General features: G+C 73.3%; 44 protein-coding genes and 1 pseudogene (2 of these 45 running past the window's edge). 16 read left to right on the top strand and 29 right to left on the bottom strand.

The window, feature by feature from the left end; all coding sequences use genetic code 11:
* The 6 genes from OG689_RS14025 to OG689_RS14000 form a co-directional block, all read right to left on the bottom strand.
* Positions 1 to 696, bottom strand: the 5' portion of a protein-coding gene (locus OG689_RS14025) for a 6-phospho-beta-glucosidase (protein ID WP_266320536.1). It extends 597 nt beyond the left edge of the window; only the first 696 of its 1,293 coding nucleotides appear in the window; it begins with the start codon at positions 694 to 696; its stop codon lies beyond the left edge, outside the window.
* Positions 696 to 1,604 (bottom strand): carbohydrate ABC transporter permease, encoded by a 909-nt coding sequence (locus tag OG689_RS14020; RefSeq protein WP_266320535.1) that lies wholly within the window; start codon positions 1,602 to 1,604, stop codon positions 696 to 698. The genes OG689_RS14025 and OG689_RS14020 overlap by 1 nt, the downstream gene beginning before the upstream one ends.
* A 3-nt stretch (positions 1,605 to 1,607) precedes the next feature.
* On the bottom strand, positions 1,608 to 2,591 hold the full coding sequence (locus tag OG689_RS14015; RefSeq protein WP_266320533.1) for a carbohydrate ABC transporter permease: 984 nt from the start codon (positions 2,589 to 2,591) through the stop codon (positions 1,608 to 1,610).
* 17 nt (positions 2,592 to 2,608) lie between these two features.
* Positions 2,609 to 3,964 carry an ABC transporter substrate-binding protein gene (locus OG689_RS14010; protein WP_266320531.1) on the bottom strand — a complete coding sequence of 452 codons (1,356 nt, stop codon included), beginning with the start codon at positions 3,962 to 3,964 and terminating at the stop codon, positions 2,609 to 2,611.
* A 192-nt stretch (positions 3,965 to 4,156) separates the two neighbouring features.
* A complete protein-coding gene (locus OG689_RS14005; RefSeq protein WP_266320529.1) occupies positions 4,157 to 5,347 on the bottom strand; it encodes an ROK family transcriptional regulator in 1,191 nt (396 codons plus the stop codon).
* A gap of 308 nt (positions 5,348 to 5,655) precedes the next feature.
* The gene (locus OG689_RS14000; RefSeq protein ID WP_266327113.1) at positions 5,656 to 6,699 is read right to left on the bottom strand and encodes a mechanosensitive ion channel family protein; all 1,044 of its coding nucleotides are present in this window, start codon (positions 6,697 to 6,699) and stop codon (positions 5,656 to 5,658) included.
* 598 nt (positions 6,700 to 7,297) lie between these two features.
* On the opposite strand from OG689_RS14000, the pseudogene OG689_RS13995 reads away from it, so the two are divergent.
* A pseudogene (locus tag OG689_RS13995) lies at positions 7,298 to 7,801 on the top strand (HNH endonuclease); the annotation flags it as partial.
* 277 nt (positions 7,802 to 8,078) lie between these two features.
* On the opposite strand, the gene OG689_RS13990 reads toward OG689_RS13995, so the two are convergent.
* The gene (locus OG689_RS13990; RefSeq protein WP_266320527.1) at positions 8,079 to 12,062 is read right to left on the bottom strand and encodes a beta-N-acetylglucosaminidase domain-containing protein; all 3,984 of its coding nucleotides are present in this window, start codon (positions 12,060 to 12,062) and stop codon (positions 8,079 to 8,081) included.
* Between the two features lie 994 nt (positions 12,063 to 13,056).
* Between OG689_RS13990 and OG689_RS13985 the strand changes: the two genes are divergently transcribed.
* From OG689_RS13985 to OG689_RS13975, 3 genes are all read left to right on the top strand, one after another.
* Positions 13,057 to 13,332: a hypothetical protein gene (locus OG689_RS13985; RefSeq protein WP_266320525.1), complete on the top strand. Its 276-nt coding sequence runs from the start codon at positions 13,057 to 13,059 to the stop codon at positions 13,330 to 13,332.
* Positions 13,333 to 13,701: 369 nt separating this feature from the next.
* A complete protein-coding gene (gene malQ / locus OG689_RS13980; protein ID WP_266327111.1) occupies positions 13,702 to 15,855 on the top strand; it encodes a 4-alpha-glucanotransferase in 2,154 nt (717 codons plus the stop codon).
* 43 nt (positions 15,856 to 15,898) lie between these two features.
* Positions 15,899 to 16,132, top strand: a complete 234-nt coding sequence (locus OG689_RS13975; protein WP_266320523.1) for a hypothetical protein — start codon at positions 15,899 to 15,901, stop codon at positions 16,130 to 16,132.
* A 104-nt stretch (positions 16,133 to 16,236) separates the two neighbouring features.
* Here OG689_RS13975 and OG689_RS13970 read toward each other — a convergent pair whose 3' ends face one another.
* The 5 genes from OG689_RS13970 to OG689_RS13950 form a co-directional block, all read right to left on the bottom strand.
* Complete coding sequence (locus OG689_RS13970; protein ID WP_266327109.1) at positions 16,237 to 16,983, bottom strand: FAD:protein FMN transferase; 747 nt, start codon at positions 16,981 to 16,983, stop codon at positions 16,237 to 16,239.
* Between the two features lie 125 nt (positions 16,984 to 17,108).
* Positions 17,109 to 17,597 (bottom strand): FMN-binding protein, encoded by a 489-nt coding sequence (locus OG689_RS13965; protein WP_266320522.1) that lies wholly within the window; start codon positions 17,595 to 17,597, stop codon positions 17,109 to 17,111.
* A gap of 86 nt (positions 17,598 to 17,683) precedes the next feature.
* Positions 17,684 to 19,066, bottom strand: a complete 1,383-nt coding sequence (locus OG689_RS13960) for a ferredoxin reductase family protein (protein ID WP_266320521.1) — start codon at positions 19,064 to 19,066, stop codon at positions 17,684 to 17,686.
* Positions 19,067 to 19,255: 189 nt separating this feature from the next.
* Entirely contained in the window at positions 19,256 to 21,847 is a 2,592-nt protein-coding gene (pepN, locus tag OG689_RS13955; protein WP_266320519.1) for an aminopeptidase N, read from the bottom strand.
* Positions 21,848 to 21,989: 142 nt separating this feature from the next.
* Positions 21,990 to 23,651 carry a PQQ-binding-like beta-propeller repeat protein gene (locus OG689_RS13950; protein ID WP_266320518.1) on the bottom strand — a complete coding sequence of 554 codons (1,662 nt, stop codon included), beginning with the start codon at positions 23,649 to 23,651 and terminating at the stop codon, positions 21,990 to 21,992.
* Between the two features lie 424 nt (positions 23,652 to 24,075).
* Between OG689_RS13950 and OG689_RS13945 the strand changes: the two genes are divergently transcribed.
* From OG689_RS13945 to OG689_RS13915, 7 genes are all read left to right on the top strand, one after another.
* A complete protein-coding gene (locus OG689_RS13945; RefSeq protein ID WP_266320516.1) occupies positions 24,076 to 25,278 on the top strand; it encodes an ROK family transcriptional regulator in 1,203 nt (400 codons plus the stop codon).
* 166 nt (positions 25,279 to 25,444) lie between these two features.
* On the top strand, positions 25,445 to 26,539 hold the full coding sequence (locus tag OG689_RS13940; protein WP_191292523.1) for a sugar ABC transporter substrate-binding protein: 1,095 nt from the start codon (positions 25,445 to 25,447) through the stop codon (positions 26,537 to 26,539).
* A gap of 158 nt (positions 26,540 to 26,697) precedes the next feature.
* The gene (locus OG689_RS13935; RefSeq protein WP_073928929.1) at positions 26,698 to 27,486 is read left to right on the top strand and encodes an ATP-binding cassette domain-containing protein; all 789 of its coding nucleotides are present in this window, start codon (positions 26,698 to 26,700) and stop codon (positions 27,484 to 27,486) included.
* Positions 27,487 to 27,542: 56 nt separating this feature from the next.
* Positions 27,543 to 28,787: a sugar ABC transporter permease gene (locus OG689_RS13930; protein WP_266327107.1), complete on the top strand. Its 1,245-nt coding sequence runs from the start codon at positions 27,543 to 27,545 to the stop codon at positions 28,785 to 28,787.
* Between the two features lie 253 nt (positions 28,788 to 29,040).
* Positions 29,041 to 30,966, top strand: coding sequence for a 1-deoxy-D-xylulose-5-phosphate synthase (gene dxs, locus OG689_RS13925; RefSeq protein ID WP_266320513.1), 1,926 nt, complete (start codon positions 29,041 to 29,043; stop codon positions 30,964 to 30,966).
* A gap of 109 nt (positions 30,967 to 31,075) precedes the next feature.
* Complete coding sequence (locus OG689_RS13920; protein ID WP_266320511.1) at positions 31,076 to 32,590, top strand: glycosyltransferase family 39 protein; 1,515 nt, start codon at positions 31,076 to 31,078, stop codon at positions 32,588 to 32,590.
* Between the two features lie 175 nt (positions 32,591 to 32,765).
* Positions 32,766 to 33,200, top strand: coding sequence for a CBS domain-containing protein (locus tag OG689_RS13915; protein ID WP_266320509.1), 435 nt, complete (start codon positions 32,766 to 32,768; stop codon positions 33,198 to 33,200).
* A 209-nt stretch (positions 33,201 to 33,409) separates the two neighbouring features.
* Here the strand turns inward: OG689_RS13915 and OG689_RS13910 are convergent, their stop codons facing one another.
* From OG689_RS13910 to OG689_RS13890, 5 genes are all read right to left on the bottom strand, one after another.
* A complete protein-coding gene (locus tag OG689_RS13910) occupies positions 33,410 to 35,536 on the bottom strand; it encodes a 3-hydroxyacyl-CoA dehydrogenase NAD-binding domain-containing protein (protein WP_266320507.1) in 2,127 nt (708 codons plus the stop codon).
* A gap of 2 nt (positions 35,537 to 35,538) precedes the next feature.
* Positions 35,539 to 36,756: an acetyl-CoA C-acyltransferase gene (locus OG689_RS13905; protein WP_266320505.1), complete on the bottom strand. Its 1,218-nt coding sequence runs from the start codon at positions 36,754 to 36,756 to the stop codon at positions 35,539 to 35,541.
* 305 nt (positions 36,757 to 37,061) lie between these two features.
* Positions 37,062 to 38,342 carry a ribonuclease D gene (locus OG689_RS13900; protein WP_266320504.1) on the bottom strand — a complete coding sequence of 427 codons (1,281 nt, stop codon included), beginning with the start codon at positions 38,340 to 38,342 and terminating at the stop codon, positions 37,062 to 37,064.
* 547 nt (positions 38,343 to 38,889) lie between these two features.
* A complete protein-coding gene (locus OG689_RS13895) occupies positions 38,890 to 39,606 on the bottom strand; it encodes a response regulator transcription factor (protein WP_073928921.1) in 717 nt (238 codons plus the stop codon).
* Positions 39,607 to 39,927: 321 nt separating this feature from the next.
* Entirely contained in the window at positions 39,928 to 40,578 is a 651-nt protein-coding gene (locus OG689_RS13890) for a DUF3000 domain-containing protein (RefSeq protein WP_190215929.1), read from the bottom strand.
* Between the two features lie 146 nt (positions 40,579 to 40,724).
* Between OG689_RS13890 and hemE the strand changes: the two genes are divergently transcribed.
* Entirely contained in the window at positions 40,725 to 41,813 is a 1,089-nt protein-coding gene (hemE, locus tag OG689_RS13885; protein WP_266320501.1) for a uroporphyrinogen decarboxylase, read from the top strand.
* 88 nt (positions 41,814 to 41,901) lie between these two features.
* Here the strand turns inward: hemE and OG689_RS13880 are convergent, their stop codons facing one another.
* The 7 genes from OG689_RS13880 to OG689_RS13850 form a co-directional block, all read right to left on the bottom strand.
* A complete protein-coding gene (locus OG689_RS13880; protein ID WP_266320500.1) occupies positions 41,902 to 42,924 on the bottom strand; it encodes a DUF4349 domain-containing protein in 1,023 nt (340 codons plus the stop codon).
* Between the two features lie 264 nt (positions 42,925 to 43,188).
* The gene (locus OG689_RS13875; RefSeq protein WP_266320499.1) at positions 43,189 to 45,906 is read right to left on the bottom strand and encodes a fumarate reductase/succinate dehydrogenase flavoprotein subunit; all 2,718 of its coding nucleotides are present in this window, start codon (positions 45,904 to 45,906) and stop codon (positions 43,189 to 43,191) included.
* Between the two features lie 13 nt (positions 45,907 to 45,919).
* Positions 45,920 to 46,687, bottom strand: a complete 768-nt coding sequence (locus OG689_RS13870) for an ABC transporter ATP-binding protein (protein ID WP_266320498.1) — start codon at positions 46,685 to 46,687, stop codon at positions 45,920 to 45,922.
* Positions 46,684 to 47,442, bottom strand: a complete 759-nt coding sequence (locus OG689_RS13865) for an ABC transporter permease (RefSeq protein ID WP_266327105.1) — start codon at positions 47,440 to 47,442, stop codon at positions 46,684 to 46,686. The genes OG689_RS13870 and OG689_RS13865 overlap by 4 nt, the downstream gene beginning before the upstream one ends.
* An 86-nt stretch (positions 47,443 to 47,528) precedes the next feature.
* The gene (locus OG689_RS13860; protein ID WP_266320497.1) at positions 47,529 to 48,998 is read right to left on the bottom strand and encodes an ABC transporter substrate-binding protein; all 1,470 of its coding nucleotides are present in this window, start codon (positions 48,996 to 48,998) and stop codon (positions 47,529 to 47,531) included.
* 13 nt (positions 48,999 to 49,011) lie between these two features.
* A complete protein-coding gene (locus tag OG689_RS13855) occupies positions 49,012 to 49,239 on the bottom strand; it encodes a ferredoxin family protein (RefSeq protein WP_073928917.1) in 228 nt (75 codons plus the stop codon).
* A gap of 139 nt (positions 49,240 to 49,378) precedes the next feature.
* Positions 49,379 to 50,143 carry a GntR family transcriptional regulator gene (locus tag OG689_RS13850; protein ID WP_266320494.1) on the bottom strand — a complete coding sequence of 255 codons (765 nt, stop codon included), beginning with the start codon at positions 50,141 to 50,143 and terminating at the stop codon, positions 49,379 to 49,381.
* 289 nt (positions 50,144 to 50,432) lie between these two features.
* Between OG689_RS13850 and OG689_RS13845 the strand changes: the two genes are divergently transcribed.
* The 4 genes from OG689_RS13845 to hemQ are packed head-to-tail and all read left to right on the top strand — an operon-like array spanning position 50,433 to position 53,954.
* Positions 50,433 to 51,158: a YoaK family protein gene (locus OG689_RS13845; protein WP_266320492.1), complete on the top strand. Its 726-nt coding sequence runs from the start codon at positions 50,433 to 50,435 to the stop codon at positions 51,156 to 51,158.
* A 9-nt stretch (positions 51,159 to 51,167) separates the two neighbouring features.
* Entirely contained in the window at positions 51,168 to 51,755 is a 588-nt protein-coding gene (locus OG689_RS13840; RefSeq protein ID WP_266320491.1) for a Uma2 family endonuclease, read from the top strand.
* A gap of 34 nt (positions 51,756 to 51,789) precedes the next feature.
* Entirely contained in the window at positions 51,790 to 53,214 is a 1,425-nt protein-coding gene (gene hemG / locus OG689_RS13835; RefSeq protein WP_266320489.1) for a protoporphyrinogen oxidase, read from the top strand.
* A complete protein-coding gene (gene hemQ / locus OG689_RS13830) occupies positions 53,211 to 53,954 on the top strand; it encodes a hydrogen peroxide-dependent heme synthase (protein WP_266320487.1) in 744 nt (247 codons plus the stop codon). The genes hemG and hemQ overlap by 4 nt, the downstream gene beginning before the upstream one ends.
* 91 nt (positions 53,955 to 54,045) lie before the next feature.
* Here the strand turns inward: hemQ and OG689_RS13825 are convergent, their stop codons facing one another.
* The 5 genes from OG689_RS13825 to OG689_RS44800 form a co-directional block, all read right to left on the bottom strand.
* Entirely contained in the window at positions 54,046 to 54,813 is a 768-nt protein-coding gene (locus OG689_RS13825; protein WP_266320486.1) for a TIGR04222 domain-containing membrane protein, read from the bottom strand.
* A gap of 81 nt (positions 54,814 to 54,894) precedes the next feature.
* Positions 54,895 to 55,866, bottom strand: a complete 972-nt coding sequence (locus OG689_RS13820) for a protocatechuate dioxygenase (protein ID WP_266320484.1) — start codon at positions 55,864 to 55,866, stop codon at positions 54,895 to 54,897.
* A 99-nt stretch (positions 55,867 to 55,965) separates the two neighbouring features.
* Positions 55,966 to 56,985, bottom strand: coding sequence for a TIGR04222 domain-containing membrane protein (locus tag OG689_RS13815; RefSeq protein WP_266320483.1), 1,020 nt, complete (start codon positions 56,983 to 56,985; stop codon positions 55,966 to 55,968).
* Positions 56,986 to 57,016: 31 nt separating this feature from the next.
* Positions 57,017 to 57,523 (bottom strand): hypothetical protein, encoded by a 507-nt coding sequence (locus OG689_RS44805; protein ID WP_323189285.1) that lies wholly within the window; start codon positions 57,521 to 57,523, stop codon positions 57,017 to 57,019.
* Positions 57,516 to 57,671 carry the final stretch of a DUF692 domain-containing protein gene (locus OG689_RS44800; protein WP_323189284.1) on the bottom strand. It continues 681 nt past the right edge of the window, so the window shows 156 of its 837 coding nt (coding positions 682-837); the start codon falls outside the window, past its right edge; it ends in the stop codon at positions 57,516 to 57,518. The genes OG689_RS44805 and OG689_RS44800 overlap by 8 nt, the downstream gene beginning before the upstream one ends.

Genomic DNA, 57,671 nt, shown 5'->3' with positions numbered 1-57,671 from the left:
GGAGATCTCCTTGCCGAAGCCGGCCAGCAGCTCGGGCAGCACCTCGCGGCCGGTGGCGCTGCCGGGGGCGTCGAGCAGGGTGACGCCGCGCTCCCAGGTGAGGTGGTTCAGCCCGACGTGGTCGAGCCGGATCAGTTCGTGGTCGACGCCCAGGTGCTTGGCGAAGCGCCGCTGGAAGCCGATCGCCACGTTGCACAGGCCGACGGCCTTGTGCCCGGCGCTCTGCAGTGCCCGGGTGACGATGCCGACCGGGTTGGTGAAGTCGACGATCCAGGCGTCCGGGTTGGCCCGGCGGACCTGCTCGGCGATGTCCAGCACCACCGGGACGGTGCGCAGGGCCTTGGCCAGGCCGCCGGCGCCGGTGGTCTCCTGGCCGACGCAGCCGCACTCCAGCGGCCAGGTCTCGTCCCGGTCGCGGGCGGCCTGTCCGCCGACCCGCAGCTGCAGCAGGACGGCGTCCGCGCCCTGCACGCCGGCGGCGACGTCGGTGGTGGTGGTGACCGTGCCGGGATGCCCCTGCTTGGCGAAGATCCGCCGGGCCAGCCCGCCGACCAGCTCCAGGCGGTCCGCGGCGGGGTCGATCAGGACGAGTTCGCCGATCGGCAGGGTGTCGCGGAGCCGGGCGAAGCCGTCGATGAGTTCGGGGGTGTAGGTGGATCCGCCGCCGACGACGGCGAGCTTGAGAGTGGGGGACATCAGCCCTTGACCCCTGTCAGTGTGACGCCTTCGATGAAGGCTTTCTGGGCGAAGAAGAACAGGATGATGACGGGTGCCATGACGAGGAGGGTGGCGGCCATCGTGAGGTTCCAGTTGGTGTGGTGGGCGCCCTTGAAGGACTCCAGCCCGTACGAGAGCGTCCAGGCACCGGCGTTCTCGCTGGCGTAAATCTGCGGGCCGAAGTAGTCGTTCCAGGCGTAGAAGAACTGGAACAGCGCCACGGCGGCGATGGCCGGCCTGGCCATCGGCAGCACGACCTTGAGCAGCGTCCGCAGGTCACCGCAGCCGTCGATCTTGGCGGCCTCGATGTACTCCTTGGGGATGGTCAGCAGGAACTGACGCAGCAGGAAGATCGAGAACGCGTCGCCGAAGGCCATCGGGATGATCAGCGGCCAGAGGGTGCCGCTGAGGTGCATCTGCTTCGCCCAGAACAGGTACATCGGGATGACGGTGACCTGCGGCGGCAGCATCATCATCGAGATGACGGCCATCAGGGCGAGGTTGCGGCCCCGGAAGCGGAACTTGGCCAGCGCGTACGCCACCGGCAGGCTGGAGACCACGGTCAGCAGCGTGCCCAGGCCCGCGTACAGCAGGGTGTTGCGCCACCAGGTGAGGAAGCCCGGGGTCTGCCACACCTTGAGGTAGTTGCCCCACTCCCAGGAGGTGGGCCAGAGGTTCTTGGTGAGGGCCTGCTGGTCGGTCATCACCGAGGTGAGGAAGACGAACACGAACGGCAGGACGAAGAACAGCGCGGCCGCGATCGCGGTCGAGTGCACGGCGACCCAGTGCAGGGCGGCCCGCCGGCGGGCGGTCCTGGCGGCCTCGGAGGCGGATTTCGAGGAGCCGGGCGCGGCCGCGGGCTTGGTGAGGGTGGTGCTGAGTGTCATGGGTCAGTCCTCGTTCGCCATGAAGCCGGACTTGCGGCGCAGAAGGATCGACGTGAACGCCATCGCGATGGCGAACAGGATCAGGGCGATGACGCAGGCCGAGCCGTAGTCGAAGCGCTGGAAGCCCAGGTTGTAGACCATCTGCGGCAGGGTCCAGGTGGAGCCCTGGGGGTAGCCGGGTTCGAACTGCTGGCCGGAGCCGCCGATCACGCCGCTGGCGACCTTCCCGGCGACGATCGCCTGGGTGTAGTACTGCATGGTCTGGATCACCCCGGTGACCACCGCGAACATCACGATCGGCGAGATGTTCGGGAAGGTCACGTAGCGGAAGCGCTGGAGCGGTCCGGCGCCGTCGAGCTCGGCGGCCTCGTACTGCTCCTTCGGCACGTCCAGCAGGGCGGCCATGAAGATCACCATCAGGTCGCCGATGCCCCACATGGCCAGCATGGTCAGGGCGGGCTTGGACCAGCTGGGGTCGGTGAACCAGCCGGGCGCCGGCAGACCGAGGTCGCCGAGCAGCTGGTTGACCGGGCCGGTACCGGGGTTGAGCAGGAAGGCGAAGGCCATCGTGGCGGCCACCGGCGGGGCCAGGTAGGGCAGGTAGAAGAAGGTCCGGAACAGGCCGGCACCGGTCTTCACCTTGGTGATCAGCATGCCGATGCCGAGACCGAAGACCACCCGCAGCGAGACCATCACCACGACCAGCCACAGGGTGTTCCGCAGGCCCTGCCAGAAGAACGGGTAGTCGTTGAAGACGTACGACCAGTTCTTCAGACCGGTGAACACCGGGGCCGTGAAGCCGTCGTAGTGGGTGAAGGAGAAGTAGACGGTGGAGACCAGCGGGTAGACGAAGAAGAAGCCGAAGCCGATCAGCCAGGGCGAGAGGAAGGCCAGGGTGCGGGCCGCCTCCCGGCGGCGCTTGCTGCGAAGCGCCGCCGGGACGGGGAGTCCGGCACTCGCCTTACGGGAGCCGAACGCGATTGCCATGTGTTGCTCGCCTTACGCTACTTCGCCTGGTTCACGGCGGCGTCGATTTCCTTCGCGGTGGCCGCGAGGCCGGCCGCCAGGTCGGTCTGCTTGCCCGACTCGTAGTCGTAGCCCAGGTTCTGCAGGGACACGATGTACGCGCCGCCGTTGACGCTGGCGGGCGTGGTGCCGGAGTTGGCGTTCTTCGCGATGTCGAGGAAGGTCTTGAAGTTCGCGTCGGCGTCCAGCTTCGGCGAGTTCAGCGCCTCGAAGGTGCTCGGCACGTTGTGGATGGCGTTGGCGAAGCTCACCACGGCGTCGGTGTTGGTGGTCAGGTACTTGACCAGCTCCCAGGCCGCGGCCTGCTTCTTGCTGTTCTTGGCGATGCCGATGATGGTGCCGGTCTGGTAGCCGCGGCCGTAGGTGGAGAGCTCGGCGTCCGGCACCGGGAACGGCGCGGTGGCCCACTCGAAGTCGGGCTTGTCGGTGGCGAGCGACGCGGTCCGCCACTCACCGTCGATCGCCATCGCGACCTGGCCGGTGTGGAACGGGTTCTTGGCGCTGAACTCGTCGCCGAAGGAGGTGCGGTACTTCTCCAGCTTGTCGAAGCCGCCCAGCTTGTCGACGAGGCCCTTCTGCCAGGTCAGCATCTCGGCGACCTTGGGGTCGGTGGCGATGCTCGACTTGCCGTCGGTGCCGAAGTAGCTGGGCCCGAACTGGCCGAGGAAGTGCTCGGTGGTCGACTCGTAGCCGTGGTAGTTCGGCATGAAGCCGAGCTGCTTGAAGCCGTCGCCGTCGGCGATGGTCAGCTTGGCGGCCGCGTCGGCGAACTCGCTGAAGGTCTTCGGCGCCGCGGTGATGCCGGCCGCGGCGAAGGCCTTCTTGTTGTAGTAGAGGCCGAACACGTCACCGAGCAGCGGCAGCGAGCACTGGTTGCCCTTGAACTGGGTGTAGTTGAGCATCGCCGCCGGGAAGGTCTTGGCGGCGTCTATGCCGTCCTTCTTCAGCAGCGGGTTGAGGTCCGCGAAGACGTTCGACGAACAGAACGTGCCCACGTTGTTGGTGGTGAAGGAGGACACCACGTCGGGGGCGTCGTCCCCGCCGGCCCGCAGCGCCTGGTTGGTCTTGTCGTCCGCGATGTTGCCGACGGCCTTGACGTGGATGTTCGGGTGGGCCTTCTCGAAGGCGGCGATGTTGTCGTTGATCGCCTTTGTCTCGCTGTCCTGGCTCCAACCGTGCCAGAAGGTGATCGTGACGTCCTTGCCGCTGGCCGAATCGTCGTTGCCACCGGCGGAGTTGGTGCCGGTGCAGGCGGTGGCGAGCAGGGCCAGGACGGCGCTGCCGGTGACGGCGGCGATCGTACGGCGGGCTCTGCGGGAGGTGGTGGCGTGCACTTCGAGGTCCTCCTGGGGGTGCGCGGGCAGGCGTCATTGCCTCGTCGCCCGGCGGGGGTTGGGGGAAGGTGTGCTGCGGTCGCGGTGTCGGGTACGGCGCCGTTCTGAGTCGTCCTCAGCTGTGGTGCGGCGGGTCGGTGCGGGGAGAGTCGGTGTGGCGGGTCGGCGCGGGGAGGGTCGGTGGGTGGCGGGTCAGTGGGTGGAGAAGACCGCCTCGCGGGCGGCGGCCAGGGCGCGCTGCAGCGCCCCGTGCAGGACGGGCGGCCCGGGCAGCGCGCTGCTGCGGACCTCCGGCCGGGTGATCGCGATCCGGGCCAGTTCGTCCTCGACGAGCAGCCGCAGCCGCTCGCCGCCGGCGATCGGGACCCCGCCGGAGACCACCACGAGCTCGGGGTCGACGACGGAGACGATCACGGCCAGCCCGACGGCCAGCCGCCCGGCCAGCGCGGTGAGGAAGTCGTCGCCGGCGCCCGGGGTCTCCAGGGCCAGCAGGACCGCCTCCTCGGCGCTCGGCGCGGTCAGGCCGTGCTCCCGGGCGAGCGCCCGGACGGCCGGCGCGCCGACGAGTTCCTGGAACCCGCCGGAGTTCTTCCGGCGGACGTCGCGGACCACCGGCGCGCCGGGCACCGGCATGTAGCCGACCTCCCCGGCGCCCCCGGTGAACCCCCGGTGCAGGCGGCCGGCGATCACGATCGCGGCGCCGGTGCCCTCGCCGGCCCAGAGCAGGACGAAGTCCTCGCAGCCCTGGGCCGCGCCCGAGGCCTGTTCGGCGACGGCGGCCAGGTTGACGTCGTTCTCGATGCTCACCGGCGCGTCCAGCGCGGCGGAGAGCTCGTCGGTGAGCCGCGGGGAGTGCCAGCCGGGCAGGTGCGAGGCGTAGCGGAGCTTGCCGGTGACGGGGTCGGGGGCGCCTCCGACGCCGATCACGATCTCGCGCAGGCTGCCGGGCGCGAGGCCGGCCCGGCGGACGGTCTCGGCGACCGCTTCGGCGACGTTCTCGACGGTGGCGGCGGCGGGCCGGCCCTTGGTGGGCACGACGTGCTCGGCGAGGGTGCGGCCGGTGATGTCGGCGACCGCGACCCGGACCTGGCTGGTGGTGACGTCCAGCCCGGCGACGTACCCGGCGGCCGGGTCGACCTGGTAAAGCTGCGCGTTCGGCCCGGGGCCGCCCTCGGTGGTGCCGACCGGCAGGACCAGCCCGGCGGCCTCCAGCCGGGCCAGCAGCTGGGAGGCGGTGGGCTTGGACAGGCCGGTCAGGGTGCCGATCTGGGTGCGGGACAGCGGCCCGTTCTCCAGCAGCAGCTGGAGGGCGGCCCGGTCGTTGATGGCGCGCAGCAGGCTGGGGGTACCGGCGAGGGGGAGGCGGCTGGTGTTCTCGGTCACAGGTCGATCCTCCTCTTTCGGTGGCCCGGCCGGCAGGCCGGGGTGGCTCGGGCCCGGCATGCCGGGGGGACCGGGCGGGGTCGCCCGGTGGTTGCGACAAGAACTGTTAGGAAACTTTCCAGTCGCTTGGAGAGGACCGTAGAACCCGGCTCAGCAGGGTGTCAATGGCCCGCCCGAAGGTGGATGCCGAAGCGTTACCGGACACGACCGAGCCCCGCCCCCGGCAAAGGGGACGGGGCTCGGTGGAAGGCACCCCGGGCCGTCCGCACGGACGCCCGGGCCGGGGCCCGCAGGCCGCGCCGACCGGCTCAGGTGCTCTTGAGGGGCCCGGCGTCGTCGCCCGCGCGGGCCGGAGCCGGTATCGGCGCCGCGGCCAGCGACCGCGGGGAGGTCGGATCGGCCAGCGCCGACGGCGGCCCGGCGTCGGCCACCAGGACCGGGGCGACCACGGCGGCGGCAGCCACGGCGGTCGCGGCGGCCGCGGCCGCCGTCGGGATCTCCTCCTTGAGCTTGATCCCCGCCAGGTCGAAGGCCGCCTTCAGCCGCTGCCGCAGACCACGTCCCACCAGCGCGGACTTGCCCGGGGCCGTCCGCGCCTCCAGCCGCAGCACCACCGAGTCCGCCGCCACCGACTCCACCCCGAGCACCGAGAACGGCGCCCAGATCAGCTCGTCGTACGGGGACTCCTTGGACAGCGCCTCCGCCGTCTCCAGGATCAGCGCCTCGACCCGGACCAGGTCCTCCTTGTAGCCGACCTGGACGTCCACCGAGGCGGTCGACCAGCCCTGGCTCATGTTGGCGATCCGCTTCACCTCGCCGTTGCGGATGTACCAGATCTCGCCGTTCGCCCCGCGCAGCTTGGTCACCCGCAGGCCGACCTCCAGCACGGTGCCGGTGGCCACCCCGGTGTCGATCTCGTCCCCCACCCCGTACTGGTCCTCCATGATCATGAAGACCCCGGAGAGGAAGTCCGTCACCAGGTTGCGGGCGCCGAAACCGATCGCCACACCCGCGACACCGGCACTGGCCAGCAGCGGCGCCAGATTCATCCCCAGCGCCGACAGCACCATCAGCGCGGCCGTGCCCAGAATGCTGAACGAGGCCACGCTGCGCAGCACCGAGCCGATCGCCTCCGAGCGCTGCCGGCGCCGCTCGGGGTTGACCACCCCGCTGTTCGCCAGCAGCCCGCCCAGCCGGCTCGGCTCGGCGTCCTCACTCTCGGCGGGCTTGGTCATCCGTCCGATCAGCTGCGTGATCAGCTTGCGCACCATGGCCCGCAGCACCAGCGCGAGCACCACGATGAAGACGATCCGGATGCCGCCGGCGACCCAGTCCTGCCAGTGCGCGTCCAGCCAGCCCGCGGCCTCCTTGGTGCTGCTGGTGACCTCGTCCGCGCTGGTGGGGAGTCTGAGTTCGAGCCCGGGCAGGCCGGACGGCGGCTGGCTCGGACCGGTCGCGGGAGCCGTGGGAGCCGTCGTCGGGGACGCGTCGGCGAGGAGACCGGTGACACCGGACCAGGACACGTGCGGGGCCTTCCTGCAGGGAGCGGTGGAGGGCCGCCGGGACCCCGGTGCGGCGCCGCTCCCGGGCCCGAAGGCCGTCCGGACCAGCCTAGCGGCCGCCCGGTGCCGTCCCGGACAGGCAGTCAGGGCCGCCCCGACCGGCCGGGGCCCGGCCGACGCCGGGTGACGGCGGACGGTGACCGCCGAGGGGCGGGCGGGTGACGACGCGCCGAGGACGCCCCGGCGCGTCGGGTGCAACCGGGCCGCGACCTGGGCATACCGGGTATGACGGAAGACACATCCGGAATTCACGTCAGGTCCGTTACACAGGAGTGGTGGCGCCGCGCGAACACGTAAGGCGACACTGGGGGAGATCACGCACCCGCTGCGTGGTCGAACCGCTCGTCCCGGCGCGAGCCACGCGCCGCAGGCGTCCAAGGAGGCATCCGTGCCGCATGTCCTGGTCCTCAACGCGTCCTACGAGCCACTCGGCGTCGTATCGATGCGCCGCGCACTCATCCTGGTCCTCAACCACAAGGCGGTCAGCCTGGAGGACTCGGGAGTCACTCTGCACAGCGCCACCAGCGCCCTTCCGGCGCCGTCCGTCGTCCGACTGACCCGCTTCGTCCGGGTCCCCTTCTGCGGGCCCGTCCCGCTCACCCGCCGCGCTCTGTTCGCCCGTGACCACGGGCGCTGCGTCTACTGCGGGGCCGCCGCGACCAGCGTCGACCACGTCATCCCGCGCAGCCGGGGCGGCCAGCACCGGTGGGACAACGTCGTGGCGGCCTGCCGCCGCTGCAACCACACCAAAGCCGACCGGCACCTCACCGAACTCGGCTGGCGGATGAAGCGCCAGCCCGCCCCGCCCAGCGGCCTGGCCTGGCGCATCATCGGCACCGGGATCAAGGACCCGCGCTGGCGGCCCTACCTGGAGCCGTACGGGGCGAACGACCAGTTCCGGGAGTACGAGCACCACGACCATACCGAGTTCGCCGGGGCCCACCCGGTACCGCTCGGCCGGGCGCACGCCGCCCACCCCCTCCCGGTGCACGGCGCCCCCACGCGCCCCGCGCCGGGCCGCCGCGGCGAGCAGCCCGAACCGCTCTCCGCCTGACCCCGCTCCACAAAGGGCCTGCCCCGTCATATCCCGGTACGCCTCATGGGCCGCCGGCGCACCCCGAGCGGGAGCGCCGGCGGCCCGCCGTCCGTCCGGGGACGGACGGCGCGCGTCAGTGCGGCTGCGCCGGGGGAGCCGCGGGAGGCGTGGCCGGAGCGCTCGGCTGCGCGGGAGGCACCACCGGCGGCGCGGCCGGCGTGACCGCGTACGTCTCGATGCCCCAGAGCGAGTACCCGTACTTGGTGGCCCGCGACACGCCCTGCACCCGCAGGTACACCGCGCCCGGCGCGTCGAAGCGGACCGTCTCGGTGCCGCCCCCGCCGTCGTCCACCGAGGCCACCGTCGTCCAGGTCACCCCGTCCGCCGAGGTCTGCACCTTGTACGAGGCGGCGTACGCGGCCTGCCAGTGCAGCACCACCGCGCCCAGGTGGACCGCCTGCGGCAGCTTGAGCTGCACCCAGGCGCTGTCCGAGGCGGGCGAGGACCAGCGGCTCTTCGGGTCACCGTCGGCCACCGCCGAGGCCGGGAAGGCCGGCGTCTCGTCGCCCGAGGACGTCGCGGTCGCGGTCGGCGCCAGGTCGGCGCCACCGGTCGGCGGCACCACGTGCACCTGCAGCACCTGCCGCACGCCGGCCGTGCCCGCCGTGAACACCACCGGCACCTGGTACGTCCCCGAAGGCGTCTCCGGGGTCGCCGTGATCAGCAGCGGGGTCCCGACCCGGCCGCCGCGCGGCACCGTCACGGCGGCCACCGGAGTGACCGTCAGCCCCTTGGCGATCGGCGGCACCTCCGTGCGCAGCTCACCGGACACCCCCTCCGGCCGGCCGGCCTCGACGAACGCCCTCGTCTGCGCGGGCGAGGCCGCGCCGGTCACCACGTCCACCGCGGTGTCCGACAGGCTCAGCCGCGCGGCCGGCGTGTCGGCGTACCAGGGGATCACCTGGTTGACGACCGGCGGCTCCCCGCCGGGCTGCCAGGTCAGCCGGACCGCGCCCGCGGGCAGGCCGCCGGCCGGCAGCTCGTTGTAGCCGGGCCGGACGGTGCCGATCTCCGCCCAGCTGCCGTCCGCACGGCGCACCTGCACGGTCGCGGTGGCCCGCACGCTCGGGTCGGTCAGCACGGTCAGCCGGTCCAGCGGACGGTCGGCGCCCAGCTCGACGGTCAGCGGCTCGTCGGCGGCGGTCGGCGCGGTGGCCGCCCGGTAGGCGGTGTCCGGGTTGTTGTCCAGCACGGCCGCGGCCGAGAAACCGGGCGTCGCCGCCGGGCCGCCCGACACGCTCGTCGGAACCTCGCCCGGCGCCGTGACACTGAACTCGCGGATCGCGACGGCCGTCTTCTGCGCCGCGGTGGCCCGCAGCCGTACCGCCCGCACCACCTCGCCGGCCGGCACCGGCGCCGTGACGCTCTTCTGCCGGCTGACCTGGGCCAGCTGCTTCCAGCCGCCCTCGCCGGTGGAGTACTCCAGCACCCCGTCGCGGATGTAGTCGTCCACCGCGGTCGCGGCGTCCGGGCCGTTGCCCCAGGAGCCCATCAGCACGGTCACACTGCCGACCGGGCGCCCGTCGCCGAGCGATATCCCCACCGAGTCGCCGGGCTGCGGCGGCGCGGAACTCCAGTAGAAGGTGCCGGCCTCCCCGTCCGCCATCAGCGCCGGCGGGTGCTCGTTCGCCGCGCCCAGGGTGCTGGTCGGCGTCACGCTGCCGCCCGCCACCCCGGCCCAGGTGTCCGCCACCCGCACCGCATGCTCCAGGAAGGGGCCCAGCACGCCCGCGCCGACGGTCGCCGGGCTCTGGCCGGCCTGGTCGCGCAGCCGGCCGAGCTCCACCCGGGCCTTCCAGGCCGCCGTGCCGTCACCGCCGCGCTGCGCCAGCAGCATGTCGATCGCCGACTGCCCGGCCAGCCCGTACGCCCGCAGCGGGGCCAGCCACGGGCCGGCCTCGGCGGCCAGCGCGGCCGTCGCCCGGTCGCCCGCCAGGGTCTGCGGGGCCGCCGCCATCGCCCCGAAGGCCTCCCGCAGCGGGGCCGCCGCGTCCAGCAGCTTCGCCTGGTCGGGGGCGTTGCCGGAGGCGGGCTCCAGGGCGGACCAGAACCGCTCCAGCAGCGGCGCCAGGTAACCGGACTCCTGCTTGGCCAGCGGGGAGGACGAGCTGTTGCCGGCCAGCGCGGTGACCGCGCCCAGCACCGAGGCCGGCCCGGCGGACGGGCCCGCGGCGGGGCCGGCCAGCGAGCGCACGGCGGCCTTCCAGGACTCGTCCGGCTGGTAGCCGGCCGGGTTCCAGGCGAAGTCGCCCGCCGTGGCGAGCGCGATCCGGGAGGCCACCGGCTGCTGCATCGCGCCGGTCAGCAGCGCGGCCGAGCGGGCCGCGACCTCCGGGTCCCGGCCGGTGTAGGCGCCCAGGTAGAGGCGGTCCGGGCTGGAGTCGTTGACCGGGTAGTTGTCCAGGGTGACCAGCGGGTGTCCGTACAGCGCGCCGGTGTCGGAGGCCTGAGCGCCGGTGATCTTCTCGGGGATCACCCCGACCCCGCTCCAGGCGATCTGCACCCCCTCGGGCAGCGCCGCCGCCAAGGCCTTGCGGTACGGCGTGGAGCCCTGCTGGTGGTACTCGGTCGGCACCACGGACAGCGGCGCCAGACCCGGGTACTTCGCGATCAGCCGCTGCTGCACCTTGCCGACCAGCTCGGCCTGCGCCTTGGCGGCCGCGGCCGGCCCGGAGCCGTACGCGCGCTTGTCCCCGCCGCAGTGCCACTCGTCGTAGCTGACGTCCAGGAACTGCAGCTGGAAGGAGCCGAAACCGATCCGGCGCAGCCCGTCCAGCTTGGCCACCAGCGCGTCCACGTCCTTGCCGGAGCTGTAGCAGAACGACTGCCCGGGGTCGATCGCGTAGCCCAGTGTGATGTGGTTGCGGCGAGCCTCGGAGGCCAGCGCCGCCAGCTCCCCGGCCTGCGCGGCCGGGTAGGCGTCCCGCCAGCGGGCCAGGCGGTACGGGTCGTCGCCGGGGGCGTAGAGGTAGAAGTTCTGCTTGGAGCGGCCGAGGAAGTCCAGCTGGTCCAGCCGCTCCTGCTGGGTCCACGGCCGGCCGTAGAAGGCCTCGGCGGTGCCGCGCACCGGCGCGCCGCCCGGCCAGTCGCGCAGCGAGATCCCGGGCAGGCCCAGGGTGCCGGCGTTCGTCGCGGCCGGCTGCGGGACGGCCTGGCCGCCCGGCGCCGGAGCCTGCCCCTGACCCGCGGGGACGGCCGCCAGCAGCTGCCGCAGGCTCTGCGCCGCGTAGTACGTGCCGGTGGCGTCCACGCCTGCCAGCACCACCGCGCCGTACGTCCCGCCGCCCTGCGCGGCCAGCTGACCCGCCGACAGCACGTAACCGCCGGCCGGCAGTCCGGCCGGCGACGGCACGGCACTGTCCTTGTTGCCCGCGGCTGCTGACAGCTCGCGCAGCACCCGGTCCACCACCGGATCGGCGCCCTCCGCCGGACCGCCCACGTACACCACCAGCGAACCGGCCGCCGGCTGCGGCGAATCCGGCTGCGGCGTCAGGGTGCTCGCCCCGGCGATCGACAGCACCTCACGCACCGCGTCCACCGCGGCGTTGTCCGCCTTCGGCGCCAGCACCAGCGTCACCTCGGCCGGCACCGTCACCGGCAGCCCCGCCACCGCCTGCTGCTGCGGACGAGGGAACACCTGCGGATTCGCCAGGCTCCCCAGCGGCGTCTGCGCCTCCCCGCCGACCACGTCGGCCGCCGCCGCGTACGCCGTCGGCGCCGCGTACGAGGACGGGGCGCTCACCAGCAGCCCGCCGACCACCGCGGCCGCCGACAGCGTCGCCGCGACCTGCAGCGTCCGCCGCCGCGGCGAGGGGATCCGCACCCCGCCCACGATCGCCGCCCGCTCGGCCCGGACGGACGCCAGCAACGGCTCCGTCCCCTTGATGTCCGCTATCAGCCGGTCCGCCGCCCGCGGCGCCAACTGCCGCGCCGTCCGCGCGGTCGCCCGCCGGGCCGCCAGCGCGGCCGGGTGCTGCAACACGTCCCGCAGGGCGGCGCTCTGCTCCAGCTGCTGCCTCAGCCTGCGACCGGCGACGACGGACACACGTGACTGCACAGGAGCCTCCTCGCGATGAGTACCCAGGTCAACGGGCCGGACGCACGGAGTGATCGACATTCCGCGACCGACCGGGGCGGCGCGCCCCGCCGCCCGCGATCCCTGTCGCGGCCAAAGCCCACCAGCTGAGACAGGCGGTGTCAACGTCGGCGGCGTGTATATCCGCTTTGTGCTGGTTAATCCGTTCGTGGGCGGTGCGCCCGAGCGAACGGATCCGTCCGGTCGGGGCAGGCCACGTCGGTGTCGGCGCAGGGCTTCGAGTACAGCCGCGCCGAGGCTCACCGACGTCGGTCGACCCAGTCCTGTTGACGATGTCCAAGGGCGACGGAAGACCCAGGAGCGGCGTCACCGTCACGTGTTGTCGGGCGCGTTCGACGAGGCGGTCTCCGAGGTGTGACGGCATCGCCGGCTGCTTCGCGCACGCCGGGCCGTGGCCGTACAGGTGACCGAGGCGAACTCGGACGCGGCGGGACGTCCTGCGCGGCGCGAATCGGGCTCACAGCGACCTGGAGCGCTGCGGCCGACGGTTGACGGGCCGCTGATGCCGTCGACGGTTCCTGGGCCGCCCGCCATGGTCAGCCCCCGCGCGGACGGAGCTGACCATGCGGTCCGCCCGACCATCGCTGCCGGCAGGGGTGACGGTGTGCCTGTTCGTCGAAAGGGGCGGGTCGCCGGGTGCGGTCCGGCGGCGAGCCCCCTTCCCCGGGCGCCGTGCGTCGGACCATTGGCACGGAGGGGCTTCCCGTTGGCGACAACCGCCGGGTGGGCCAGGGCGAGCGAGGGCCTAGCCTCTCCTGACGGTGAGTTCACCGGCTGGGAGCGGGCCATGATCAGGGCCACGCCGAAGTCGGTCCGGCGCCGAGTCACCTGGTGGCTGAACGGCGAGAGAGTAGACCCCCCACATGGTGAGGCAGTGATGGAATCAACCGACGAATACCGACCGGTGACACTTCTGCTCCACATCGATCGGCATTTCCGACCGTGGCGATACCGGGTGTCCCATCGGACACTCGTCCTGCGCAGCGAGGCCCGCGATGCGACGCCGAAGGTGCTCGACATGGTCTTCATGAACGTCCTGGCCATGAAGATCAGGCACGACTACCGCCCACTGGTGGTGTCCGAGGCCGAGGGTCCCGACGAGGCGGCGGGTTTCGTCGAGGTCCCCGAGCATCTCCGTCACAACTACCGGACCTACCGGGTCTCGGACGGGACCCACAGCGGATTCGTGGTCTGCGGTGGCCTGCGGCTTCACGACGAACCAACGAGTTGATCATGTGATGCACCGGGCCGCTCCAGGTCGAGGCGGGCGGCCCGACGCCATGTCCGCCACCCGGCAGCACGACTGCGGCGGCCGGGGCGACGAGGTCACGACCGAGGGCCGCCGCCTCGGCCTCCCGCCCAAGGGTGTCGCCTGCCGGCAGAGCACGAAGCGCCCAGTCAGGTACTGCCTGACCCGTGGGGCGAGTGCGCCGCCCCCGTCACCCGTCCCGCCGCACCCGCCCGCACCCCGTCGTGTCGTGCCGGGTCGGCCGACCCCCGCGCGGGTAGGACTTGTGCTGTCCCGTACGGGCGTCGCCGAGACCCGCAGGAGCCGCGAGTGGCCGCATACCTCGACCGTGACGAAACAGGCAGCCGGCAGGTGCCGGCGCAGGATGCCCCGCCGCCTCCGCCGGAGTTGGTGGCGCTGGCGCACGCGCACGGCGTGGACAGTACGTACGACCCGGGCAGCGGGCCGGTGCCGGTGGGGGCGCGGACGCTGGTGGCGGTGCTCGCCGCGCTGGGGGTGGAGGCGGGGACGCCGGAGGGTGTCCGGGAGTCGATGGAGCGTCATCTGGCGCAGGTCAAGGCCCGGTTGCTGCCGCCGAGCGTGGTGGTGCGGGCCGGGCGGCGGACGGCGCTGGACGTGCCGGCCGACGCCCGGGTGAGCATCGAGCTGGAGGACGGCGGCGAGTGGACGCTGCCTGCCGCGCGCTCGCACTGGCTGCCGGCGCACCTGCCGCTCGGCCGGCACCGCCTGCTGGCCGTGGTGGGCGAGCGGCGGGCCGAGGCGGCGCTGATCGTCGCGCCGGAGCGGCTGGACGGGCTGCGGGGCCGCAGTTGGGGCTTCCTGGCGCAGCTGTACTCGGTGCTGTCGGACCGATCCTGGGGGATGGGCGACCTGGGGGATCTCGCCGAGCTGACGCAGTGGGCGGGCGCCGGGCTGGGCGCCGGGTTCGTGCAGATCAACCCGCTGCACGCGGCGCTGCCGGGGGTGCCCTCCGACCCGTCGCCGTACCGGCCGTCCTCGCGGCGGTTCGCCGATCCGGTGCATCTGCGGGTGGAGGCCGTCCCCGAGTACGCCTACCTGCGGCCGGGGCAGCGCGGCCGGGTGGAGGACCTGGCGCGCCGGGCCGGTCTGCTGCGGGCGGAGGTGTTGGAGCACGACGGGCTGATCGACCGGGACGCGGTCTGGACGCTCAAGTGCGAGGCGCTGGAGCTGCTGCACCAGGCTCCGCGCGGGGTGGGGCGCGAGGCCGCGTACCGGGCGTACGTCCTGCGGGAGGGCGCGTGGCTGGAGAAGTACGCCGTCTGGTCGGCGCTCGCCGAGGCGCACGGCAGTGACTGGCACGCCTGGCCGAAGGGCCTGCGCCGCCCCGACAGCCCGCACGTCACGCTGGCGAGCGGCGAGCTGGCCGCCCGGGTGGAGTTCCACCGCTGGCTGGCCTGGCAGGTGGACGAGCAGCTCGGGCAGGCCCAGCAGGCCGCCGAGCGGGCCGGTATGACGGTCGGACTGATCCATGACCTGGCCGTCGGCGTGCACCCGAACGGCGCGGACGCCTGGGCGCTGCAGGACGTGCTGGCCACCGGCATCTCCACCGGCGCCCCGCCGGACGCCTTCAACGCCCACGGTCAGGACTGGGGCCTGCCGCCCTGGCGCCCGGACGCGCTGGCCGCCGCCGGCTACGCCCCGTACGCGGAGCTGCTGCGCTCGGCCGCCCGGCACGCGGGCGCGCTGCGGATCGACCATGTGATGGGGCTGTTCCGGCTCTGGTGGGTGCCGGAGGGCCACCGTCCGACCGAGGGCGCGTACGTGCGCTACGACGCGGAGGCGATGCTGGGCGTGCTGGCCCTGGAGGCGCACCGGGCCGGGACGGCGGTGATCGGTGAGGACCTGGGGACGGTCGAGCCGGGCGTGCGCGAGGTGTTGGCGGCGCGCGGGATCCTCGGCACCTCCGTGCTGTGGTTCGAGCGGGACTGGCAGGCGAAGGGCGAGATCCTGCCGCCCGCCCGCTGGCGCGCCGACTGCCTGGCCACCCTGACCACCCACGACCTGCCGAGCACCGCGGCCCGGCTCTCCGGCGAGCATGTGGAGCTGCGCCACCGGCTGGGGCTGCTGGCCCGCGCGCTGGGCGAGGAGCAGGCCGAGGCGGCGGCCGAACTGGCCGACTGGCGGGCCGAACTGACCCGGCTGGGCCTGCTGGCGAAGGGCGAGCCGCTGGACCCGCAGGCGCTGCACCGGTTCCTGCTGGAGACGCCGGCCGAGCTGGTGGGCGTCTGGCTGCCCGACACCGTCGGCGACCCGCGCCCGCAGAACCTGCCCGGCACCTGGGACCAGTACCCCAACTGGCGGCTTCCGGTGGCGGACGCGGCCGGGCGGCCGCTCACCCTGGACCGGCTGGCCGCCGCACCGGGCACCGCCACCCTCGCCGCGGTGTTGGCCGAGCTGAACCGCCAGGACGGTACGGCCGAGGCCAAGAACGTCAGGCAGGCCGAGGGGGCGAACGACGCGAAGGCCGTCGGCCCGGAAGGCTGACCCCGGCGCGCGGCCCCGGGTAAGGGGCCGGTACGGTGGAAACGTGGACAAGAGGAACGCTTTGCGCGCCGGTGCGGTCTCCGCAGCGGCCACGCTGATGATGCTGATGTCGTCGCCCGCCATGGCCCTGACCCGGGACGACGGCGACGACCCGGGCGCAGGTCTGAGTGTTGCCCAGACCCTCGGCCTGTACGTGGCACTCCCGATCGTGCTGTTCCTGGTGATCGCCGGTCTGGTCATGCTGCCGTCGGTGGTCGGCAAGGACAAGAAGAAGTAGCGCCTCCCGCCCGTCACGCCGTACGACTGCCCCGCCCGCCCACCGTGGCCGGCGGGGCAGTCGTATGTCGGGCCGGGGCGGATCGGGCCGGCGCGGCTCCGGGGTCAGGCCCGCCCGAGCGGGACGCCCGGCGCGACCAGGGCGGGGAAGCCGCTCGTCCAGCGCTTGCGGCCGTCCGGCAGGATCGCCAGCGCCTCGACGCCGGCGCGCGCCTCGGCCCAGGCCAGGCCGCGCCGGGGGCCCATCGCGAAGGCCGCCGTGGCCCAGGCGTCGGTGCGGGCCAGTCCCCGGCCGACCAAAGTGAGCGACAGCAGGCCGGTGGCCGGCCGGCCGCTGTGCGGGTCCAGGATGTGCGGGCCGCGCTCGGCCGTGCCGGAGGTGGCGACCGCCAGGTCGTGGCCCGCCACCACCGCGGTGAGGGCGCCGGGCCTGGTCGGGTGGGCGATCCCGACCCGCCACGGGCCGCCGACGCACTGGACGTCCCCGCCGCCGGAGACGCTGAGGTCCGTCGCCCCCGCCGCGCGGAGCAGCCCGGCGGCCTCCTCCACGGCCCAGCCCTTCACCCAGCCGCTAGGGTCCAGCTGCCCGCCGGGGTGGGCGGTGAACCAGCCGTCGGTCTCGCCGGCGACCTCCCGGCAGCGGTCGAGCACCTCGGCGAGCTCCGGGTCGCAGCCGGCGAGGGTGGTCTCGGCCCGGGCCAGCCGGCTGACCTGGCTGTCCCGCCAGTACGGGGAGAAGACCTGGTCGATCCGGTGCAGCCGGTCCACGGCCCGCCGCAGGGCGGCCTCGATGCCGGCCCGCCGGGCGCCCTGTCCCGCGTCGCGGACGGTGAACGAGAACACGGTGCCCATCACGTGCTCGGCGTGCCGCAGCGGGGCGCCGGGCCCGGCGGTGGGCCGCACGACACGGAACGACGTGGTGGACGGTACGACGCGGAGCGACGTGGCGGGCAGGGCGCTCGGCGAGGCGGGGGCGGTCATCGGCCGGCCGCCTGGTCGAGGGCGCTCTGCAGCGAGGTGGTGTAGCCCTGGCTGGTGAAGGTGGCGCCGGAGACGACGTCGATGTCGGCGCTCTGCGCGTCGACGGCCTCCTGGTCGAGCAGGGGCACCGCGTAGCTGTTGATCTCCTGGTCGCGCCGGTCCTGCGTGGGGTACTGGATCGCCTCCACCTTGGTGATCTTCGTGCCGTCCAGGGTGACCTTGACCTGGACCGGGCCGAACCGGGTGTTGGCGGCGGTCCCGGTGACCGTCCGGACGGTCCCGGCGGCGGCGCCCGTCCCGGCGGACGGGCTCGCGGCATCGGCCTCGGCACCGGTGCCGGACCCCGTACCGGTGCCGGCCCCCGCCCCCGTACCGGTGTCCGTGCCGATGGCGGCCGGGGTGGTGGCCGCCTCGTGCGGCTTGAGCGAGAGCAGCAGGACTATGCCGGCCACGGTGGCGCTGCTGGCGACGACGGCTCTGCGCACGGTGACTCCCGATGAGGATCTGTAGGCGGTGGTGCTGATGGCAGATGGGTAGGCGGCCGGCCCCCCCGGGGGGGGCGAGCCGGACTTCACAAGCTGAACGACTCGTGGTGGATGCGCCCGCGCGGCACGCCGGCCGCCCGCAGCGCCCGGACGGTGGCCTCGGCCAACGCGTCCGGTCCGCAGAGGAACACCTCGTGCCGGGCCAGCCCCGGCACCAGCCGGGCGAGCGCGGCGCCGGTGTCCCCGACCTCCGCGCGCGGGCCGAGCAGGTAGTGCACCCGGGCGCCGCGCGCGGCCGCGACCGTGGCCAGCTCCGCCCGGAACAGCACGTCCGCCGCGCTGCTCGCCCGGTAGACCAGGGTCAGTGCGCCGCGCGGCGCGGGCAGGCTCTCGAACAGCGCCCGCAGCGGCGTGATCCCCACCCCGGCCGCGAGCAGCAGCACCGGCCGGCCCCGGTCGCGGACCCGGTGGGCGGTGAGCGCGCCGTACGGGCCCTCGGCGCGGACGGCGGTGCCGGGGCGCAGGGCCGCCACGGCGGCGCTGTGACGGCCGAGGTCCTTCACGGTGAAGCGCAGGAAGTCGGGGTGCGGCGGCGCGGACAGCGAGTACGGGTTGGCCGTCCAGCGCAGGCCGGGCGCCTGGAACTGCAGCCGGAAGAACTGGCCGGCCTCGGCCCGCAGCTCCGGCAGCCGGCGCCCGGTGACGAAGACCGAGACGACCCCGGGCGCCTCGGGCCGCACTTCGGCGACCCGCAGCCGGTGCCGCCGGTCGCGCAGGGCGGGGACGGCCAGCCGGTACCAGCCGACCGCGGCGGCGGTGCCCAGGTACAGCGCGTACCAGCAGGCCCGGGCGGGCCCGGGGCCGAGGTCGGCGCCGTTGGTGAGCTGGTGGCCGAAGCCGAGGGCGACCGCCAGGTAGGTCGTCAGGTGCAGGTGGTACCAGGTGTCGTAGCCGATCCGGCGGCGGGCGGCCCGGGCCGAGACGGCGCCGACGCCGAGCATCAGCAGGGTGGCGAAGGTCGCCTTCAGCATGTCCGGGTAGTGCAGCACGATGTCGACGGCCTCACCGGCCACGTTCCGGTGCACGGTCAGTGCGTAGCCCCAGACGATCGTGAGCACGTGGACGGTGAGCAGGCCGACCAGGTAGCGGCCGCCGGCGGCGTGCCAGCGGGTGAGGCGGTCCGCGCCGAGGCCGCGTTCCAGCGGCGGGAGCCGGGCCGTCAGCAGGATCAGGACGGGCGCGGTGCAGCCGGCCAGCAGGCCGGTGATCCGCCCGGCGCCGGTCAGCCACTGGTCCGCGCCGCTGATCGACCGGGTGTCCTGCCACCAGAGCGCCAGCACGGCGGCCGCGCCCGCCCCGACGAGGGCGAGGACGGTGGTGGCGAGGGTGTCGGCGGGCAGCCGGGGCCGGTGCGACGGGCGCCGGGGCGTCCGGCGGGCCGGTCGGGGGGTGGTGGCGGGAGTGGTCATGGGCTGGCCTCCTTGGCGAGCCAGCGTGCCATCGGAAGATGGGCGTTTCCTTTGAAAATCCCTACGGGATCGACAGAGCGAGGTGCGGGAACGCGGGATTCGGGGCCGGGAACGCCGGAGCGGGCCGGTGCCGGAGGTGGACCACCTCCGACACCGGCCCGCTCACGAGTACCTCAGTACCTCAGTACCTCAGTGCCCCAGCTCCCGGGCGCCCGCCGCCCGGTCGGCGGCCTGGGCCCGCAGGGCGCGCTGGACGCCGTCGCGGGCCTCCACGACCTGGCGGCGCAGGGCCGGCACCGGTTCGGCCGAGGCCAGCCAGGCGTCGGTGGCGTCCAGGGTGGCCTGCTCGACCTGGACGGAGGGGTACAGCCCGACCACGATCTGCTGCGCGATCTCGTGGCTGCGGCTCTCCCAGACGTCCTTGACCGCCGCGAAGTACTTGGCGGTGTAGGGCGCGAGCAGCTCGCGCTGGTCCGAGTCGACGAAGCCGGCGATGACCGCGTCCTGCATGTAGTTGGTCAGCTTGTCCGACTCGACGACCGAGGCCCAGGCCTCCGCCTTGGCGGCGGCGGTCGGCCGGGCGGCGCGGCAGGTCGCGGCGTGCTCCTCGCCGGCGGCCGTGCGGTCCCGGGCGAGCTCGGCCTCGATGGCCTGGTCGTCGGCGCGGCCGGCGGCGGCCAGCCGGCCGAGCAGCGTCCAGCGCAGCTCGGTGTCGACGGCCAGGCCCTTCAGCTCGACCGAGCCGTCCAGCAGGCCGGCGAGCAGCGCGAGCTGCCCGTCGGTGCGGGCGACGGCGGCCAGGGCGCGGGTCCAGGCCAGCTGGTGGTCGCTGCCGGGCTCGGCGGCGCGCAGCTGCTCCTCGGCGGCGGCGGCCCAGCGGCCGAGGCCCTGCTCGCGCCAGGCCGGGTCGGTGTAGACGTCCAGCGCGGCGCGGACCTGGCGGTGCACCGACTGGACGACGCCGATGTCGGACTCCCGGGGCAGGCCGGAGAGGGCCAGCGTCAGGTAGTCGCGGGCGGCCAGCTCGCCGTCGCGGGTCATGTCCCAGGCGGAGGCCCAGCACAGGGCGCGCGGCAGCGAGTCGGCGAAGGCGCCGAGGTGCTCGGTGACGAAGGCCAGCGAGTCCTCGTCCAGGCGGACCTTGGCGTACGACAGGTCGTCGTCGTTGAGCAGCAGCACGGCGGGCTTGCGGCGGCCGGCCAGCTGCGGCACGGCGGTGCGGGCCCCGTCGACGTCCAGCTCGATCCGCTCGGTGCGGACGAGCCTGCCGTCCTGCAGCTCGTAGGCGCCGATGGCGATCCGGTGCGGGCGCAGCACGGCCTCGCCCTTGGCGCCGGCGGGCAGCGCGGGGGCCTCCTGCAGGACGGTGAGCGACTCGATGGTGCCGTCGGCGGCCAGCGTCAGCTCGGGGCGCAGGATGTTGATGCCGGCGGTCTCCAGCCAGGCCTTGGACCAGGCGCCGAGGTCGCGGCCGCTGGTCTCCTCCAGGGCGCCGAGCAGGTCGCTGAGGCGGGTGTTGCCCCAGGCGTGGCGCTTGAAGTAGGCCTGGACGCCCTTGAAGAAGGCGTCCTGTCCGACGTACGCCACCAGCTGCTTGAGCACCGAGGCGCCCTTGGCGTAGGTGATGCCGTCGAAGTTGACCATGACGTCCTCGAGATCGTTGATCTCGGCCATGATCGGGTGGGTGGAGGGGAGCTGGTCCTGGCGGTAGGCCCAGGTCTTCATCTGGTTGGCGAAGGTGGTCCAGGAGTGCGGCCACTTGGAGCCGGGGGCCTCGGCCTGGCAGACGGCCTCGGCGAAGGTCGCGAACGACTCGTTCAGCCAGAGGTCGTTCCACCACTCCATGGTGACCAGGTCGCCGAACCACATGTGGGCCAGCTCGTGCAGGATGGTCGCGGCCCGCGACTCGTACGCGGCGTCGGTCACCTTGGACCGGAACACGTACTGGTCGCGCAGCGTGACGGCGCCCGCGTTCTCCATCGCGCCGGCGTTGAACTCCGGGACGAAGAGCTGGTCGTACTTGGCGAAGGGGTAGGCGAAGTCGAACTTCTCCTGGAAGTAGTCGAACCCCTGCTTGGTGACGGCGAAGACGGCGTCGGCGTCCAGGAACTCACGCAGTGACGGCCGGCAGTAGACACCGAGCGGCACCTTCTGGGCGCCGTTCTCGTAACTGTCGAAGACGCCGACGTACGGGCCGGCGATCAGCGCGGTGATGTACGAGGAGATCCGGCCGGTGGGCTCGAACTCCCACACCTGGGTGGGGCCTTCGCCGACCGGGGTCGGGGTGGGGGAGTTGGAGACGACGACCCAGCCGGTGGGGGCGGTCACGGTGAACCGGAACGCGGCCTTGAGGTCCGGCTGTTCGAAGGAGGCGAAGACGCGGCGGGCGTCCGGGACCTCGAACTGGGTGTAGAGGTAGGTCTCGCCGTCGACCGGGTCGACGAAACGGTGCAGCCCCTCGCCGGTGTTGGTGTAGGCGCAGTCGGCGACCACGCGAAGCTCGTTCTCGGCCCGCAGGGCGGGCAGGGCGATCCGGCTGTCGGCGAAGTTCTCCACCGGCAGGCTCTCGCCGTTGAGCACGATCTCGCTGACGCCGGGCGCCACCAGGTCGATGAAGCTGGACGCGCCGGGGGTGCTGGCGCTGAACCGGACCACGGTGGTGGACCGGAAGGTGCCTCCTTCGCGGGCCGAGCTCAGGTCGAGCTCGATGTCGTACGCGTCCACGTGGAGGAGCTGGGCCCGGGTGCGGGCCTCCTCACGGGTCAGGTTTGTGCCAGGCACTCGCAGGACTCCTTCGTCAGGCAGGGATGCTCCGCATCCTCCCATGGCCGGAGGGCCGCAGCGGGGGAATACCCGGGGCCGGGCGGGCCCGCCGTCGCGGGCCGGGCGGTCGTGCCGGCCCGGCCCCGCGACGGCTCCTGACTCAGCCCTTGGTGAACCTGATGACGGGTTCGCCGCTGCTGGTCTTCGGGAAGGCCAGCAGCGAGCCGTTGTCGGTGACCACGAACTCGGTGATGCTGTAGATCAGCGTGCCGGACTTCGGCTTGGCGACCGGGCCGAGCTCGGTGACGGCGCCGTCGGCCTTGCCGAGCGTCACCAGCTTTCCGGGCTTGCTGTACCCGTTGGCGGCGACGGCCCGCACCGCGCCGTCCTTGTCGGTGCCGGAGACCAGCCGCAGGCCCTGCTCACTGCCGCCGTTCTGCTCCCAGAGCTTCTTGCCGGCGGTCAGGTCGTAGGCCTCGATCGACGGCTTGCTGCTGCTGCCGGCCTGGACGTACAGCGTGGTGCCGCTCACCACGTTGAGCGTGAAGGCGTCCGAGGAGTCGGAGAACCGCAGGCTGTCGCTGCCGGCCTCCTTGGCCGGGACCTTGGCCATCGGCTTGCCGGCGGAGTCGAAGCCCACCACGTAGTCGCCGCCGGTGCCGCCGGACATCGCCAGCACCAGCGGCTTGTCGGAGAGCACCGTGCCGAGCCGCTCGTTGGTGCCCTCCAGCGCGAACTGGGCGCCGGTCCTGCCGGTCTCCGCGTCCAGCACCTGGAGGGTGGCCTTGGTCGTGGTGGTGCTGCCGTAGCAGCGGTCGGTCAGTACGACGCTGGCGCCGGCGGCCTTGGCCCCGGAGGTGCTGCAGTTCTTCTCGCGGGGCTGGTACGTCCAGACGGGGGAGCCGTCGGCCACGCCGAAGCCGCCGAGGGCGGAGCCGGCGCCGACCGCGATGACCTTGTCGGTGATGCTGAGCGTGGGTGCGTAGATCCGCTCGGCGTCGATCTTCTTGGACCAGAGCAGCTGGCCGGTGGTGATGTCGACCGCCCCGAGGGTGGAGCAGTCGCCGTCGCCGGTGTTGAGGGCGACCGCGGCCACGCCCTTGCTGTTGTGGCCGTAGGACATCGAGCAGAACTCCTTGGTGCCGGCCGGCGGCGCGAGCGACCAGGCCTCCTTGCCGTCGGAGTTGGTGTACGCCTTGATGCCGCCCTCGTCGCCGCGGACGGTCAGCTTCTCGCTGCCCCAGATGCCGAGCAGGCCCGCGGAGTGCGAGCCCTGCGCCTTGGGCGCGGCCCAGGCCACGTTGTAGGTGCCGGCCGGGCCGCCGGCGGTGGGGTTCTTCGGGTCCTTGCCGTCGAACAGGACGAACAGGCCGATGACGATGGCGACCACCAGCAGCAGGCAGACCGCTCCGCCGTACACCAGCACCGGGTTGCGCTTGCGGGGGGCGGGCGCCGCCGGGCCGGGGTAGCTGTAGCCGGGCTGCTGCGGGAACGCGGGCGCGGGTGCCTGCGGCGGGTAGCCGTATCCGCCGGCGGCGGGCGGCGGGGTCTGCTGCGCCTGGAAGGGCTGCGGCGGGGTCATGGCGTACGGGTCGAACGGGCCGACCGGCGCGCCGGGGGCCGGCTGCGGCGCCTGGGGCTGGTACGGGGCGTTCTGGGCGGGGAAGGCCGCGGCGGTCGGCTGATAGGCGTAATCGCCGCCCTGGGCCGGGGCGGGCGCCGCGGGGGGCCCGGTGGGGGCCGCGACGGGCGCGCCGCCGAGCTGTGTCATCTGGTCGGCCAGCGCGGCCGGATCGGCGTCCGGCCTCCGGCCGAGGGACACTCCCCGGTGTTCCGGCGTACCGCCGGAGGTGTCGCCTGTACCCGGATTCGGGTGGTCCCCTGCCATCTGATGCCCCGTCGATCGTGTGTGCGTCCTGCCCCGCGCCTGGTGGTCCCGAGGCTGCTGGGGCGGGTGAGATTGGGGACCATCGTAGGGGGGCGGGTTTTCCGGCGGTCACGGGCGGGCCGTCGGGGGCACCGTCCGCCGGTGAACCGGAGCTCGGCGGAGGTTTCGCAACGATCCTTGTTCGGCCTTGACGCGACGTTCAGGGGTTGGCTGAGCTTAGAGTTCAGAAGTTGAAAGTGAACAGTTGGTTGAGGGATCCACATCTTCCGGTGACCCGGCCACTGACACAACGGACTCCGCCGCAACGGCGCGGCAAGGGCGGGGACGTCAGGTCCCCGCGCCCTTGGGAGGGTGAATCATGTCGACGGACACACCGGGATCGCAGTCCTCACTGCACCGGGCGAATCTCGAACGAGTGCTGCGAGCGGTCAGAATGGCCGGCTCGCTCACACAGGCGGAGATCGCACGCAGTACCGGACTCTCGGCGGCCACGGTGTCGAACATCGTCCGGGAGCTCAAGGAGAGCGGCACCGTCGTGGTGGCCGACACCTCCTCCGGCGGCCGCCGGGCCCGCAGCGTCTCGCTCAGCGGTGACGCGGGCATCGTGGTCGGCATCGACTTCGGTCACACCCACCTGCGGGTCGCCGTCGGCAACCTCGCACACCGGGTGCTGGCCGAGGAGAGCGAGCCGATCGACGTGGACGTCTCGGCGCAGCAGGGCTTCGACCGGGCCGAGGCGCTGGTCGACCGGCTGCTCCAGCAGGCCGGGTTCAATCCGGACAAGGTGATCGGCGTGGGCCTGGGCGTGCCCGGCCCGATCGACGTGGAGACCGGCGCGCTGGGCTCCACCGCGATCCTGCCGGGCTGGACGGGCATCGCGCCCGGCCGCGAGCTGGCGACCCGGCTGGGCATGCCGGTGCACGTGGACAACGACGCCAACCTGGGCGCGCTGGGCGAGCTGGTCTGGGGCGCCGGGCGGGGGCTGAGCGACCTGGCGTACATCAAGGTGGCCAGCGGCGTGGGCGCGGGGCTGGTCATCAACGGCCAGATCTACCGAGGTCCGGGCGGTACGGCGGGCGAGATCGGGCACATCACGCTGGACGAGGCCGGGCCGGTCTGCCGCTGCGGCAACCGCGGCTGCCTGGAAACTTTCGTCGGTTCTCGCTACCTGCTCAATCTCTTGAACGCCAACCTGGGCGGCGACCTCACCTTGTCGAAGGTCGTGCAGCTCGCCCAGCAGGGTGATCTGGGCTGCCGCCGGGTGATCGCCGACGCCGGCCGGCAGATCGGCAGCGGCGTCGCTACGCTCTGCAACCTGCTCAACCCCCGCCGGATCATCCTCGGTGGTGACCTCGCCGAGGCCGGTGAGCTGGTGCTTTCCCCTATCCGGGACTCCGTGGCCCGCTATGCGATCCCCAGCGCGGCCCGCCAGTTGTCGGTGGTTCCGGGCACGCTCGGTGGCCGTGCGGAGGTTCTGGGAGCGCTTGCCCTGGTGATGAGCGAGATGGGCGAATCGGGCGCTCTGGGGCGTACCGGACACACTGTGGGCGCTCGAACCTGACCTGGAGCTACCCCGTTTGGTATCGGGTAAGCGTTCAGGAAGATAACGAAAGGGTTTGGATCCGCCGGAGGTTGGATTTACTTATTGACGGCATGTGCCGGGTGCGGGTTGACTCCCTCCCACCTCGCCGCAGCGTTGCGGCAATGTCAGGGAGGCAACCCCCACCATGAACGCAATGATGCGTCGCGCTGTCATCGCCACCGCCGCCGTCTCGATGGCTCTGTCCATGGCAGCCTGCGGCAAGGCCGGCGACGACAAGAAGAGCTCCGACAAGGCCGGCGACACCAAGTCCATCGGCCTGCTGCTCCCCGAGAACGCGTCTTCCACGCGTTACGAGTCCTTCGACAAGCCGTTCATCGAGGCCAAGGTCGCGGCCCTCTGCCCCGACTGCAAGGTCAAGTACAGCAACGCCGAGGGTTCTGCCTCGAAGCAGAAGCAGCAGTTCGACACCCTGATCGCCGAGGGCGTCAAGGTCATCATCCTGGACGCGTTCGACGCCAAGTCGACCCAGTCCTGGGTCAAGGAAGCCGCCGACAAGGGCGTCAAGGTCGTCGCGTACGACCGCCTGGCCACCGGCCCGGTCGCCGCCTACGTCTCCTTCGACAACCAGAAGGTCGGCGAGCTCCAGGGCCAGGCCCTGGTCGAGGCCCTCGGTGCCAAGGCCGCGGACGCCAACATCGTCATGATCAACGGTGACGAGGCCGACCCGAACGCCGCGCTCTTCAAGTCCGGCGCCCACAAGGTGCTCGACGGCAAGGTCAAGAAGGTCGTCTACGAGGCCTCCGGCGAGTGGAAGCCCACCGTCGCGGGCCAGAAGATCGGCACCGCGATCACCAGCCTGGGCAAGGACGGCTTCCAGGCCGTCTACTCCGCCAACGACGGCATGGCCGCGGCGATCATCACCCAGCTGAAGTCCTCGGGCATCAACGTCCCGGTCGGTGGCCAGGACGCGGGCATCGACGCGATCCAGCGCATCGTCTCCGGCGACCAGGCCTACACGATCTACAAGGCCTACAAGCCGCTGGCCGACAGCGCCGGCGAGCTCGCCGTCAACCTGCTGCAGGGCAAGGACGTCAAGTCGATCGCGTCGTCGACCATCGACAGCGACACCGACAAGGGCATCCCGGCCAAGCTGCTGGAGCCGAAGGTCGTCAACAAGGCCAACGTCCAGAGCACGGTCATCGCCGACGGCCTGTACAAGGTCGCCGACATCTGCACCGGCGACTACGCCGCCGCCTGCGCGACCGCGGGCCTGAAGTAGTCAGACCGCCGCGACGGCCCCTCCCCAGGGGTCGTCGCGGCCCTGCGCGTGCGTCCCGCCGCGCACCCCCTTATTTCTCGCACTACTCCCTTCGCGCCCGGGTCGGCGCGCGTCGGCCGTCCCACCTCGTGCAACAGAGGCCGGGCGGGAAGAAGGAGATGGTTCAGTTGACAAGCGCACCCGTACTGGCGTTGCGCGGGGTCTCCAAGCGCTTCGGTGCCGTTCAGGCGCTCACCGACGTTCACCTGGAGGTCCACGCCGGAGAGGTCGTCGCCCTGGTCGGCGACAACGGCGCAGGCAAGTCCACGCTGGTCAAGACGATCGCCGGCGTCCACCCGATCGACGAGGGGTCGATCGAGTGGGAGGGCCGCGAGGTCCGCATCAACCGCCCGCAGGACGCCCAGGGCCTGGGTGTCGCGACGGTCTACCAGGACCTCGCGCTGTGCGACAACCTCGACGTCGTCGGCAACCTCTTCCTCGGCCGCGAGCTGCGCCGCTTCGGCACGCTCGACGAGGTCGCGATGGAGAAGCGCGCCAAGGAACTGCTCGACACGCTGTCGATCCGCATCCCCAGCGTCCGCATCCCGATCGCCGCGCTCTCCGGCGGCCAGCGCCAGGTGGTCGCGATCGCCCGCGCCCTGGTCGGCGACCCGAAGATCGTCATCCTGGACGAGCCGACCGCCGCCCTCGGCGTCGAGCAGACCGCCCAGGTGCTCGACCTGGTCGAGCGGCTCAGCGAGCGCGGCCTCGGCGTCATCCTGATCAGCCACAACATGGCGGACGTCAAGGCCGTCGCGGACACCGTCGCGGTGCTGCGCCTCGGACGCAACAACGGTGCGTTCGACGTCGCGTCCACCACCCACGAAGAAATCATCTCCGCCATCACCGGAGCCACGGAGAACGCCGTGACCCGGCGTCAGGCACGCATCGCGGAGGTAGCGAAGTGAGCACCAACAAGACCGAGGCCACCGCGGCCTCCGCCGTCAAGGAAGCACCCTCCCAGGTGCCGGCCGCCACCCCCGCCCCCGCGGTGGACCCGCGCCTGCTGGTGCGCGAGGCGGGCCTGGCCGGCTACGTCGCGGACTTCAAGCGCAAGATCAAGAGCGGCGAGCTCGGCTCGGTGCCGGTCGTCCTCGGCCTGATCCTGATCGCCGCGATCTTCCAGAGCCTGACCGGCAACTTCCTGAACGCGGACAACCTCACCAACATCACGCTGTGGATCGTGGGCCCCGGCCTGATCGCGGTCGGCATCGTGTTCGTGCTGCTGCTCGGTGAGATCGACCTGTCGCTCGGCTCGGTGGCCGGCGTCTCGGCGGCCATCGCCGGTGTGCTGTCGGCCCGCCAGGGCGTCAACGAGTGGCTGTCGATCCTGATCGCGCTGGCCGCCGGTGTCGCCATCGGCGCGCTGCACGGCTTCTTCTTCGCCAAGATCGGCGTGCCGGCCTTCGTCGTCACCCTCGCCGGCCTGCTCGCCTGGAGCGGCCTGCAGCAGTCGGTGCTCGGTGACAAGGGCACCGCCAACGTCGTGAACAACGGCGTCATCGCGGACCTGGACCACTACTTCCTCGGTGACGGCGACATCGCCATCACCTGGATCTTCGCCGTCGCCGGCATAGCCCTGTTCCTGGCCGGCCAGGTGCTCGACAGCCGCCGCCGCAGCGCGGCCGGGCTCCCGGCCCGCCCGATGAGCGAGATCGGTCTGCGCACCGGTGTGCTGGCCCTGATCGCGATCGCCGCGGCGTACATGCTGAACCAGAGCCGCGGCCTGCCGCTGCCGCTGGTGATCTTCCTCGGCATCGTGATCGTCACCGACTTCGTGCTCCGCCGCACCTCCTACGGCCGGCAGATCTTCGCGGTCGGCGGTGGCATCGAGGCCGCCCGCCGCGCCGGTATCAACGTCGCCTGGGTCCGGATCTCGGTCTTCATGATCTCGGCCGGCATGGCGGCCCTCGGCGGGCTGTTCATCATGTCCCAGCAGGGTTCGGCCGACAAGGCGCTCGGCAGCGGCAACGTCCTGATGAACTCCATCGCGGCGGCCGTCATCGGCGGCACCAGCCTCTTCGGCGGCCGGGGCAAGACCTGGTCGGCGCTGCTCGGCATCCTGGTGATCCAGTCGATCATCACCGGTCTCGACCTGGTCCACGTCGACCAGGCGATCCAGTACATGATCACCGGCGCGGTGCTGCTCGCCGCGGTCGTCCTGGACTCGGTGTCCCGCCGGACGCAGAAGTCCTCCGGCCGAGGCTGACGCCCGTACCGGTAGCACGTGTGAGGCCCGGCACCCGAACCGATCGGGTGCCGGGCCTCGTCCTGTCATGTGCGGTCGCCGACCGCGTCCGGCGCCGCACGGACACGACAACGACGGGCGCGCCGCTCGGTGTCCGGCAGGCGGACATTAGACTCGACCAGCCGGGACGAACCGACACCGTCGGTTCGCGGCGCCGGCATGGGCGGCCAAGCCCGTCGGATCCGAACAGGTCCGAGTCCGTTCGGACGAAACAATGTACGAGGAGGAACGGGTGGCCCTGCTGACCCGCATTCGGGGACCGCGCGATCTCGACCGGCTCACGCCCGGACAGCTGTCCGCCCTGGCAGAGGAGATCCGCAGCTTCCTGGTCGAAGAGGTCTCCAAGACGGGCGGCCACCTCGGACCCAACCTCGGCGTGGTGGAGCTCACGATCGCCCTGCACCGGGTGTTCGACTCGCCGCGCGACCGCATCCTGTTCGACACCGGCCACCAGAGCTACGTGCACAAGCTGCTCACCGGCCGCCAGGACTTCTCCCGGCTGAAGATGAAGGGCGGCCTGTCCGGCTACCCGTCCCGGGCCGAGTCCGAGCACGACGTGATCGAGAACTCGCACGCCTCCACCGTCCTCGGCTACGCCGACGGCCTGGCCAAGGCCAACAAGATCCTCGGTCACAAGGACCGCCCGGTGGTCGCCGTGATCGGTGACGGCGCGCTCACCGGCGGCATGGCCTGGGAGGCGCTCAACAACATCGCGGACGCCCGCGACCTGCCGGTCGTCATCGTCGTCAACGACAACGAGCGTTCCTACTCCCCGACGATCGGCGGAATGGCCAACCACCTCGCCACCCTGCGCACCACCCAGGGCTACGAGCGCTTCCTGTCCTGGGGCAAGGACGCGCTGCAGCGCACCCCGGTGGTCGGCCAGCAGCTGTTCGGCACCCTGCACGGCGCCAAGAAGGGCCTGAAGGACTTCATCGCCCCGCAGGGCATGTTCGAGGACCTCGGCCTGAAGTACATCGGCCCGATCGACGGCCACGACCTCACCGCCCTGGAGTCCGCGCTGACCAAGGCGCGCGGCTTCGGCGGCCCGGTGATCGTGCACTGCCTCACCGAGAAGGGCCGCGGCTACCGCGCGGCCGAGCAGAACGAGGAGGACCGCTTCCACGCGGTCGGCGTCATCCACCCGGAGACCGGTCTGCCGATCAAGTCCTCGGGCAAGGACTGGACGTCCGTCTTCGGCGAGGAGATGGTCGCGCTCGGCCGCGAGCGTGAGGACATCGTGGCGATCACCGCCGCGATGCTGCACCCGGTGGGCCTGGCGCCGTTCGCCAAGGCCTACCCGGACCGGATCTTCGACGTGGGCATCGCCGAGCAGCACGCGGCCGTATCGGCGGCGGGCCTGGCCAGCAACGGCCTGCACCCGGTCGTCGCGGTCTACGCGACCTTCCTCAACCGGGCCTTCGACCAGGTCCTGATGGACGTCGCGCTGCACAAGCTCGGCGTCACCTTCGTGCTGGACCGCGCCGGCGTCACCGGCACCGACGGCGCCTCGCACAACGGCATGTGGGACATGTCGATCCTGCAGGTCGTCCCGGGGCTGCGGCTGGCCGCCCCGCGCGACGCCGACCAGGTCCGCGCGCAGCTGCGGGAGGCCGTCGAGGTCACCGACGCCCCGACCGTGGTCCGCTACTCCAAGGGCAGCGTCGGCCCCGCCGTGCCCGCCGTCGGCAAGGTCGGCGGCATGGACGTGCTGCGCGAGAGCGGCGAGCCGGCGGGCGGGCGCCGCGCCGATGTGCTCATCGTCTCGGTCGGCGCGCTGGCCCCGCTCTGCCTGGAGCTGGCCGGCCTGCTGGACGCCCAGGGCATCACCAGCACGGTGGTGGACCCGCGCTGGGTCAAGCCCGTGGACGCCGCCCTGCCGGGCCTCGCGGCCGAGCACCGGGTGGTCGTCACGGTCGAGGACAACGGCCGTGCCGGCGGCGTGGGTTCGGCGATCGCCCAGGCCCTGCGGGACGCGGACGTGGACCTGCCGCTGCGCGACTTCGGCATCCCGCAGGAGTTCCTCGACCACGCCTCGCGGGCCGAGATCCTGGCCGAGATCGGTCTCACCGCCCCGGACATCGCCCGTCAGGTCACCGCGCTGGTGTCCCGGCTGGCCGTCGACCGGGTCGAGGCCTGACCACCCGCGGCGACACCCTGATGACCGTACGCGACATCATGGATCGATAATCGTACGGAAGGCGGGACCGGCGCTCCTCGCGCCGGTCCCGCCGGGTAGGTTGTCCTTCGTGCCGACCACCATCCACCGACTCGCCGCGCTCACCGAGCGCCTGCCCGCACGGGTACGCACGGGCTACTGGACGAGAGTGGTCCCGGTCCTGGCACTGCTGGCCGTCATCACCCACATCCCGTCGTTCCTGCGGCCGGTCTGGAGCCCCGACGAGGGCTTCCTGGCCACCCAGGCCCGGATGCTGGCCGACGGCGGCGTCCTGTACGACACCGTGGTCGACCGCAAGCCCCCGCTGCTGCCCTGGCTGTACGAGGCCTGCTTCACCGTCTTCGGCTCGCTCTCGCTCTGGCCGCTGCGCAGCCTCGCGATAGTCGCGCACCTGGTCACGGCGATCCTGCTGGCCTCGATCGCCCGCGGCCGCTGGGGCAACCGGGCCGGCGCCGCCGCGGGGGCGCTGTACCTGCTGCTCTCCATCGGGCTGTCCCCGGAGGACACCCAGGCGGCGACCTTCGAGGTCTTCATGCTGCCCGCCATGGTGGCCGCCTTCCGGTACGCCGAGCGGCGCCGCTGGCTGGCCGCCGGCATCGCGGTGGCGCTCTGCTCGCTCACCAAGCAGACCGGCGGCGCGGTGATGCTCCCGGTGCTCTGGATGCTCTTCCAGGACAGCCGCAGACGCGGGGTCCGGTGGCTGCCCGCCCTGTCCAAGATCTGGTTCGGCTTCGCGCTGCCGATAGCGCTGGTCGCGGTGATCCTCACCAAGCCCAAGGGCTTCCTGTTCTGGGTGGTCACCGGCAGCGGCGACTACGCCTCGTTCGGCGGCGCCTGGGTGCAGATGGCGGGCCGGGCGCTCGGCAACTCGGCGATCCTGCTCGGTGCGGGCCTCGGCCTGGTGCTGCCGCTCGGCCACCGGCTCTGGCTGAAGTACCGGCACCGGCCGCTGCCGGCCGCGGGGGAGGAGCGCGGCTCGACCGCGGACCTGTGGGTCTGGCTGCTCTCCTCGCTGGTCGCGGTGAGCGTCGGCTTCCACTTCTTCGGCCACTACTACCTCCAGCTGATGCCGCCGCTGGTGCTGCTCGGCGTCGGCGCGGTCTCCACCTCGGCGATCCGCTGGAAGCCCGTGATGATCTACAGCACGGCCGCCGCCACCGCCTTCTGGGTGCTCGCGGTGGCCTGGCCGGGGGAGCGGCTGGACCGCACCACCGAGGTCGCCACCGCCGTCGCGGCCCAGACCACGCCCAAGGACACCGTGCTGGTCTGGGGCATGCACCCGGAGCTCTACTGGCTGGCCGACCGCCGCCCGGCCACCCGCTATCTGACGGCGGGCTTCCTGACCAACTTCAGCGGCGGCAAGGACGGCAGCCAGAACGTCGGCGAGAAGTACAGCGTCACCGACGCCTGGCAGACCTTCGACGCCGAGCTGCTCGCCAACGGCCTGCCCGAGATCGTCGTGGACGACTCCGGCCCGGCACCGTACCAGCCCTTCCTCGTCCCCCGGATCGAGAACCTGCTGGAGACCCACTACGAGATGGTGGGCGTCTTCACCGACACGGTGGTCTACCGCCTCAAGCGCTAGGCATCCGGCGGCCCCTCCCGGCCTCCGCCGGCCCCGCCGGCACCGGCCGCCCGCTGATCCACTCGCCGCCTCCCGCGATGCTGCTTATGGTGATCGCATCATCACGTACAGCTCCGGGTGCGAGCCGTGAGGGACTGCGGCGCCGGACCGTGGGGCCGATCGAGGAGAGACTCCAGTGACTACAGCCCGTGACATCATGCACGGTGGTGCCCAGTGCGTCCGTGCCGACCAGAGTCTGGCCGACGCCGCCCGGATGATGCGCGACATGGGGGTCGGCGCGCTGCCGATCTGCGGCGCGGACGAGAAGCTCAGCGGGATCATCACCGACCGGGACATCGTCGTGCGATGTATCGCCGAGGGCAAGGACCCGGCCATGATGAAGGCCATGGACCTCGGCGGCCACCTGCACTGCGTGCGGGCCGACGACGACATGAACGTGGTGCTCAAGAAGATGGAGCAGCACCAGATCCGCCGGATCCCGGTGATCCACGAGGATCGGCTGGTCGGCATGATCAGCGAGGCCGACATCGCGATGGGCCACCGTGAGGGCAACCACCTCACCGACCGGCAGATCGTCGAGTTCATGGACAGCGTCTACATGAAGCGCTGACCGCCGGCCCCGTCCGCCGCCCCCGCCGGCCCCTGACGGCGACGCGGAGCGCGTGGCGGCGGTGCGCGGCCCGGAGCGTCCGCGGCGGCCCCTGACGGCCGCGTACGGCGGTGCGCCCGGTCCTGCGGACGGGGCGGGAACGACGAGGAGCGCCGGTGACCACCCGCGAGGGGGTCACCGGCGCTCCGCCGTACGGCGTTGCTTCAGGCTCAGGCCGGGATGCTGGCCAGGCCGGGGGCGAGGAACTTCTTGCCGTTCACCCGCTCGGAGACGCCCTCACGGTCCAGGTACGGGGTGATCCCGCCCAGGTGGAAGGGCCAGCCGGCGCCGGTGATCATGCACAGGTCGATGTCCTGCGCCTCGCCGACGACGCCCTCGTCGAGCATCAGGCCGATCTCCTGCGCCACCGCGTCGAGGGCGCGGGCCAGCACCTGCTCCTCGGTCAGCACGGTGGTGCCGAACGAGAGCAGCGCCAGGACCTCGGGGTCCAGCACCTGCTGGCCGTCCTGCCAGACGTAGAAGCCGCGCTTGCCGGCCTTGACCAGCTTGCCGAGGTTCTCGGAGACGGTGTAGCGCTCCGGGAAGGCCGCGGCCAGGGTCTCCGACACGTGCAGGGCGATGGCCGGGCCGACCAGCTCCAGGAGCACGATCGGGGACATCGGCAGGCCGAGCGGCAGCACGGCCTTCTCGACGGTCTCGATCGGGGTGCCCTCGTCGATGGCGCCCTGGATCGCGTCCATGAAGCGCAGCAGGATCCGGTTCACCACGAACGCCGGGGCGTCCTTGGTCAGGACGGCCGTCTTCTTCAGCTTGCGGGCCACGCCGAAGGCGGTGGCCAGCGAGGCGTCGTCGGTCTTCTCCGCGCGGACGATCTCCAGCAGCGGGAGGATCGCGACCGGGTTGAAGAAGTGGAAGCCCACGACCCGCTCGGGGTGCTGCAGCTTCGACGCCATCTCGGTGACCGAGAGGGAGGAGGTGTTGGTGGCCAGCACGCAGGTCGGCGAGACCACGGCCTCCAGGTCCGCGAAGACGTTCTGCTTGACGCCCATCTCCTCGAACACGGCCTCGATCACGAAGTCCGCGTCGCCGAAGGCCGTGGCCTTGTCGAGCGAGCCGGTGACCAGGCCCTTGAGGCGGTTGGCGTTGTCCGGGCTGACCCGGCCCTTGGCCAGCAGCTTGTCGATCTCGGCGTGGACGTAGCCGACACCCTTGTCGACGCGCTCCTGGTCGATGTCGGTGAGGACCACCGGCACCTGGAGGCGGCGGGCGAACAGCAGTGCCAGCTGCGAGGCCATCAGGCCCGCGCCGACGACGCCGACCTTGGTGACCGGGCGGGCCAGCGACTTGTCCGGGGCGCCGAAGGGACGCTTGGCCCGGCGCTGCACCAGGTTGAAGGCGTACAGGCCCGCGCGCAGCTCGCCGCTCATGATGAGGTCGGCCAGCGCCACGTCCTCGGCGTCGAAGCCGGCCTGCAGGTCGTTGTCCTTGACCTGCTGGATGATGTCCAGCGCCTTGTAGGCGGCCGGCGCGGCGCCGTGCACCTTGGAGTCGGCGATCAGGCGGCCCCAGGCGACGGCGTCGTCCCAGGCCTTGCCGCGGTCGATCTCCTCGCGCTCCACGGCGGTCGCGCCGGTGAGCACCTTGGAGGCCCAGAGCAGCGACTGCTCCAGGAAGTCGGCCGGCTCGAAGATCGCGTCGGCGATGCCGAGCTCGAAGACGTCCTTGCCGCGCAGCTGCTTGTTCTGGCTCATCGAGTTCTCGACGATGACCTTGATCGCCTTGGACGGGCCGATCAGGTTCGGCAGGATCGTGCAGCCGCCCCAGCCGGGTACCAGGCCCAGGAAGACCTCGGGGAGCGAGAACGCCGGGACGCCCGTGCTGACCGTGCGGTAGGTGCAGTGCAGGCCGACCTCGACGCCGCCGCCCATCGCCGCGCCGTTGTAGAAGGCGAAGCTGGGGACGGGCAGCGCGGCGATCCGCTTGAAGACGTCGTGGCCGCCCTTGCCGATGGCCAGCGCGTCGCTGTGCTCCTTGAGCACCTCGACACCCTTGAGGTCGGCGCCGACCGCGAAGATGAACGGCTTGCCGGTGACGGCGACCGCGACGATCTTCCCGTCCGCGGCCTCCGCCTCGACCTGGTCCAGCGCCTCGGACAGCTTGGCCAGCGAGCCCGGGCCGAAGGTGGTCGGCTTGGTGTGGTCGAAGCCGTTGTCCAGGGTGATCAGCGCCAGCTTGCCGGCCTGCAGGGGCAGGTCCAGGTGCCGTACGTGCGCGGAGGTGACGACCTCGCCCGGGAACAGCTCGGCGGCGCGCTTCAGCAGCTCAGTGGTGCTCATGGTCACTTACCACCCTCGAAGTGCGGGTTCTCCCAGATGACGGTCGCGCCCATGCCGAACCCGACGCACATGGTGGTCAGGCCGTACCGGACGTCCGGGCGCTGCTCGAAGCGGCGGGCCAGCTGGGTCATCAGGCGCACGCCCGAGGAGGCCAGCGGGTGGCCGTACGCGATGGCGCCGCCGAACGGGTTGACCCGCTCGTCGTCGTCCGCGATGCCGTAGTGGTCGAGGAAGGCCAGCACCTGGACGGCGAAGGCCTCGTTGACCTCGAAGGCCTGGATGTCGTCGATCGTCAGACCGGCCTTGGCCAGCGCCTTCTCGGTGGCCGGCACCGGGCCGATGCCCATGACCTCGGGCTCGACGCCCGCGAAGGCGTACGAGACCAGGCGCATCTTGACCGGCAGGCCGAGCTCCTCGGCCACGTCCTCGGCGGCCAGCAGCGAGGCGGTGGCGCCGTCGTTCAGACCGGCCGAGTTGCCCGCGGTGATGTTGCCGTGCGGGCGGAACGGGGTCTTGAGGCCGGCCAGGGACTCCATCGTGGTGCCCGGGCGCATCGGCTCGTCCGTGGTCGCCAGGCCCCAGCCGGTCTCGCCGACGTCGGGGTTGGTGTTGCGGATCGAGATCGGCACCAGGTCCGGCTGGATGTCGCCGTTGGCGTACGCCTTGGCGGCCTTCTCCTGGGAGCGCACCGCGTAGGCGTCGCAGCGCTCCTTGGTGATGTGCGGGAACCGGTCGTGCAGGTTCTCCGCGGTCATCCCCATGAACAGGGCGGACTCGTCGACGAGCTTCTCGGAGACGAAGCGCGGGTTCGGGTCGACGCCCTCGCCCATCGGGTGGCGGCCCATGTGCTCGACGCCGCCGGCCACGACGACGTCGTAGGCGCCGAAGGCGATGCCGCCCGCGGTGGCGGTGACGGCGGTCAGCGCGCCGGCACACATGCGGTCGATCGAGTAGCCCGGGACGGACTTCGGCAGACCGGCCAGCAGCGCGGCGGTGCGGCCGATCGTCAGGCCCTGGTCGCCGATCTGCGTGGTGGCCGCGATGGCGACCTCGTCGATGCGCTCGACGGGCAGGCTCGGGTTACGACGCACGAGTTCCCGGATGCACTTGACGACCAGGTCGTCGGCGCGCGTCTCGTGGTAGATGCCCTTCGGGCCTGCCTTGCCGAACGGGGTGCGGACGCCATCGACAAAGACGACATCCCTCGCGGTACGAGGCACGGGGGCTCTCCTCCCAGGGACCAACGGATGATGTGGGCAGGCCGGCGCGGACAAAGGCGGGCGGCGCTGCTTCACGGCCATGCTACCCGCCGGTAACTAACTTGCCCAGGCCCGGCACCCCGATGACGTGGTGTGTCCCGCGCCACGTCCCGTCGTCGGTACCCGGCCAGGTCCGGCCGCCACCGTGCCCCGCCCGGCCTGCGGCTGCCCTGGGCCCGGCCTGCGCCCGGCTTGTGCGGCCGGGAACGACGACGGGGACGCCGCCCGGCGTCCCCGTTCCCGTCCTCATCCGATCGGCCGACCGCTCACCCCTCGGGGAGCTCCGGCTGCGTCGCCGGCGGCGTGGCCGGAGCGGTGGCGGCCTTCACGAAGGCCGCGGCCACCGCGGGGGCGACCAGGTCGACCTGCCACTGCCGGGCGCCCAGCGCGCGCAGGGCGGCCCCGACGTTCTCCGCCGTCGGGTTCACCGGCGGCTCCCAGGACACCCGGCGCACCAGGTCGGGGGTGATCAGGTTCTCCGGCGGCAGGCTGTGCTTCTCGGCCAGCTCGCCGACCGCGGCCCGCGCCCCGGACAGCCGGGCGGCCGCCACCGGGTCCTTCTCGGCCCAGGCGCGCGGCGGCGGCGGGCCCTCGTGCGGCGCGGACGGCGGCGGCAGCTGCGCCTCCGGGATCTCCCGGGCCCGCTGCACCGCGGCCAGCCACTGCTCCAGCTGGCGCCGGTGCACCCGCGGCCCGAAGCCCTGGACGGCCTGCAGCGCGGCGAGGTTCAGCGGCACGGCCAGCGCCGCGTTGACGATCGCGGCGTCCGACAGCACCCGGCCGGGGGAGACGTCGCGGTCCTGCGCCATCCGGTCCCGGGCCAGCCACAGCTCCCGGACGACGGCCAGCTGCCGGCGCCGGCGCACCTTGTGCAGCTGCGAGGTCCGGCGCCAGGGGTCGACCCGGGGCGCCGGCTTCGGGGCGTTCGCGATCGCGGCGAACTCCTCCATCGCCCAGCCGAGCTTGCCCTGGGCGTCCAGCTCCTGTTCGAGTGCGTTCCGCAGCTCGACCAGCACCTCGACGTCCAGGGCGGCGTAGCGCAGCCACGGCTCGGGCAGCGGGCGGGTCGACCAGTCGACCGCGGAGTGCTCCTTCGCCAGGGTCAGGCCGAGCACGCTCTCGGTCATCGGCCCCAGGCCCACCCGGGGGAACCCGGCGATCCGGCCGGCCAGCTCGGTGTCGAACAGCAGGCGCGGCTTCATGCCCACCTCGGCCAGACACGGCAGGTCCTGGGTGGCCGCGTGGACCACCCACTCGGCGTCGGCCAGCGCCTCACCGAGTTCGCCGAGGTCGGGACAGGCGATCGGATCGATCAGCGCGGTGCCGGACCCGGCTCGCCGCAGCTGGATCAGGTACGCGCGCTGCCCGTAGCGGTAGCCGGAGGCCCGCTCGGCGTCGACGGCGACCGGTCCGGTGCCCGCCGCGAACGCGGCGACGGTGGCGGCGAGAGCCTTCGCGTCCGCCACGACCGGGGGGATTCCCTCCCGCGGTTCGAGGAGCGGGACCGGGGCTGTCTCTTCTGGGATGGCTGCTACGGCGTCGGTCACCCCCCAAGGGTACGACGCCCCCCGCCGGCGGGAGTGTTGTCGGACTGGTCAGACCGCGTTCAGGTATATGCCACCCCGAATCCGGGAGATCGCCTTCCGCCACGGACCGGCGCAAACCGATCACCCCACCCACCCCGGAAGCGGGCCACAGCCCCCACCGGAACGCGAAAACCTGACCGAGAACCCCGCCTCGCACCCATGAAGCACATGAAGCGGACGAACATACGACCGCGCGCAGAAATCCCGCCTCCCACCTCCCCGTCTGCCGTAACGCCACCGTCCCGGCCGGAGGAAACCGGCGCCATCAGGGAGCGAAGGACGGGCCCCTGGCCCGGATCGGCGAGCGTTCGAACCAAGGGAAGCGGACGGCGAAGGGGCGGACGGCCGAGGTGGCCCGGAAGCATCCCGCCCACCCCGCCCCGCACGGACCCGCCGTAACCCCCGCCCGGCACGGACCGCGTCCGGGCCCCTTCGGCGAGAGACGCCTAAAAAGCAACAGCCCGGAGGAAACGTTCCTCCGGGCCGCCGCCGCGGTCGTACGGGTGGGTCAGTGGATGATGCCGGTGCGCAGCGCGACCGCGACCATGCCGGCCCGGTCGCCGGTGCCCAGCTTGCGGGCGATCCGGGCGAGGTGGCTCTTCACGGTGAGGGCGGACAGGCCCATGGCGACTCCGATCGCCTTGTTGGACTGGCCCTCCGCCACCAGTCGCAGGACCTCGACCTCGCGGCCGGAGAGCTCCCGGTAGGCGGACTGCTGCGTCCCGGGAGCACCGGGAGCACCCGGGGCGCCGGGGGCTCCGGCGGTTCCGGGGACTCCCGGCATGCCGGGGCGCCGCATCCGGCCGGCCAGGCCGCCGGTGCCGAGGGGCATGCCGGGCCGGCCCGGCATGGCGATGTTGGTACGGGTACCGGTGACCACGTAACCCTTGACGCCGCCGGCCAGCGCGCTGCGGACCGCGCCGATGTCGTCGGCGGCGGAGAGCGCGAGGCCGTTGGGCCAGCCCGCGGCGCGGGTCTCGGCGAGGATGGTCAGCCCGGAGCCGTCCGGGAGGTGGACGTCTGCGACGCAGATGTCGCGGGGCGTCGAGACCCGGGGGCGGGCCTCGGCGATCGAGGAGACCTCGATGACGTCCCGGACGCCGAGCGCCCACAGGTGGCGGGTGACGGTGTTTCGGACTCGGGGATCAGCGATGACCACCATGGCGGTGGGCTTCGTCGGACGGTAGGCGACCACGTTTGCGGGGTGCTCAAGAAGGACCGACACCAGGCCTCCTGCGGGGAGTGGCGGACGGAACCCCGATGGGGCGGTCGGAGTGTTCCGCGTTTGGAAAGGGTCACAGTCTGCTTCGGCAACAACCGTGCCCGGCTTTAGCGAAAGATCACGATTTAGTGAGTAACAATACGGACAAAGGGCGCGGGTGACTGATGCGACATGCTCCGAAATCGCACAAAATCGATCACTTTCGGGCGCGCCTTGATCGTCTCAGGTCGGTGAATTGACGGAGAACGGGGCGGAAGTCACACTCCGTCAGCCCTGGGAGTGGCTTTTGCCGAGGTGAGGCCCTCGGCGGCCGGGCTTCACTCCTCAGTGCGAACGCGGACGACGCCGGGCGGGCATCGGGACCACTCCACCGAGTGACGGGGCGTCCGGGGCGTTCTGCGGCGAGGACGGGACGGGCGGCAGCCCGGCGCCGGCGCAGAGCAGCTCGCCCCAGGCCGCCAGGTGGCGCTCGAAGCGCCCGTCGGACGGCGTCCAGGACGCCCTGATCTCGATCTCGGTCGAGGACGGCCGGTCCGCGAGCGCGCCGAAGTACTGCGAGGCGCACCGGGTCACCGTGCCGCCCGCCTCCGCGTAGCCGGCGCCGTGCGCCTGCAGGGCGTCCAGCAGCCAGGCCCAGCCGACCTCGGACAGCATCGGGTCGGCGGCCATCTCCGGCTCCAGCTCGGCCCGGGTCATCGTGACCACCCGGAAGTCGCCGTGCCAGGCCTCCTGGCCGGCCGGGTCGTGCAGCAGCACGATCCGCCCGTCCGCCAGCTCCTCGCCGTCCACCTCGACCGAGGCGGTCAGCGCGAACGCGTACGGGGCCAGCCGGCGCGGCGCCGGGGCAGGGGAGAGCTGCACCTCGGGGCGGAGCCTCGCTCCGCTCAGCGCCTCGACCGCGTCGCGGAACTCGATCGGCGCCGACTCCTTGCCCGTTCCTCCACCTTGTGCGGGGTGCCCGCCGACCGCTGCCATGACCCGAAGACTAGGTCGGACGGAGCCGCAATTCCTGCAACTTCCGTTTGTGCGGCGTGCCGAGGCCCGTCCGAGGGCCAATGTTGGAGCTTCGCACCACCCGGGGGCGGGAAGTCGCGCCCGGGGCGCGTGCGAAGATTTGGACCGTGAGCGAGACAACGGCAGACACCACCGGTCAGCAGCCCCCCGCGCGCCGCGGCGCCGCGTACGACTCAGCGTTCCTGCGCGCCTGCCGGCGGGAGCCGGTGCCGCACACCCCGGTGTGGTTCATGCGCCAGGCCGGGCGCTCGCTGCCGGAGTACCTGAAGGTCCGCGAGGGCATCCCCATGCTGGAGTCCTGCATGCGGCCCGAGCTGGTCAAGGAGATCACCCTGCAGCCGGTGCGCCGGCACAAGGTGGACGCGGCGATCTTCTTCAGCGACATCGTGGTGCCGCTCAAGGCGATCGGCATCGACGTCGACATCAAGCCGGGCATCGGCCCGGTCATCGCCGACCCGATCCGCACCCCCGAGGACCTCAAGCGGCTGCGGAACCTGGAGCCGGACGACGTCCCCTACATCACCGAGGCCGTCGGCCTGCTGGTGGACGAGCTCGGCCCCACCCCGCTGATCGGGTTCGCCGGCGCCCCGTACACGCTGGCCAGCTACCTGGTGGAGGGCGGGCCGTCGAAGAACCACGAGAACACCAAGGCCATGATGTACGGCCAGCCGGAGCTGTGGGCCGAGCTGGTCGACCGCCTCGCCGACATCACCGCGGCCTTCCTGAAGGTGCAGATCGAGGCCGGCGCCTCGGCCGTTCAGCTCTTCGACTCCTGGGTCGGCGCGCTCGCCCCGGACGACTACCGCCGCTCCGTGATGCCGGCCAGCACCAAGGTGTTCGACGCGGTCGCCGGGTACGGCGTGCCGCGGATCCACTTCGGCGTCGGCACCGGCGAACTGCTCGGGCTGATGGGCCAGGCCGGTGCGGACGTGGTCGGCGTCGACTGGCGGGTGCCGCTGAACGTCGCCGCCGAGCGGGTCGGCCACGGCAAGGCCCTGCAGGGCAACCTCGACCCCGCGGTGCTCTTCGCCCCGACCCGCGCGGTGGAGACCAAGGCCCGCGAGGTGCTGCACGCCGCCCAGGCGCTCGGCAGCAGCGGCCACATCTTCAACCTCGGCCACGGCGTGCTGCCCAGCATGGACCCGGACGCGCTGAGCCGCCTGGTCGCCTTCGTGCACGAGACCAGCGCGCGCTGAGCCGGCGCCCCTGCCGGGGCTCCGCGAGCGGCGAGCAGTCCGGCGGCGGCCGGTGGACCGGTCAGGTCCGCCGGCCGCCGCCGCGTTCTCACTGCGGGTCGGGGCCGTCCCCGGGCGTCGACCAGGGGTCGCGCGGGGGCGCCTGCGGCGCGCCGGCCGGGCGGGCGGCCTTCCGCCGGCGGGCGAGGTACCAGAGCATCCAGCCCAGCGGCGCCAGCACCAGCAGGAAGGGCGCCACGGCCGCCAGGGCGATCAGCAGGCCCTTGGCGATCGTCGACAGCACGTGCCAGCCGCCGCCCAGCGCCTTGCCCACCGCGGCCCAGAAGCCGTCCTTCTTCTTCGCCTGCTCGGCCGGCGGCGGAGCGGCCGTCTCCCGCCGCAGCTCCAGCGTGATGGTGGAGAGCGAGGTCTTCGCCGTCAGCTCCGTCTGCTGCTTCTGCAGCGACTCCAGGTCCGCCTGCCGGCGGCTCAGCTCGGCCTCCAGCGACACCACGTCGGCGAGCGACTTCGCCTGCGCCATCAGCGCGCGCACCCGCTCCACGCTCGCCTGCTGGCTCTGCACCCGGCTGGCGACGTCGACCACCTGCTGGGTGAGGTCGTCGGCCTGGCTGTTGCGCGAGACCACCTTGCCCAGGGCGGCCAGCTGGTCCAGCGTCTTCTGGTAGGAGCCGGAGGGCACCTTCAGCACGATCTGGCCGCCCAGCGGGCCGCTGTCGCGCTCACCGCCGGGGGCGCCGGAGCCGGCCGCCCCGCTGACCGTCTCCTTGCCGACGTAGCCGCCGGCGCCGGCCGCCAGGCCACGGGCCTGGGCCATCGCCTGGTCGAGGTCCTTGGCCACCAGCGTCAGCTGGGCGGTGTAGGCGATCAGGCGGCTGTCGGCGGTCACCGCCGGGGCCGGCTCCGCGCCGGCCGCGCCCCCGGTGGCCGGCGCGGCGGGCGCGGCGCCGGCGGCCTTCCCGGCGGCGTCGGCCGCCTGCGGCGCCTGGACCGGGGCCTTGGCCGAGTCCGCCGAGGACCTGCCGCCCGCCTCGGCGGAGCACCCGCCGATCAGTACCGCGACGGCCAGCACCGCCGCCGCCACCGCCCCCGGTCTGCGTCCTGCTGCTCCCATGGTCAAAGCCCTCCCCGCCCTCGCTCCGAGCCCCGTTCGGGTGCTCCGAACCATTCGACGGGCTGACGGCCTGTCGGGATCCGCCCGGGAGATCGCAACTCGGTCACGGGTCGGCGGCGGCCCGGACTCGGCCGGGACCCGGCCGGGACCTTTGGGTCGGGGTGCACCGAAATGCCCGGTCGGACAGCCCCGCCACCTGTGGCCGGCACCCGCCGCCGGCACCCGCCGCCCGCCGCGGCCCGACCGCCGGAGCCGGGCCGCCGCTCAGCCGGCCGGGCGCAGGGCGATCCGGGCGTACGCGCGGACGTCGGCGTCGGAGTCGGCCAGCCGGGCCCGCAGGGCCTCGGCCACGGCCGGGGTGCCGGACTGCGGGGCCAGCGCCCGGACGGCGGCCCGGCGGACATCCATGTGCCCGTCGGTGAGCAGGGCCAGCAGCGGCGCCAGGCCAGCCGATCCGGTCCGGCCCAGGGCAGCGGCCGCCGCCTTGCGGACCTGCCAGGCCTCGTCCGGCGCGGCCGCCAGGGCGTCCAGCGGCGGCGGGCAGCCGATCCCGGCGGCGCCCTGCAGGGCGGCGGCCCGCACCAGCGGGTCCGGGTCGCCGGCCAGCCGGACCAGCACCGGCGTGGCCGCCGGGTCGCCGATGGTGCCCAGGCCCTCGCCGACGGCCACCCGTACCTCGCGGGCGGCGTCCTCGGCGGCGCGGGCCAGCGGGCCGGCCGCGTCCAGCGAGACCAGGCCGTGCACGGCCTGCAGCCGGACCGGGACCTCGGGGTCGGTCAGTGCGGCGGCGAAACCCCCGGAGCTGCCCGTCCGCAGCGAGCGCGCGACGTCCAGCGCGCCGGCCCGGACGGCCGGGTCGGCGGAGCCGGCGGCCGCCCGCAGCGGCTCGGCCAGCGCGGCCGCGTCCAGCACCTCGACCAGTTCGCGCAGCCCGGCGACCGCCGCCGCCCGGACGGAGCCGTCCCGGTCGGCCAGCGCGCGGGCCAGTTCGGTGCCGGTGCCCTCCGGCGCGGCCTCGGTGAGGACGCTCAGGGCGGTGCGGCGGACGTCCGCCGCCGGGTCGTCGAGGTAGGGCAGCAGGCGGGCCAGCGTCGGCTGCTCCTCGGCCAGCCGGAGCAGGTCGAGCAGGCGCGGGGCGGCCGGGGCGCCGCCCTGCGGCCCGTCGGCCACGCCGGTGGCCGTCGCGGCCGGGGCGGCGCCCGTGCCGGTGCGCCCGACCGGCATCGCGTGCACCTCGCCGATCACGGTGATCTCGCCGCCGGGCGGCTCCAGTCCCTCCACCGGGACGAGGTAGGGCGCCACCGGCCGGGTCAGGAACTCCATCGCCCCGGAGGGGTGCTTGCGGACGTTGAGGTGGCTGAACCAGCTCTCGTCGTCCTTGCCGGGGTGGTCGATCCGCTCGTGGTAGAGGCCCCAGCGGCTCTCGGTGCGGGCGAGCGAGGAGCGGGCGGCGAGTTCGGCGCAGTCCCGGATGAAGTCGACCTCCACGCAGCGCATCAGCTCGTGCGGGGTGCGTCCGCCCATGCCGGCGATCTCTCCGCGCATCCGCTCGAAGTGCTCCAGCGCGACGGAGAGCCGCGAGCCGGTCTTCGGCGGGGCGACGTAGTCGTTCACGAAGCGGCGCAGCTTGTACTCGACCTGCGGCTGCGGCGGGCCGTCCGGGTTGCGCAGCGGGCGGTAGACCAGCTCGTGCGCCTCCTTGACCTGGTCCGGGGGCAGTTCGGCGCGCTCGGCGGGCAGGTGGGCGGTGGCGTGGGTGCCGGCCAGGTCGCCGAAGACGAAGGCGCCGATCATGTAGTTGTGCGGGACGCAGGCGAGGTCGCCGGCCGCGTACAGGCCGGGCACGGTGGTCGCGGCGTTCTCGTCCACCCAGACGCCGGAGGCGGAGTGCCCGCCGCAGAGGCCGATCTCCGAGATGTGCATCTCCACGTCGTGGGTGCGGTAGTCGTGCCCCCGACCGGCGTGGAAGGTGCCCCGGCTGGGGCGCTCGGTGGTGTGCAGGATGGACTCCAGCGCCTGCACGGACTCCTCCGGCAGGTGGGTGGTGCGCAGGTACACCGGCCCCCGGTCGGACTCCAGCTCGGCGGCGAACTCGGCCATCATCTGCCCCGACCAGTAGTCGGAGTCGACGAACCGCTCGCCGTGCCGGTTGACCTGGTAGCTGCCGAACGGGTTGGCCACGTACGCGCAGGCCGGGCCGTTGTAGTCCTTCATCAGCGGGTTGATCTGGAAGCACTCGATGCCGCTCAGCTCGGCGCCCGCGTGGTACGCCATCGCGTAGCCGTCCCCGGCGTTGGTGGGGTTCTCGTAGGTGCCGTACAGGTAGCCGCTGGCGGGCAGGCCGAGCCGGCCGCAGGGGCCGGTGGCGAGGACCACCGCGCCGGCCGAGACGGTGACGAACTCCCCGCTGCGGGTGTCGAACCCGGCCGCGCCGACGGCCCGGCCGCCCGAGGTGAGCACCCGCACCGGCATCACCCGGTTCTCGATGGTGATCCGCTCGCGCATCTCGCGCCGGCGCAGCACCCGGTACAGCACCTTCTTGACGTCCTTGCCCTCCGGCATCGGCAGCACGTAGCTGCCGGACCGGTGCACCTGGCGGACCTGGTACTCGCCGTACTCGTCCTTCTCGAACTTCACGCCGTACTTCTCCAGCCGCTGCACCATCGCGAAGCCGCGGGTGGCGGTCTGCCGGACGGTCCGCTGGTCGACGATGCCGTCGTTGGCGCGGGTGATCTCGGCGACGTAGTCGTCCGGCTCGGCCCGGCCGGGCACGACGGCGTTGTTGACGCCGTCCATGCCCATCGCGAGCGCGCCGGAGTGCCGGACGTGCGCCTTCTCCAGCAGCAGCACGTCCGCGCCGTTCTCGGCGGCGCTGAGCGCGGCCATCGAGCCGGCCGTGCCGCCGCCGATCACCAGGACGTCGCAGGTCAGGTGGCGGGCCTCGGCCAGGTCGGGGATCCGCAGGGCTTCGGTGGTCGACATGGTCAGCGGCCTTTCAGGACAGCCCGGCGAGGACGGCCTCGCGCAGGCGCAGTACGGCGGGGTCGGTGCGGGCGGCGGCCTCGCGGGGGCGGGGTACGTCGTGCAGCGCGGCGATCCTGCCGCCGCCGAGCACCGCGACCCGGTCGCCGAGCAGCAGCGCCTCGTCCACGTCATGGGTGACGAAGACCACGGTGCAGCGCAGCCGCTCCCGGACGGTGAGCAGCAACTGCTGCATGGCGGCGCGGTTCTGGGCGTCGAGCGCGCCGAACGGCTCGTCCATCAGGACGGCCCGCGGCGCGCCGACCAGGGCCCGGGCCAGCTGGACGCGCTGGCGCTGGCCGCCGGACAACTGCCTCGGCAGCCTGCCCTGATGGCCGTCCAGGCCGACCAGGCCCAGCCACTCGGCGACCGGCCGGGCCCGCTCGGCCCGCGGTACCCGCCGGATGGCGAGCGGGAGTTCGACGTTGCGGCGGACGCTGCGCCAGGGCAGCAGGCCGTCCTCCTGGAACACCAGCGCCCGGTCGGCGTGCGGGCCGGTGAGCGGCTCTCCGTCGGCCAGGAGTTCGCCGGCGGTGGGTGCCAGCAGGCCGGCCAGCGCCCGCAGCAGGGTCGACTTGCCGCAGCCGGACGCGCCGACCACGGTCAGCACCTCGCCCGGTGCGACGTCCAGGTCGAGGCCGCTCAGGACGGGGTGCCCGGCGTGCCCGAGACCGAGGCCCCGGGCGGTCAGCCGCAGGCCGGTGGTCGCGGTGGCTGCGGCGGTGGCGGTCGCGGTGCTCATCGGGCGCTCCCGGGTCGGGTCGGCAGCCAGCGGGTGACGCGGCGGCCGAGGAGTTCGACGGCGCCCGAGGTCAGCCACCCGAGCAGGCCGATGGTGGCCATCCCGACGAAGACGCCGGGGTAGTCGAGCACGGTGTACGACTGCCAGGTGCGGTAGCCGACACCGAACTGGCCGGAGACCATCTCGGCGGAGATCACGCAGATCCAGGACACGCCGATGCCGACCGACAGGCCGCCGACCACCCCGGGCAGGGCACCCGGCAGCACCACGCTCCACAGCACCCGCCACCGGCCGCCGCCCATGGTGCGCACGGCCTCCTCCCAGAGCGGCGGGACGGCCCGCACGGCATGCCGGGTGGAGACGGTGACGGGGAAGAACGCGGCCGCGAAGGTGATGAAGACGATGCCCTGCTCGTTGTCCGGGAAGAGCATGATCGCCACCGGCACCAGCGCGATCGCCGGCACCGGGCGGACCACCTCCAGCACCGGTCCGAGCAGGTCGGACGCCCAGCGCGAGCGGGCCGTCGCCACCCCGGCGGCCACCCCGAGGACGGCCGCCAGCAGGAACCCGCTGCCGATCCGGCGCAGGCTGTCCGCGAGGTCCTGCCAGTACTGGTCGGTGGCCAGCTGCCGGCCGAAGGCCTGCCAGACCTGGACGGCGGTCGGCAGGTGGTCGAACCGCACCCAGAGGCGCACCTTGGCGGCGGTGAGCAGCTGCCACAGGCCGGCGAAGGCCAGCAGCGAGCCGGCCCGCAGGGCCCGGCGGCGCCAGGGCGCCGGGCGCCGCGGGGCCGCCGGGGCGGTGGCCCCGGCGGGTGCCGGGGCCCGCCGGAGGGTGGCGGTCACGACGCCGCCAGGGCTTCTTCGTAGCCGATCCGCTTCGCGCCCGGGTGGGCGGCCAGGTAGGCCTTGAGGCCGTCCTCGGTGGTGAAGGGCAGCAGGTCGGCGCCGTCCTGCGCCCAGTGGTCCTTGTCGGCGAACCAGCGGGTGCCGGTGGTCGCGTCGGGCACGTAGGCGGCCCGGACCTTCTTGCCGGCGGCCGCCTTGACCGCCTTCAGCAGGCAGGCCGGGGTGGCGGCGGGCCGGGTGCTGTCCTCCCCGTCGAACCAGATCTCGCCGGCCTTCGCCGGGTCGGTGACCGGCTGCCCGCAGACCGCGTCGGTGCCGGTGATCCGGGCCGGCGCGATCTCCGGCAGGGCGGCCTTCGCCAGGTAGGAGGGGTCGACGAAGGCGTCCAGGTCCAGTGCCTTCAGCACGCCGACCGACTTCAGGAACGGGACGTCCTCGCGCAGCGCGGCCAGCAGTTCGGGCCGCAGCGGCAGTCCGAAGGTGGCGATGCCGTTCGGGCCGTTGTAGAGGTGGACCACCTCGGGGGCCAGGCCGGTCGCCGCGGCGACCTCCTGCGAGGCGGCCAGCGGCTGCTCGTTGAGGTAGCGGGTGGCGTCCGCCTGGGCGCGCAGGAAGGCCTCGATCACCTCGGGGTGCTCGGTGGCGTACTTCTGCCGGACCACCACGCCGTGCAGGGTGGGGCGGGCCAGCGCCGCGCCGTCGTAGAGCAGCCGGGCGTCGCCGGCGAACACCACCTGGCCGGGCCAGGCCACGAACTGGGCCAGCGCGTCCACCCCGCCGGCCTTCAACGCGGAGGCGCCGATGGCGGGTTGCTGGTTCTGCTTGGAGATCTCGGTGTCCGGCACGCCGGCCTTGCGCAGCGCCTGGACGAGGGTGCCGTCGGCGGCCGAGCCGACCGAGGTGGAGACCTTCTTGCCCTTCAGGTCGGCCAGCGTGTGCGCGGGCGAACCGTTCGGCACCACCACGCTGTTGAGCGCGCCCAGCGGGTTGTAGCCGGTGACCGAGACCAGCCGGGTGCCCGCCCCGCCGGCCTCCTGGGCCCGCGACCCGTTGATCAGCAGCGGGTAGTCGCCCATCGAGCCGATGTCGGTCTTGTCGGCCAGCATCTGCGCGGTGATCGGCGCGCCGGAGTCGTAGTCCTGCCAACTGACCTTGTACGTACGGCCGTTCTTCCTGCCCTCGGCGGCGAGCTGCTGCTCGAGGTACCCCCGGGCCCGGAGCAGGGTGCCGGCGGTGACGGTGTTGATGGTCTTGGACTGGTACCCGACCACCACCTCCACGGCGCCGCCCGACGAGGCGTCGGCGGACGAGCAGCCGGTGAGGCCGGCCAGCACGGCGGCGGCCAGCAGGGCGAGCGGCAGCGGGCCGGCCGGCAGCGGGCCCCGGGCGGCGGACGGGCGCCGGGACGACGACGGTCTGAGCGGGCGGGACGTCGGGCGGTGGGACAGCGGGCGGCGTGACATCGGGGAACGCTCCTCAGCGCAGCAGATAGGGCATGTTGACGGTGACCGCCCCGGTGGGACAGCGGGCGGCGCACGGGCCGCAGTACCAGCACTCGTCGACGTGCATGAAGGCCTTGTTGGTGTCCGGGTCGATGGCCAGCGAGTCGAGCGGGCACATTTCCACGCAGAGCGTGCAGCCGTCGATGCAGAGCGAGCCGTCGATGGTGACGGGCACGTCGGAGCGGTGGTCGGCGAGCGCCATGGGGGTCTCCGGGAATCGGCTACGTGAATGCGGCTACGGGAACGCGACCGCGGGCAGGCGGCTGCGGAAGCAGCTGCGGGGCAGGTCGCGGCAGGTCGGGTGAGGGAGTCGGGGCAGGTCGGGTGGGGGAGGTCGCGGGTCAGAGCGCGGAGCGCAGCAGCCGGCCCTGCATGGTGATCCGGTCGCCGCGGAACCGGATGTACTCCAGGTCCACCGGGCGGCCGTCGGCCAGCGTGGTCAGCCGCTCCAGCATCAGCAGGGCCCCGCCGCGCGGGACCTCCAGCACGGTGGCCGAGTGCGCGTCGGCGTTCACCGCCTCCAGGGTGATGTCGGCCGAGCCGAGCGGCTGCCCGGCGACCTCCTCGATCAGCTGGAAGACGTCCTGGTGGACCAGGTCCTCGGCGTCCAGGGCGGCGCCGATGTCGGGGGCCAGATAGGTGAGGTCCAGCGACAGCGGCAGCCCGTTCAGCCGCCGCACCCGCTCGACGTACACCACGTCCGCGCCGTCCGGCAGCCGCAGCCGGCGGGCCACCGGGCCCGGGGCGCGGACCGGGCCGAACGAGCGGACCTCGTTGGTGACCTCGCCGTGCTCGTGCAAGGTCTCGGCGAGCCCCATCAGGCGGTTCAGCCCGTGCGGCACCTTCTCCGCCACCACCAGCGTCCCCGACCCGGGCACCCGGCGGACCAGGCCCTCCGTCCGCAGCAGGTCGAGCGCCTCCCGGATGGTGTTCCGGGACTCCCCGAACTCCTCGGCCAGCACCTCCTCGTGCGGCAGCGGCCGGGGCCCGTACACCTCGCTCAGCACCTGCTGGCGCAGCACGTCGGCGACCTGCCGGGCCCGGTCCGCGCGGGGCCGGCGGGGCTGGCAGGCCCCGGTCGGCCGGGGCGGGTTCTCGGTGCTCATCGCGACTGCTCCGGTGCTGGGGGCCGATGGTCGTCCGCCGGGCGGCGGCGCCGGGCGGTTGGTTCTGGCAGAACCCTAGGGGCGTACCGGCGGGTTTTTCGTTGCCACCGCATTACGCCACCTGACGGGCCGTCCGCGCCCGCCACCAGCTGGGCCTACCGGCGCCCCCGGACCGGAACCGCCACCCGCGGGCCGGGCCCCACCGCCCCCACACATGGCCCAATGCCGGGCCGCTCCGCGGCGGAACGCGAGAGTGGGTGGTTCGTCGTCCGAGGGAAGGAAACCGGCCTTGACCCTGAGGCGCAGCGCCGCGCTCGACGCCGTGCTGATCGTGCTGACCCTGACCACGGGGGTGATCGAGGCCGTCAGCCTGCTCGCGCTCGGCCACGTCTTCACCGCGCTGATGACGGGGAACATGCTCTTCCTCGCCTTCGGGCTGGCCGGCGGCCCGGGCCTGTCCGTCACGGCCTCCGCCGTCTCGCTGGGGGCCTTCGCCGTCGGCAACCTGGCCGGCGCCCTGCTGGAGACCAGGGTCGAGGCCCGCCGCCACCGCTGGTTCGTCGCCGGACTGGTGGCGGAGGCCCTGCTGCTCGGCGGCGCCGGCCTGGCCGCGGGCGGGATCGGCAGGCTCGACGAGCCGCTGACCGGCCACCTCTACCTGGTGATCGCCCTGACGGCGCTGGCGATGGGCCTGCGCAGCGTCACCACCCTGCGGGCCCGGGTCGCCGAACTGCCGACCACGCTCACCACCCGCGCGCTCACCTCCGTGATCAGCGGGCTGGCCCCGGTGGTCGGACGCGACCCGGCCCGGAACGGCGACGCCGGCTCGGCGTTGCTGCGGGCGGCCGGGGTGGTGGCGATGTTCCTCGGCGGCCTGCTCGGCGCCTGGATGCTCACCGCCGGCCACCGTCCGCAGCTCCCGCTGCTGGTGTCCGCCGCCGTCGTGCTGCTGTGCGCCGTCGGCTTCGGCGTCGCCGGGCGCCGGCGGCCCCCGGCGAAGCCCCGGCTTGGCTAGGCTGGGCCCATGAGTGCGCTGCCCGACTGGATGCGACCGCCCCGTGCCGAGGGCTGGTTCGCCGAGGACCTCGACCGGCTGACCGAAGCGCCCCGGCACACCGAACTGATCGACGGAGCACTTGTCTTCATGATGTCCCCGCAGCGTTCCTGGCACGGTCGCGTTGTGACGGCCCTGACCGTGGCTCTTGCGGACCAGGCGCCCGGCGGCACGCTCGTCGAGCGCGAGATGACGATCCGGCTGGACAAGCGCAATCGTCCCGAGCCCGATCTGGTCGCCGCCGTGACGGACTACGATCCCGACCGCACCTGGTTCGCCCCCGACGAGGTCTCCCTGGTCGTCGAGGTCGTCTCCCCCGAGTCCGCGCACCGCGACCGCACCGTCAAGGTCCGCAAGTACGCCGAGGCCGGCATCCCGCACTACTGGCTGATCGAGGAGGAGAACGGCGCGCCCGTCGTGCACGTCTACGAACTGGACACCGTCACCTCCTCCTACGCGCCCGCCGGGATCTACCGGGACAAGCTGGAGCGCCCCGTGCCGTTCCCGCTCGTCATCGACCTGGACGCCCTGCTGCCCGCCCGTCCGCGTACGGATTGAGGCCTTCGCCCGGCTCTCTGCAAGACTGCGAAGCATGTCGCAACCTCATGTCGTCGTGATCGGCGGCGGTATCGCGGGCCTCGCCGCGGCCGCCTTCCTCAGCGGGGCGGACGGTGGCGGCGGGAGAGCCGCCGTCACCCTCCTGGAGGCCTCGGACCGCCTCGGCGGCAAGCTGCGGGGCGGCGAGGTCGGCGGGGTGAAGGTCGACCTCGGCGCCGAGTCGATGCTGGCCCGCCGCCCGGAGGCGGTCGCCCTGGCCCGCTCCGTCGGCCTGGCCGACGCGCTGCAGCCGCCCGGCACCGCCAAGGCCGCGATCTGGACCAGGGACGCGCTGCGCCCGCTGCCCGGCGGCCAGGTGATGGGCGTCCCCGGTGACCTCGACGCGCTCGCCGCCTCCGGCGTGCTCACCCCGGAGGGCCTGGCCAGGGCCGGTCGGGAGGAGAGCACCCCGGCGGTCGGCGACGACATCGCCATCGGCGCGTACGTGGCGGCGCGGCTCGGCCGCGAGGTGGTCGACCGGCTGGTCGAGCCGCTGCTCGGCGGCGTCTACGCGGGCCACGCGGACGAGATCTCGCTGCGCGCGGCCGTCCCCCAGCTGCTCGCCCTGGCCCGCACCGGAGGCCCGCTGCTCGACGGCGTGCACGAGCTGGCGACCCGACCGCAGAGCGGCGGCGGCCCGGTCTTCCAGGGTCTGGAGGGCGGCCTCGGCACCCTGCCCGAGGCCGTCGCCGTCGCCTGCCGCACGGCCGGCGCCGACCTGCGGACCGGCAGTCCGGTGGACGAGCTGCGCCGCACCCACGAGGGCTGGCGTGTGGTCGTCGGCGGCGAGCTGCTGCACGCGGAGGCCGTGGTGCTGGCCGTGCCGGCGCCCGAGGCCGCCCGGCTGCTGCGCGCCGACGCCCCCGGCGCGGCCGGCGAGCTGTCCCGGGTCGAGTACGCGGGGATGGCCCTGGTCACGATGGCCTTCCGCCGCGCCGACCTGCCCCTGCCGCCGGCCGGCAGCGGGTTCCTGGTGCCGCCGGTGGACGGCCGGCAGATCAAGGCGTCCACCTTCTCCTCGAACAAGTGGGGCTGGCTGGAGCGCTCGGCGCCCGACAGCTTCCTGCTGCGCACCTCGCTCGGGCGCCACCGCGAGGAGCAGGCCCTGGACCTCCCCGACGAGGAGCTGGTCGCCCGTTCGCTGGCCGACCTCGGCGCGGCCGTCGGCCTGACCGCCGAGCCGTACGACACGGCGGTCACCCGCTGGCGGGACGGCCTGCCGCAGTACCCGGTCGGCCACCTCGACCGGGTGGCCCGGATCCGGGCGGGCGTCGAGCGGCTCGGCGCGCTGGCCCTGTGCGGCGCCGCGTACGACGGGGTGGGCATTCCGGCCTGCGTCGCGAGCGCCCGCGCGGCCGTCGACAAGGTGTTGACCCCGGCCGCCGGGGCGGCCGTCACAGAAGGGACAATGTCCGCATGACTGACAGCACTGAGCCGCAGGCGGCCGCCGAGCAGGCAGCCGCGCAGCAGCCCGAGAAGAAGAAGGCCCGCGACCTCAACCAGGTGATCCGGTACACCTTGTGGTCGGTGTTCAAGCTCAAGGACAACCTGCCCGACGACCGCGCCGCCCTCGCGGCCGAGGTCGACGAGCTGTTCGCGCAGCTGGCCGCCAAGGACGTCACGGTGCGCGGCACCTACGACGTGTCCGGGCTGCGGGCCGACGCCGACGTCATGATCTGGTGGCACGCCGAGGACTCCGACGACCTGCAGGAGGCGTACAACCGCTTCCGTCGCACCGGCCTCGGCCGCCGCCTGGAGCCGGTCTGGTCCAACATGGCGCTGCACCGCCCGGCGGAGTTCAACAAGTCGCACATCCCGGCCTTCCTCGCCGACGAGGCCCCGCGCGACTACATCTGCGTGTACCCGTTCGTCCGCTCCTACGAGTGGTACCTGCTGCCGGACGACGAGCGTCGCGCGATGCTCGCCGAGCACGGCAGGATGGCGCGCGGCTACCCCGACGTGCGGGCCAACACGGTGGCCTCGTTCGCGCTCGGCGACTACGAGTGGCTGCTCGCCTTCGAGGCGGACGAGCTGCACCGGATCGTCGACCTGATGCGCGACCTGCGCCCGTCGCGGGCCCGCCTGCACGTGCGCGAGGAGGTGCCGTTCTTCACCGGGCGCCGCAAGCCGGTCGCCGAGCTGCTGAACGGCCTGGCGTGACCTGACGCCGTCCGGTCGGACGAACGAAGGGTGCCGCCCCGGTCGGGGCGGCACCCTTCGGCGTTCCCGGGGCGCCGCCCGGGCCGGGGGTTCAGTGCCGAAGCGCCGCGCGCAGCCGGGCGTCCTGGACGGCGGCCGGGCCGGCCATCGCCACCGCGGTCAGCAGCTCCTGCTCCCGGTCGGCCGCCTCCTGGCGCGGCAGCCGGACCGCCCGCAGGACCTCCTGCCCGGCCGGGGAGGCCCAGCGGGTGTACGGGTAGACGTCGACCCGGGCCATCAGCAGGGTGCCCGAGGTGAGGATCACCGGCAGCGCGAACCAGGCGAAGGCCGCCGCCGGGTCCTCCCCGTCGGGAGCGCCCAGGATGATCGCGGCGCCGAGCAGGACCAGCGCGAGCAGCAGGGCCTGGCGTACGTGCCGGACGGCCGTCGCGGTGCTCTGCCGGACCGCCGCCGGGGTGGCCAGGCCGGCCAGCGACAGCCGGGCGCCGACCTCCATCACCGTCGGGTGGGAGGCCATCGCCTGCCGCAGCTCACCGGTGCGGCACTGGCCGTCCGGGCCGACGGCGGCGATCAGCGCCCGCTCCAGGCGGCTGCGCCCGCGCGGGTCCGCCACGCTGGTCCACCCGGTGTGCGCCAGGTGCAGCCGGCCGCGCGAGGCCATCAGTACCAGCGCGAGGTCGACCACCCGGGCCGGGCCGCCGGCGAGGTACGCCGTCTCGTACAGGCCGATCCCGACGGCCTCGGCCGGGCGCGGGGCGTCCGCTCCGGCCAGGGCGTCGGCGGTGGCCGCGATCCGGACCAGCCGCATGCAGGAGAGCACGGCGGCGACGCAGGCGGGGATCAGCAGGAGCAGCCACATGGGGCTGTTCTAGACCGGATCCGGCCATCGCGGAACCGTTCCAGGTGCGCGATACCGAACTGTGACCGCCGGCGGCGCCGGTCACTTGCCGTTGTGATCCGGGTCCGCCGCAAGGGTGATGACGCCCAGGTAGCCGTCGCCGTCCTCGCTGACCGTCAGCAGCATGCCCGGCCGGTAGATGGAGTCGCCGTCGTTGAAGGTGTCGCGGCCGGTGTGCCGGGAGTAGGGCTCCTTGGCGAAAACCGCACTGTTGAGTTTCTCGTCCATCATCAGCTGGGTGGTGAGGGTGCGTTCGTCGTCGACGTGCACCATCGCGTGGACGTGCACGGTCCGGCCGGCGTACCAGCCGGGCCAGACGGTGGTGAACTGCACGATGCCGTCGGCGTTGGTGACCTGGGCGCCGCGCAGGTAGCGCTTGTCGTCGGTGGGGGTCAGGTCGGCCGCGCCACCGGTGCCGCCGCCGGTGCCGCCGGGGGCGCCGCCCGCGCCCGGGCCGCCCGAGGGCGGTGCGCCGCTCGGCATTGCGCCGGGCGGGGCGCCGCCCGGGCCGCCCGAGGGCGCACCGGACGGAGCACCGGCGGGCGGTGTGCCGCCTCCGCCGCCCGCGCCACCGCCGGGAGCCCCGCCCCCGCCGCCCGACGAGAGGCTCTCGGCGCCGGAGTACAGGCCCGCCGCGTCGCAGTGCCAGATCTCCACCACCGCGTTCGGGATCGCCGCGCAGCTCTCGCTGTCCTGGACCCGGACGGCGAGCCGCAGCCTGGTGCCGGCGCGGTCCTCGCGGATGTCGCTGCGGATCTTGTCCGCGTCGAAGTAGTACGGCCCCTGGGTGGTCGCGGCGGTCAGGGTGCAGGTGCCGGAGGCCGCGAACAGCGAGGTCAGGTCCTCGGTGGTGACGGACTGCGGCGAGACGCTCGCACTCGCGCCGGTGGTGGTGGTCGCCCGGCCCCCGCCGCCCTGCCCGCAGGCCGCGAGCAGCGCGCCGAGGCCGATGCTGCTGATGCCCGCCAGCGCCGTCCGGCGGCTGACGCGTCGGCCCTCATGATCGTGTCCCATACCGCGAGGGTAGGAACACGACATGAGGGCCGCATGTGAGGCGGGTGAGCGGGCGATAAGTTGACCCGCCCGGCCCCGCCCCGGCCGCCGGGCCGGGCCTCAGGAACCGCAGCTCGACCCGCCGCCGCAGCTGGAGGAGGAACCGCAGCTGCTCGAGCTGGACCCGCAGCTGCTGGAGGACGAACCGCAGCTCGACGAGGAGGACCCGCAGCTGCTGGCGGAGCCGCAGCTGGACGACCCGCAGCTCGACGACCCGCCGGAGGAGCCCGGGTCCGAGGAGCCGCACCAGGTGGCCGAGGAGCCGCAGCTGGACGAGGACGAGGAGGACGAGCCGGGGACGGTGATCGGCCGCGCCGCGGCCAGCATCGCCGCCTGCAGCTCCTCGTCCGGCAGGCCGGCGTTCACACCCTCCAGGGCCACCACGCCGAGCAGCGCGCCGCTCGCGATGCCCACGCCGTGCCGGGGGCGCCACCCGATGCCGGTCAGCTGCTGGAGCTGGCGCCGGCCCGACGGGGTGATCCGGCCGCGGGCCGGCCGGGTCGTCACCAGCAGGACGACGCCCGCGAACAGCAGCGCCATCGCGCCGCCCAGCACCGGACGTTCGGCGGCCGGCCGGCCGGCCGCCACGATCGAGCCGACGACGGTGCTGACCGGGACTGCCAGTACCACCAGCCAGAGCAGCCGGCGGGCCGAGCGGGCCCGGCGCAACAGGGCCGGGTCGAGCATCAGCCCGTGCGCGGCGAGCCGGTCGCCGATCCGCTGGACGGCGTCGGAGGTCATCACCGCCCGGCGCAGGCCGGGCAGGTCGCGCTGGCGCAGGTCCCCGGCGGCCAGCAGCAGCGCGGCCTCCACCTCGTCGTACGAGGTGTTGGCGGTGACGGTGACCAGCCCGCCGCGCGAGACGATCACCCGGCCCTCCTGGTGCATCCGGACCAGCACGGTGTCGACCACCCGGCCGGGCCCGCCCGCCAGGAACGCGGCGTCCAGCAGCGGGATCCCGGTGCCGGGCAGGTCGGCCGGGTGCGACCGGCGGCGGGCCCGGACGTAGGTCACGACGGTGTACAGGCCGGCGGCGATCAGCAGCACGGTGAGGACGGTGAGGTGCGTGGTGTGCCACATGTGCGGTTCCCCCGGGTGGTGAGTGGTTCGGTCAGTCCTGCTGCGGGCGCAGCGCCCGGCGCAGCCGGTCCAGCGGACCGGAGCGCTGCGGGGGCACCCGCGTACCTGCTGGGGCGAGCCAGCTTTCGAGGGCCCGGCGGCGGTCGGGGGCCGGCTCCTCGGTGGGCCCGGGCGGTCCGGCGCCGGCGGGTTCGCCGGCCCGGTGGCCGTCGGCGAGGAGCCATTCGGCGAAGGCGCGGCCGTCGGCCCGGTAGCCGCCGTCCTGCGGCCGCTGCCGCGCGTACCGCAGGAACAGCGGGCCGAAGGCCGGCCCGAGGAGCTGCGGCAGTTCGGGCACCACCTTGGCGACGGTGTCGCGCCGCTTGGCGGCCAGCCCGAGGGCCTGGGCACGGATCTGCTCCGGGTCGAAGCCCGGCGGCGGCGGGCCGCCGGCGACCAGGGCTGCCAGCAGCGCCGCTTGGCGGCGGGCCAGCGCGGCCCGGGCCACCACCAGTTCGGCGTCGGCGCCGCGGGCCAGGTACTCCAGTCCCTCAGACATGCTGCGGCACCCCCTCCAGCACCCGCCGGATCGCGTCGAGTTCGCCGCCCAGCTCGGCCGGCGACGGGAAGTTTCCGTCCCGCTCCAGCAGCACCCCGGGCGGCGAGACCCGGGAGCACAGCTCGGCGAGCACCTCCAGCACCGGCTC

It is taken from the genome of Kitasatospora sp. NBC_00240 (assembly GCF_026342405.1).
Taxonomy (GTDB): Bacteria; Actinomycetota; Actinomycetes; order Streptomycetales; family Streptomycetaceae; genus Kitasatospora.
This window is presented reverse-complemented; position numbering and strand designations above follow the sequence as displayed.

What these genes read in the sequence shown, in the direction of transcription:
- OG689_RS13860 (WP_266320497.1), bottom strand. Translation starts at nt 48,998, where the DNA reads ATGTCACGCCGCCCGCTGTCCCACCGCCCGACGTCCCGCCCGCTCAGA.
- OG689_RS44805 (WP_323189285.1), bottom strand. Translation starts at nt 57,523, where the DNA reads ATGTCTGAGGGACTGGAGTACCTGGCCCGCGGCGCCGACGCCGAACTG.
- OG689_RS13910 (WP_266320507.1), bottom strand. Translation starts at nt 35,536, where the DNA reads ATGAGCACCACTGAGCTGCTGAAGCGCGCCGCCGAGCTGTTCCCGGGC.
- OG689_RS13940 (WP_191292523.1), top strand. Translation starts at nt 25,445, where the DNA reads ATGAACGCAATGATGCGTCGCGCTGTCATCGCCACCGCCGCCGTCTCG.
- hemG (WP_266320489.1), top strand. Translation starts at nt 51,790, where the DNA reads ATGTCGCAACCTCATGTCGTCGTGATCGGCGGCGGTATCGCGGGCCTC.
- OG689_RS13825 (WP_266320486.1), bottom strand. Translation starts at nt 54,813, where the DNA reads ATGTGGCTGCTCCTGCTGATCCCCGCCTGCGTCGCCGCCGTGCTCTCC.
- OG689_RS13960 (WP_266320521.1), bottom strand. Translation starts at nt 19,066, where the DNA reads ATGACCACTCCCGCCACCACCCCCCGACCGGCCCGCCGGACGCCCCGG.
- OG689_RS13820 (WP_266320484.1), bottom strand. Translation starts at nt 55,866, where the DNA reads ATGGGACACGATCATGAGGGCCGACGCGTCAGCCGCCGGACGGCGCTG.
- OG689_RS13890 (WP_190215929.1), bottom strand. Translation starts at nt 40,578, where the DNA reads ATGGCAGCGGTCGGCGGGCACCCCGCACAAGGTGGAGGAACGGGCAAG.
- OG689_RS13870 (WP_266320498.1), bottom strand. Translation starts at nt 46,687, where the DNA reads ATGAGCACCGCGACCGCCACCGCCGCAGCCACCGCGACCACCGGCCTG.
- OG689_RS13880 (WP_266320500.1), bottom strand. Translation starts at nt 42,924, where the DNA reads ATGGGAGCAGCAGGACGCAGACCGGGGGCGGTGGCGGCGGCGGTGCTG.
- OG689_RS14020 (WP_266320535.1), bottom strand. Translation starts at nt 1,604, where the DNA reads ATGACACTCAGCACCACCCTCACCAAGCCCGCGGCCGCGCCCGGCTCC.
- OG689_RS13875 (WP_266320499.1), bottom strand. Translation starts at nt 45,906, where the DNA reads ATGTCGACCACCGAAGCCCTGCGGATCCCCGACCTGGCCGAGGCCCGC.
- OG689_RS13935 (WP_073928929.1), top strand. Translation starts at nt 26,698, where the DNA reads ATGGTTCAGTTGACAAGCGCACCCGTACTGGCGTTGCGCGGGGTCTCC.
- OG689_RS13855 (WP_073928917.1), bottom strand. Translation starts at nt 49,239, where the DNA reads ATGGCGCTCGCCGACCACCGCTCCGACGTGCCCGTCACCATCGACGGC.
- OG689_RS13840 (WP_266320491.1), top strand. Translation starts at nt 51,168, where the DNA reads ATGAGTGCGCTGCCCGACTGGATGCGACCGCCCCGTGCCGAGGGCTGG.
- OG689_RS13815 (WP_266320483.1), bottom strand. Translation starts at nt 56,985, where the DNA reads ATGTGGCACACCACGCACCTCACCGTCCTCACCGTGCTGCTGATCGCC.
- OG689_RS14015 (WP_266320533.1), bottom strand. Translation starts at nt 2,591, where the DNA reads ATGGCAATCGCGTTCGGCTCCCGTAAGGCGAGTGCCGGACTCCCCGTC.
- dxs (WP_266320513.1), top strand. Translation starts at nt 29,041, where the DNA reads ATGTACGAGGAGGAACGGGTGGCCCTGCTGACCCGCATTCGGGGACCG.
- OG689_RS13970 (WP_266327109.1), bottom strand. Translation starts at nt 16,983, where the DNA reads ATGGGCACCGTGTTCTCGTTCACCGTCCGCGACGCGGGACAGGGCGCC.
- OG689_RS13850 (WP_266320494.1), bottom strand. Translation starts at nt 50,143, where the DNA reads ATGAGCACCGAGAACCCGCCCCGGCCGACCGGGGCCTGCCAGCCCCGC.
- OG689_RS13945 (WP_266320516.1), top strand. Translation starts at nt 24,076, where the DNA reads ATGTCGACGGACACACCGGGATCGCAGTCCTCACTGCACCGGGCGAAT.
- hemQ (WP_266320487.1), top strand. Translation starts at nt 53,211, where the DNA reads ATGACTGACAGCACTGAGCCGCAGGCGGCCGCCGAGCAGGCAGCCGCG.